We start from the raw sequence: 56668 nt of genomic DNA on the forward strand, positions 1-56668 counted from the left end.
CGTAGGCGGCAGCGAGCACGGCGGGGTCCGGGACGTCGGCGAGCACTCCCTTGGACGGGCTGCGCCGCTTGCACTCGGCGATGATCGTCACCGAGCCGTCGCCGCGCAGCGCCGAGACCGCGTCGCGCGCGGCGGGCCGGCGTCCGGCGATCTCCTTGACCTTCTCCAGCGGGAGCTCGGCCTCGCGGCGGGCGAGATCCTCGCGGACGCCCGCGACGATGTCATCGAGCACGTTCATCGGGTTCGGGCCTCCTCCTCGGTGGTGCGCGTGTCGGCCCCGGCGGCGCGCTCGCGGCCGGCCGCCGCGCGCTCCTCCTCCGGCGTCTCGTACCAGTCGCGGGCGGGAGCGGTGCGGCGCTCCTGGCCCCGGCCCGTCAGGCGCAGCACGAGTCCGACGACGAGACCGACGACGGCGACGACAGGGCCGGCGACCCACGTGATCACGGGCGCGTCGATGATGAGGCCGGCGCACGACACGAGGACGCCGAGGCTGACGATCATCATCACGGCCCAGCCGGCCACGGTCTTGCCCTCGTTGTGGGGCGGGGCTGCGACGGGCAGCCGGTAGCCGGTCTGGTGCTGCTCGAGGCTCGTGCCGGTCACGGCTGCTCCTTCGGGGTTCGGGTCGGTGACGTCCTCCCCGAGCCTACCGGTCGTCGGCGCTGGGGTCCGTGCCGCGTCCGAGGGCGTCCCAGTCGTCGACGTACCGGTCGCGGGCGGCGTCGGCGGCCGCGGAGGCGGAACCGGTCGGCACCGCCGAGGAGGCGCCCGCCGCGCCGGGTGCGCCGTCCCGGGTGCCGGCGGGGGCACGGCCCCCGGCGCGCTCGAACCGGCGGCCGGCGGCGGACCAGCGAGCTGACCCGGCCATGACGAGAACGCCCGCGCCCGCGAGGAGGAACCCGGTGACGAGGACGCCCCAGGGCCAGACCTCGGTGGCTGCGGCGTCGACGGTGGGCGCGTTCGTGCCGGTGAGCAGGCGTGCCTCGGCGTGCAGGAGGGCGGCCGGGTCGCGGACCGCCCCCAGGCCGCCGAGCGCGACGACGACTCCCGCGACGAACGTGGCCAGTCCGGCGACGATCGTGCCGACGCGGCCCGACAGCGCGGCCAGCAGCGCCGCCGCCCCCGCCACGAGCGCGCCGGCCCACACCGCCGGGGCGCCCGACATGCCGGTCGCGCTCAGGTCCGTCTCGCCCGTGGCCGTCTCCACGCTCCCGATGGCCCACGTGGGCAGGGCGAGCAGGAAGGTGGCGCCGACGACGAGCAGGATCATGAGGACGAGCTGCCCCCGGCCGGGCCCCGAGCCGGTGCGTCGCCGGGCCGTCGGGCTCGCCGGGTCGCTCCTCATGGCGTGCCCTCCGGCGCGGCCCCGTGGTCGTCACGGGCGGGAGACCCGGCCGCGGCCGGGCGCAGCCGCGAGGCGAGGCGGACGGCGCGCAGCGCGGCGGCGGCCTTGTTCGTCGCCTCCTGAAGCTCCGTGGCGGGCACGGAGTCCGCGACCACGCCCGCGCCGGCCTGCACGGAGGCGCGTCCGCCGTGCAGGACGGCGGTGCGGATGGCGATCGCGAGGTCGGCGTCGCCCGCGAGGTCGAGGTACCCGACCACGCCGCCGTACACGCCCCGCCGCGAGGGCTCGAGCGAGTCGATGATCTCGATCGCCCGGACCTTCGGCGCGCCGGAGAGCGTGCCGGCGGGGAACGTGGCGCGCAGGCAGTCCAGGGCGGTGGCGTCCGGGCGTCGCCGACCGGTCACCGTGGAGCTGATGTGCATGATGTGGCTGAAGCGCTTGATCTCCATCAGCTCGGTGACCTCGACGGTCTCGGGCCGGCACACCTTGGACAGGTCGTTGCGCGCGAGGTCGACGAGCATGACGTGCTCGGAGAGCTCCTTCGGGTCCGCGAGCAGCTCCTCGGCGAGCTCGCGGTCCTCGGCCGGCTTCGTGCCGCGGGGCCGGGAGCCGGCGATCGGGAACGTGATGACCTCCTCGCCGCTCACCTTGACGAGGGTCTCCGGGGAGGAGCCGACGACGTGGAGCATCCCGCCGATGCCGTCGTCGAGGGCGAACAGGTACATGTACGGGCTCGGGTTGACCGTGCGCAGCACCCGGTAGACGTCGAGGGGGTCGGCGTCGGTGGTGACGTCGAGGCGCTGGGACAGGACGACCTGGAAGATGTCGCCGTCGACGATCCGCTGCTTGCCCACCCGGACCGCCTCCTGGAAGTCCTCGTCGGCGAACCGCGCGGTGACCTCGGGCAGCTCGCCGGCGGGGTCGAGGACGGAGGCGAGCGCCGGGGCCGGGGCGAGCAGCCCCTCCTGCATGGCGTCCAGGCGTGCCACGGCGTCCGCGTGCGCCTCGTCCACGCGCTCGTGAGAGCCGTCGGTGTTGACCGCGTCGGCCACGAGCCACAGGGTCCCGTCCAGGTGGTCGAGGGCGACGACGTCGCTCGCGAGGCACAGCGCCACCTCGGGCAGGTCGTCGTCGGACGGCGCGACGCGCGGCAGCGTCGGCTCCCACTCGTGGACGACGTCCCAGCCGAGCGAGCCGACGAAGCCGCCGGTCAGCGGGGGCAGGCCCGGGATCGCCGGGGTCCCCAGGACGTCGAGGGCGGCGGCGAGGACCTCGAGGACCGGCCCGTCGGTGGGGATCCCGACGGGGACGTCGCCGCGCCAGGCCGCGCGTCCGCCCCGCGAGGTGAGCGTCGCGCGCGAGCCCACGCCGACGAAGCTCCAGCGGGACCAGCGCCCGGCCTCGGCCGACTCCATGAGGAACGTGCCGGGCCTGCCGGCGGCGAGCCGCCGGTAGACGCCGACCGGCGTGACGTCGTCCGCCAGGAGCCTGCGGACGACCGGGATCACCCGCCGGTCGCGCGCGAGCTCGCGGAACCGCGGCAGGCTCGGCCACGTCTCGCCCCAGGCCGGCTCGACCGGCTGCTCGGCCCCGGCCCCGGTCGGGTCCTCGGGCGGCTCCTGGCCAGGTGCTGCGGCGGCGCCGTCCGGGCGGGTCATCGGCCGGCCCCCGTCACGGGGAGCGGACCGCCGGCCTCGAAGCAGCTCGTCGTCCCGGTGTGGCAGGCGGGACCGACCTGGTCGACGACGACGAGCAGCGCGTCCCCGTCGCAGTCCAGGGCCACCGAGCGCACGTGCTGGACGTGCCCCGAGGTGTCCCCCTTGCGCCACAGCTCGGCGCGGGAGCGGGACCAGTACCAGGCCCGTCCCGAGGTCAGCGTGCGGTGCAGGGCCTCGTCGTTCATCCAGGCCACCATGAGGACGCCGAGCGTCGTCGCGTCCTGCACCACCGCGCACACGAGGCCGTGGGGGTCGCGGCGCAGCCGGTCGGCGATCGCGGGGTCCAGCAGGGGTGTCGGCGCGGCGCCGTCGGGCGTCGGTTCGCTCAGGTCGGGCACCGCCTCATGGTGCCACGACAGGGGTGCCGCCTTGTCGGGCGTGCGCGGCCGCCGCGCGTGTGGGAGCGTCCTCGTGTGAGCGACGAGCGACGACCGGTGGACGTGGAACGAGCCGCGATCGCACGGACGCTGGCCGCCGCCGATCCCGGAGCACCCACGCTCTGCGCCGGGTGGCGGGTCGTCGACCTCGCCGCTCATCTCGTGCTGCGGGAGCGCCGGCCCGACCTCGTCCTGCGGGACCTCCTCTCCGGCGCCGAGCCCGGCCGGGAGCCGCATCTCCAGCGCCTGGTCGCGGACGCGCTGGACCCGGTCGGCTACCGGGCGCTCGCGGCACGGGTAGCCACGGGCCCGCCGCGGTGGTCGCCCGTGCGGCTGGCGGAATCGACGACGAACCTCGTCGAGCTCGTCGTCCACCACGAGGACGTCCGGCGCGGGCCGCGCGGCGCGGACGGCGCATCGGAACCGGCGGAGCCGCGCGACGACCTCACCCCCGACCTGCTGCGCGAGCTGTGGCAGCGGGTGCGCTCCACCGCGGGCCTCATGTACCGCAGCAGCCGCACCGGCGTGGTGCTCGTGGTCCCCGGCGGGCCGCGAGCCACCGTGCGCCGGAGCGCGGACGCGGTCGCCGTCGTCGGTGACCCGGTCGAGCTCGCGCTGCACGCGAACGGGCGCCGGCGCGCGGCGCAGGTCACGCTCGAGGGCCGGCCGGAGACGATCGACCGGTTCCTCGCGGGCCTGTCCGGGGACGTGCCCGGCGACGCGGGCCCCGTCGCACCGTCGGGAGGGCTCGCCGGGTCGGCGGAGGGCTCCGCGTCGCGAGGGGCAGAGCCCGGGCGTCGCGAGGAGCAGAGCCCGGAACGCGGAGCACCACCTAACCTGGACGTGTGGTGACCGATGCGCGAGCGACCCCGGCCGGGGGGCGGCCCGGCCTCCTGCACAGCGTCGACGGAACGGTCGCACCGGTGCGCACGACGAGCTTCGACGTCGCCCGGTTCACGCGCACCGCGTTCGGCGACCACCGGCCACCCGTGCCCGCGCCGTTCGGGCCGACCGATCTCCACCCCCACCACCGCGGCGCCCTGACCTACCTGCGCGACCTCGAGCGGACCGCGACCGACACGCTGCGCCGCGTGCTCGCGACGTCGACCTCCCGGGAGGCGCGCTACACCGCGTTCCTCACGACCTGGGCGCACGACCGCTACTGGTTCGCCGACCGGTTGACGCGGGCGCTCGACGGCCCTGGGCCGGGCCGCGTCCCCGAGGACGAGCGGCCGACGAGGCTCGACCGGGTCGCGCACGCCCAGGACCTGCTCGCCCAGCACGTCGCCCCCGTGTGGACGACACTCCTCGGCGAGCCGACGACGGCGCTGCACGCTGCCCGGGGCCTCGCCGAGGAGAGCGCGGTGCTCGTCGCCCACGACCGGCTCGCCCGGCTCGCCGGCGGCGGGCTCGACGAGCTGCTCGCCCCCGTGCGCGAGCGCCGGGTGGAGCACGTGGCCTTCTTCCGGGCCGAGGCGGCGATGCGGCTCGACGACGACGCGTGCGCGACCCGGCTCGTGCGGGCGCTGCTGACGCGGGGCTTCCACCCGCTGCGACCCGGCCGTCTCCGCGCCCGCGCGAGCCACCGCCTGCTGCGCGTCCTGCTCGCGGGCCCCGGCGGGGACCGGGTCGTGCGCGACGCCGACGCCCCGATCGTGGCGCTCCCGGGCCTCGCAGGGCACGGGCCGCTGGCGGCCGCGCTGCGCCGCGAACGTCCCCTCGTCCCACCGACGGCACCCGTCCGACCACCACGTCCCGTCCGGCCGGCCGGACCGCTCGACGAGCGCGCCGACCTCGACCGGGCCGCCGGCTGAGGAGCACACGCATGACCTTCGACATCGACACCTTCGCCGCGGACAGCACGCCCGTGCGGTTCGAGGACCTCGACATGAGCTCCTTCCGGGACGACCCGCTGCCCGAGGACTCGCTGCGCTGCCTGCGGTACATGTGCGACGTCGAGTACCACACGGTCTGCTACCTGCGGGACCTGCTCGTCACCCCGTCGAGCCGGGAGGGCGACGTGGCGGGCTTCATGACGATGTGGAACCGCGAGGAGTTCTGGCACGGCGAGGCCCTGGCCGCGGTCCTCGCCGCCCACGACATCACCGTCGACTACGACGAGCTCAAGGCCAGGCGGACGAAGCTCGGCTGGCGCGAGGCGCTGTCCTCGCTCAAGCAGTCCGTGCTCGCCAATCTCGTGGGCGCCGACTTCGTCGCCACCCACATGCTCTGGGGGGCGGCCAACGAGTGGTCCGCCGTCGCGGCCTACCGACGGATGGCCGACCTCGAGCGGCACCCGGTCCTCGCCGTCCTGCTGCGCCGCATTGCCCAGCAGGAGACGCGGCACGTCGCCTTCTACGCGACCCGGGCCAGGGAGCGGCTCACCGCCAGCGAGCCGGCCCGCAGGGTGGCCCGGCTGACCCTGGAGCGGTTCTGGCGCCCGGTCGGCACGAGCATCATGGGCCGCACCGAGGTCCGCCACGTGATGGGCCACCTGTTTTCCGAGCCCGACGGACGGGCCGAGGTCCGGCGCATCGACCAGAACATCGCGCGGTTGCCGGGCATGGCGGGCGTCACCGTGTTCGACGACGCGCTCGAGGCCGAGGGCGTGCCCGCCTGAGCGGCCGCGCGCTCAGCGCACCTCGACGCCGGCGCCGCGCATCGTGTCCTTGACGCCGCCGATGCTCAGCGTGCCGAAGTGGAAGACGCTCGCGGCGAGCACGGCGTCGGCGCCCGCGTGGGCGGCCTGCGCGAAGTGCTCGGCCGACCCGGCGCCGCCCGAGGCGATGAGCGGGACCCGCACCTCGCTGCGGAAGGCCCGGAGCATCTCGAGGTCGAAGCCCGCCTCGGTGCCGTCGGCGTCGATCGAGTTGAGCAGGATCTCGCCGGCGCCGAGCTCGGCCGCTCGCACGCACCACTCGAGGGCGTCCGTCCCGGTCCCGCGCCGGCCGCCGTGCGTCGTCACCTCGAAGCCCGAGTCGGTGATGGTCTCGCCCGTGGTGCGTCGCACGTCGGCCGAGAGGACGAGGACCTGCGAGCCGAAGCGGTCGGCGACCTCGGAGATGAGCTCGGGCCGGGCGACGGCGGCCGTGTTGACGCTCACCTTGTCGGCCCCGTGGGTGAGGAGGCGGTGGACGTCGTCGACGGTGCGCACGCCCCCGCCGACAGTCAGCGGCACGAAGATCTCCTCGGCCGTACGGGCCACGACGTCGTAGGTGGTGGAGCGTTCCTCGACCGAGGCAGACACGTCGAGGAAGGTCAGCTCGTCGGCCCCGTCGGCGTCGTACCGGCGGGCGAGCTCGACCGGGTCGCCCGCGTCCCGCAGCCCCTCGAACCGCACGCCCTTGACGACGCGGCCCGCGGCGACGTCCAGGCAGGGGATCACGCGAACGGCCAGCGACATGGTGCTTCCTCCAGGTGGCGCCGGCGGCGCCTCCCTCCCACCGTACCGAGCACGAGCGCGCGCCCGCCGCGGCGCCCGGTAGGTTGGCACGCCATGCCCACGCCCGCCTCCCTGGTCGCCGACCTCGTGCTCGAGCAGGTCGGGTCGCGCGACGACGGCGACGCCCCCGCGGGCACCCCGGCGCGCGATCGGCGCACCGTCGTCCTCGGCATCGACGGTCGGTCCGGCGCGGGCAAGTCGACGCTCGCGAGCGACGTCGTGACGCTCCTCGAGCGCCGCTCCCCGTACCGAGGCCGTGTCGCGCTCGTCCGCCTGGACGACCACTACCAGGGCTGGACCGGCCTGCGGGCCGGGGCCGAGGCCGTGCGCCCCGTGCTGGCCGCTCTCGGCCGGGGCGAGCCCGGCTCCGCGCCGACCTGGGACTGGCACCGCTCGGCCCCCGGGCCGGTCCGGGTCGTCCCGGCCCCGGGCCGACCGCACCCGCGTCTCGTCGTCGTCGAGGGATGCGGGGCCACGCTCCTGCACGACCACCTCGACGCGCTGGCGTGGCTCGACGAGCCCGAGGCCATGCGCCGGGCGCGCGCCGAGGCCCGCGAGGGCGACGTGAGCTCGTGGTGGAAGACCTGGGCGCGCCAGGAGGACGAGGCCCTCGCTCTCGCGGCCCCGTACCGGTATGCCGACCTGCGCCTCACCGCGTCGGAATAGGTCGTCCGACCGCCCGCCCCGGTGGCGGTTTCCGTATTGACGGGTATGCCCTCGCGCATTCTGAGCGCGCATTTCCGTCCAGGTTGAGAAAACAATGCGCCGATACGCCGTCGACGCGCGATCGGACCATTGCCAGAAAGACACGAGGTGAATGCCGGACGAGCGCCGCACCCCGTCAGGACCGCACGGACGCAGCGTCGAGACGGTGTCCAGATCCAGTGGAACCACCGCCCATAATCGTTGGAACAACAGGCCCTACGCCGTCTCGACGGTCCTCGACGTCACCCACGTCACCGCCCGGGAGCGGCAGGATCGCGCCGGATCACGACCGCGGCGCAGCTCGCCGGCACGGCATTTCGACAATTCGGCCAGCTCTTGCAGGGCCCGCATTCCCTGCTACGTTTCGTCGCGTCGGAGCAATGACTGCACCGACATATCCCCTTTCCCCTCGCACCCACCCATGAATGGAGCACAATCGTGCGCAAGAAGACTGTCGGCGCCCTCGCAGGTGCCGCCGCCGCAGCTGTTGCCCTCGGCTCGGGCGGCACGTTCGCCCTCTGGTCGGACTCCGACACCATCGACGCCGGGACGATCACCGCCGGTAACCTCGAGGTCGAGACCCAGGGTGCCTTCCAGTGGCACGACACCACCTTCAACATCGACAACTTCTCGGTGCCGCCGGTCTGCATCCCGTTCTTCGGGTGCACCCCCGGCTGGGACTTCGACCTGCCCACCCTGCGCCACGACTTCGCTCACCCGATCAACGACATGGACACCTACCGGGTGGTCCCGGGCGACTTCATCGTCGGCGAGCAGTCCATCGTCCTCGACCTCGAGGGCGACAACCTCCGTGCCGACCTGACAATCGGTCCCTCGGCGGACTACGCCGGTGAGTTCGAGGGCCTCACGGTCCGTTACGGCGTCTACAACAACACCACCAACCAGTGGATCGTCACCAGCGCCTCGTTCGACGACGTCATCGAGCTGGAATTCCAGGCCCCGCAGTCCGGTCAGGGCGCCGGCACGCCCGACCCGGGCTGGCCGGTCCTCGCCCACGACACGGAGTTGACGTTCGTCGTCCTCGCGGAGTTCGACGAGGCCACCTCCGGCACCACCAGCACCGAGGCCTCCACCGCGCTCGACAACCTCAACGTCGAGCTCGAGCAGACCCGCCGCTCCCTCCCCTGACCCGCACCGCGCGGGACAGACCGACGATCGGTCGGACGGTCGGCCTCCCCGTTCCGGGGGGGCCGGCCGCCCGGCCGTCGCACCGCATCAGGCCTTCACCCTTCGAGACCCCCGATCGAGGACCCCATGCCCGACGCCCGTCGCAGCACCACCGCTCGGCGCAGACCCACCGTCCGGCGCCCCGCCGCCGCGCTGGCACTTTCTGCCGCCGGCGTCGCCGTCCTGGGTGGCGCGAGCACGTACGCGCTGTGGAGCACCGACGTCGCGGCGGGCTCCGGCAGCTCCATCACCGCCGGAGACCTGGACGCAGCTTCCGTCGGAGACCTCGAGTGGACCACGGACGTGGACGCCGAGGAGCAGGGCGTGCTCGGCTCGGGCGAGCACGCCTGGGCCGTCCAGGGCTTCGACCTCGCGCTCGACGGCCACAACCTCGTCGCCGACGCGACCGTCGACGTCACCCTCTCGGCCGACCTGGACTACCCGTACCAGTGGTTCGTCTCGACCGACCCCGCGATCACCGACCCGCATGCCGCGATCGCCGACGGTATCCCCGGCCACGTGTTCGGTCCGTCGTCGGCGGCGCAAGCGACCCGCGAGGGCCTCACGGAGGCCGACCTGCCCGACTCCCTCGACGGTAGCGCCGACTGGTTCCTCTACGTACTGGTCGAGAACCCGTACCCCCTTGCGCCCGGCGACCCCGCGGAGCTCGACGTCGTCACGGTGCGTGGCGACCTCACGCTGGAGCAGGCGTCATGAGCGCCACGCGACGCGACCGAGCGCTGCTGGCCCTCGTCACTGCCGGTGTCCTCGGCGCCGCGGCGTCGGCCGGAACGCTCGCCTTGTGGACGGCGAGCGCGAGCGGCGAGGGATCGATCGGGGCCGAGCGCTTCTCTGACCCCGCCCGCGGTCTCGCGGAGTCCGCCACCGACGGGCCGGACGAGGCCCCGAGCCAGGGCCCCGCCGAGTCCCCCACCGACGGACCGTCAGAGTCCTCCACCGACGGCCCGGCCGAGTCCGCAAGCGCCGGCTCTACCGAGTCCCCCTCCGGGGGCTCCCCCGCGTCCGCCACCGCCGGCCACGGCCCGAACGCACCAGGTGGGCCGACCCAGGACGAGCCGGCACCGGGCGAGACCTCTCCAGAGGCGCCCGCGCCGGAGGAGCCCCCGGCCCCCGTCCGAATCGACCTGCCCGCCGAGCTCGTCCACCAGATCAACGCGCACGGCCGCGGTGCATCGCTGATCCAGCACGGCCTCACGGAGGACGAGCTCGCGACGTTCGACGTCTCGCTCATGACGGACGTGCCCGACCTCGCCTGGCGCATGCAGGTCTACACGGTCACGGCACCTCAGCAGTGCTCGGTCACCGACGTCGACCTTCCGGTCGACGACGGCACGCCGGTCGAGCTCGAGCTCGACACCTCCACGCTGCTGTGCCTCGAGCTCGAGGCCGCCACCACGGACCGATCCGGCAGCGTGAGCGCGAGCGGCACCTCCGAGGCCGGCGACGTCTCCGCCCAGGAGGACTGGGCGGTCACCGTCCACGACACCCTCACCGCCGACGACATCGAGGTCGTCCTCACCCCCGTCATCGAGGTCACACCATGAGCACCACCCGTTCCGGACGCCACGAGCTGTGGGGCGGCGTCGCACGCGGATTCATCGCCGTCGTCGCCGTGCTCGCCGTTCTCGTCGCGGCCGCGGCCTTCATCGTGCCCCGGTTCATGGGCTGGGTCCCGCTGACGATCCTGTCTGGCTCCATGGAGCCGACCTACTCCCCCGGCGACGTCGTCGTCGTCGACCCCGACTACGCGGACCCGGTGATCGGCGACGTCGTCACAGTCCAGCCGGTGTCTGGCGACCCGACACTCGTCACGCACCGGATCATCGGCGTCACCGTCGGGAACGACGGCGCCCTCGGCGTGACCACCCAGGGCGATGCCAATGACGCGGTCGACGACCCGGTGACGATGGAGCAGATCCAGGGACAGGTGATCTACGGGGTCCCGTGGGTCGGCCACCTCACCCAGCCCGAGGTGCGGCCCTGGCTCGGCGGCGCGGCGATCGCGATCCTCGCGTGGCTCGTGCTGTCCTCGATCCTCGGCGGTCGGGGGAAGGACGACGAGGCCGACGACGCCGAGGAGACGGACCGTGGGACGACGCCGCCGTCCCGCGATGACAAGGCCGCCGCCGGTCAACAGGCCGACTCGGAGACGGGAACCAGGCCGGTCGCCGCTGGAACCAATCCCACCGATGCCGGGCCCACCGATGTAGACACCCCCGCGCCTGCTCCCGCCGACGCCCCCACCAGCCGGAGCCGAACCGAGGTCGCGACGACATGAGCCACCACCCGCGGTCCGCACGCCGCCGCGGCGCGGCCATCGGCGCACTCACCCTTGGCTTCGGGGTCCTCGCCACGGGCAGCGCCGCCGCCGACGACCCATCGTCCGCCGCCGACGCGATCGTCATCGACGTCGGCGAGGGGTTTGCCCCCGTGGTCACGGTCCAGCTGTTCGACGCTGTGATCGTGCCCGGCGGCGATATCGAGCGCACATTTCGCGTGCGGAACGATGGTCCGACCGCCGCCACCATGACCGTCGACATCGTCGACGTCACGCAGATGGGCGAGCTCGACGAGTTCTTCGACGACGTCACGATCAACGACCACCCGGTCACGTCGCTCCTCGGCGTCGACACCGCCCTGGTCGAGGCCCCGATCGAGCGCGGCGAGATCGTCGAGGTACCTCTCACGCTGCACTTCCCGGTCGAGGCGACCTCCGGCAATCGTTCGGAGGTCGGCGCCCGAGGTGCGAGCTTCGGCGTCCGCGTGACGATGACGGGAGACACGCCCGAGGTCCCGACGACCGAGCCCCCCGGCGAGACGCCGACGTCGCCGCCCGAGCGCCCCGTGTCGACGCCTGCCACGAGCGGTGTGGCGGGCGGCGGGGTCTCCGGCGGCGGCACCGCCGCCGGGGGGCTGCCGGTCGCAGGTCCGCGGGCGGCCGGCCCCGTGGCCCTGCCGCAGACCGGTCCGGACATCCTCACCACGCTGCTGATCGCGGCCGCGCTCGCAGGCGGCGGGCTCGCCGCCCGGGCCGCACGGCAGCGGTTCGGCGCCGGCGGGACGGGAGCGTCCTCATGACCACCGCACGTCGTCCGGCCGCGGGTGCGCTGCTCGCCATCACCGTCCTCCTCCTCGGGGCCGTCGGGTCCGCTGCGACCGCCGAGACGGGCACGCCCGGGCCCGAGGCCGGCGAGGGCGCGCCGTCACCGGAGCCCGTACCGACACCTGGTCCCCCAACGGAGCCCGATCCAGTACACGCCCCCGCACCCGAGCCCGCCCCCGCTCCCACCCCGGACCCGGCTGCCCCACCCGCCGAAGAACTGCCCGACGACCCCGGCGAGGCGTCGATCACGCTGGTGGAGTACGACCCGCTGCCCGAGCTCGTCGCGGAGGACGCGATGGTCGCGTGGAGCTACCTCGTGACGAACACGGGCGACGTCGACGTCACCGACATCGTCCTCACCGACAGCGAGGGTGCCGCCGTCGAGTGCCCGCTGACCACGCTCGTGCCCACCGAGCAGATGATCTGCACCGTCACGGCGGTGCTCGGCGGGCCCTGAGCCCGCCACAGCGGGGCGTGGACCGGGATCCCCCCTCACCGGTCCACGCCCCCGCCTTCACCGGTCCATGCCCCCGCGCCGCTCAGCGGACCACGTCGTCCCCTCCGGAGGCCGCGAGCACGTCCACGACGACGACGAGCGTGTGCTCGCCGTCCCCGAGCCCCGGGGGCACGACGACGAGGACCCGGGACCCCACGCGCCGGTCGAGCAGCGCGAGGCGCACGCCCTCCGCGAGCTCGCCGACGCCGGCCGTCGTCGGGGCCCCGTCCGCCCAGGTCGACGAGAGGACCTCGCCGGTGGCCCAGTCGAGGGTGAGCGTCTGCAGCACGAGCTCCTGACCGGGCCGGACCGTCGCCCCGTCCCCCTCGACCACCACGCGGCTGTCCAGGTCCGTCGGCGGGTCGCCGGGCGGGATCCCGACCACGGGCGCGCCGTCGGCTCCCCTGCCCACCGTCGGGCCGGCAGTGCCGTCGCCGCCGTCGCCCTCGCTCGGGCTCTCCGGCCCCGCGGACGGCGAGCCGGCCGACCCCGTCTCCCCCGACCCGGCCTCCCCCGATGCGCTCTCGGCCGGGGCGCCGCCGGCGACGGTGGGCAGGACGTCGACGACCACCACCTGCATCGTCAGCGCCCCTTCGACGTCGACAGGCTCGGCCACGAGGATCCGGCTGCCCTCGGGCACCCCGGGCAGGATCTCCGCCAGCGTCGCGCCGACGTCCGCATCGGACACCGTGGCCAGGCGGGGCGGCACGTCCTCGCCGGGCGAGGAGCTGGCACCGGTCGTCCCGTCCCAGGCCGCCACGTCCAGCAGCGCCGGACCGCCCGCGGTGAGCGCCCGACCGTCGCCCTCGTCGACGACGGCGGCCACCGGGTCGGTCACGGGCAGCGGGGTGTCGATGACGACCACGGGGTGCCCGGGCGCTCCGGCCACCGAGACGCCCGGCACCTCTGAGGCCGGCCCGGCCCCGGACGGTGCCTCGCTACCGGACTCCCCGGTGCTCCCGTCCTCGCCGGGACCGCAGGCCCCGAGCCCGAGGGCGAGCGCGCAGGTGGCGGCCGCGACGCGCAGCGCCGGGCCACGCGCGGTCGGGCCACCCGCGGCCGAGACGCGCGCGGTCGAAGCACGCATCCGTCCGGTCACGCCATCTCCGCGAGAAGCGCGTCCACCCGGTCGTCGACGGCGCGGAACGGGTCCTTGAGCGCGACGGCCCGCTGCGCGGCGTCGACGAGCTTGAGGTGCACCCAGTCGACGGCGACGTCCCGCCGGGAGTCCTCGGCGGCGCCGACGAACCTCCCGCGCAGGGCCGCGCGGGTCGTGGCCGGTGGGACGGTGCGCGCGGTCTCGACCTGCTCGTCCGTGCCCACGGGCGCGAGCAGCCCGCCCTCGAGCAGGCGGCGCCCGAGGCCGTGGGCCGTGATGTCGTGGTAGGCCAGCGAGAGGCGGGCGACGCGCGGGTCGTCGAGCGCCACGCGGTTGCGCGCGCAGTAGCGGTCGACCAGCGCGCGCTTGGCCGCGATGTCGAGCTCGGTCGCCATGGGCGAGAGGTCGCCGTCGCGCAGTGCCGCGACACCGCGCGCCCACAGGTCCAGCGCGCGGCGGCGGCCGTCGGAGAGCATCGGGTCCCACCCGCGCCTGTCGATGTGGTCGCGGACGCGGTCGAGCAGCTCGGACTGGATGTCGACCGCGGTGCACCGGCGGCCGGTGGCGAGCTCGACGTCGACGCTCCCGGTGATGTCGTGGCTGATCTCGCGGATCGCACGCATGGGCTCGCCGAGCTCCAGGTCGTCGAGCCGCATGCCGTCCTCGACGCAGGCGATGAGCAGCTCCGCGGACCCGACCTTGAGCAGGGTGGTCGCCGGCGCCACGTTGGAGTCGCCGACGATGACGTGCATGCGCCGGTAGAGCTCGGCGTCGCCGTGCGGCTCGTCGCGGGTGTTGATGATCGGGCGTGACCGGGTCGTCGCCGCGGACACGGCGTCCCAGGTCTGGTCCGCGCGCTGGGAGAAGGCCCACGCGACCGTGCCGCCGGGCCGGCGCCGCAGGTGTCCCGCGCCGGTGAGGACCTGTCGGGTGACGAAGTACGTGACGAGGGACTCCGCAGTGGCGCGGTAGTCGCGCCGGCGTCGGACCAGGTAGTTCTCGTGGCAGCCGTAGGAGGCGCCGAGCGTGTCGAGGTTATTCTTCATCAGGTGCAGGGTGCCGGGCGTGCCGGCGGCGGCCAGCGAGGCCTCGGCGCGCTCGCCGAGCTCGATCAGGGTGGCCTCGCCCGCACGGTCGTTGACCACGAGGTCGACGACGTCGTCGCACTCCGCGGTCGCGTACTCCGGGTGCGAGCCGACGTCGAGGTAGAGGCGGGCGCCGTTGCGCAGGAACACGTTCGTCGACCGGCCCCGCTCGACGACGGGGCGGAAGAGGTGGCGCGCGACCTCGTCGGGGCTGAGGACGTGCTCCGGGTCGTCGGGGAAGAAGGTGAGTCCGTACTCGGTCTCGACCCCGAAGAGTCGCCGGAGCGGGTGGTCGTGGGGCGCGGCCTCGTCGGCCGTCACTGTCCGCCCTTCTGGACGAAGCCCTGGACGAAGGCCTCGGCGTTGGTCTCGAGCACGGTGTCGATCTCGTCGAGGATGTCGTCCACGCGGGAGACCTGCTCGGCGCGCTGGGCCGGGGCGGGCGCCGGTCCGTCGTCGCCGGCGGGTTCGGGACGGGGTGTGCGGGTCTGGTCCTGCTCCGACATGTCGGGATCCTTCCTGTGCGGACGCCGGTGGCGGCGTCCGCGGTGGTCGTGCTGGGTGGTGGTGCTGGGTGGTCGTGGGGCCCGCCGGTCAGCCGGCCGGGCCACCGGTGAGGGCGTCGAGGAGCGCGGCCGCGTCGGGACTCGCGTCGAGCAGCTCTCCGACGAGCTCACGGGTGCCGCGCGCCGGCTCGGGCAGCGTGACACGGGCGAGCCGCTCGCGCCCGGGCAGGTCGAGGACGACGCTCGCCCAGCCCGCGCCGGTGACCTGGCTCGGGTAGCGCCGCAGGACCTCTCCGCGCAGGTAGGCCCGGGTGCCGACCGGGGGCTCGTGCTCGGCGCGACGCACCGCGTCCTCGTCGGCCAGCCGGGTCACCCGTCCGGCCGCGTCCAGGCGGGCGACGATCGAGCGCTCCGGGCGCAGGTCGTGCCACTGGAGGTCGAGCGCGGCCAGTCGCGGGCTGTCCCAGCCGAGCGAGTCGCGCTCGCGCATGCGCTCGAGGAGCTGCAGCTTGCTCACCCACTCGACGTCCGGCGCCGCGGCGTCGATGTCCGTGGCCAGCGTGTCGAGCACGTGCGACCACAGGTTGAGGACGCGGGACGTCTCGGCGTCGGGGCCACCGGCCTCGTCGACCGCGTGCGCGAGGATGTCACGGTAGGTGCGCTGGATGTCGAGCGCCGTTCGGTCGGGCCCCTCCCGCATGGCGATCCGGTGGCGCAGCGTCGGGTCGTGGCTGATGCGCTGGACCTCGGGCACCGGTCCCGCGATGACGAGGGTGTCGAGCCCGATCGGCACCTGGCCGCGCTCGAGGAGCCACAGCAGGAGCGCGACCGTGCCGGTACGCAGGACGAACGGGACGTCGAACAGGTTGGCGTCCCCGCCGATGACGTGCAGCCGGCGGTACCGTCCGGCGTCGGCGTGCGGCTCGTCGCGCATGTTGACGATCGGCCGGTTGAAGGTCGTCTCCAGGCCGACGTCGTTCTCCACGTAGTCGGAGCGCTGCGCGATCTGGAAGCCGGGCCGCTCGCTGCGCTGGCCGAGACCGACCCGGCCCGCGCCGGCGACGACCTGGCGGGTGACGAGCAGCGGGGTGAGGTAGCGGACCAGGTCCCCGAGGTCGACGTCGCGGGAGAGGAGGTAGTTCTCGTGCGTGCCGTAGCTCGCGCCCTTGCCGTCGACGTTGTTCTTGTACAGCGTCAGGCCCTCGCCGCCGTCGGCGTGCATCGCCCGGACGGCCACCCGTTCGCCGGCCCGGTCGTGGACGAGCGCCTCGAACGGCCCGACGGTCTCGGGGCCGGAGTACTCGGGGTGGGCGTGGTCCACGTAGAGCCGCGCGCCGTTGCTCAGCAGGGCGTTGCCGGCCACGGGCAGGTCGAGCTCCTCGACGCTCGGGCGCTCGACCTGCTGGGCCGGGCCCGCGGGCGCGGGGCGCTCCGGGTCGTCGGTGAGCTGCGAGGGGTGCGCCGAGGCCCGCGGGACCCGGTGGCCGCGCAGGTCGTTGAGCGGGTCCTCGGTGACGTAGTCCCAGCGCGCGCTCGGGTGGGCGGCGGTGCCGTCGGCGCCCTGGTAGGCGTGCACCACCCGGGTCGAGAGCCGGACCGCGTTCGCGGCCAGGTCGGTGTGGTCGAGCACGCCGAACTCGGTCTCCGTGCCCATGATCCGGCGCACCGTCATGACGCGCTCACAGGTAGCCGCCGGTGGTCGGCACGTCGTCGATGACGCGGCGGGTGTCCGTCGGCCCGGCCGGGCGCTCGTCGTCGCGCTCCGCGGCGCTACCGTCCGCGTCCCGCGGTGCCGGGTCTCCGTGCGTTCCCGGGCCGTCCGCGGCGCGACCCGGGGCGTGGGCGCCGCGGGACGGCAGCTGGCGGATCGCGGTCACGGGCTCGCTGTCGGCGCCCTCGACCCGGGCCCAGTCCGCGGGCTTGATCGTCGTGCGCAGCGCCTCGTTCTCGCGGGTCTCGGTGCGCAGGCCGGCGAGCAGGTGGTCGGTGCGCAGACCGCGGCCGCGGCCGGCGACGAGGTCCTGGATGGCCCGCTTCTTGGCCCGGTCGACGATCGAGGCGAGCATCGCGCCCGACGCGAGGTCGCCGACGTGCAGGACCCGGCGGTCGCCCGAGGCGAACGTCAGCTCCAGGACGGCGGTCGAGTCGTCCGCGGCGTACATCGCGTCGACGACGGCGGCGCCCATCGCGGCCACCGCCGCGTCCGGCGTGCCGTGGGCGGCGAGCTCGTCGGCGTGGATCGGCAGGTCGGGGGTGAGGTGCTTGGAGATGATCTCCCGGGCGCCCTCGGCGTCGGGGCGCCCGATGCGGATCTTCACGTCCAGCCGGCCGGGCCGCAGGATCGCGGGGTCGATCATGTCCTCGCGGTTGGAGGCCCCGATGACGATGACGTTGCCCAGGGCCTCGACGCCGTCGATCTCGGCGAGGAGCTGCGGGACGATCGTCGTCTCGACGTCGGAGGACACGCCGGAGCCGCGCGTGCGGAACAGGGCCTCCATCTCGTCGAAGAAGACGATGACCGGCACGCCCGTGCGGGCCTTCTCGCGCGCACGGGAGAAGATCACCCGGATCTGCCGCTCGGTCTCGCCCACGTAGCGGGTGAGCAGCTCGGGACCCTTGACCGACAGGAAGTAGGAGTGGGCGCGGTCGGCGCCGGACTCCTCGGCGGCGGAGCGCGCGAGCGAGGTGGCCACAGCCCGGGCGACGAGGGTCTTGCCGTTGCCCGGGGGGCCGTAGAGCAGGACGCCGCGCGGCGCGCGCAGACCGTGCTCGGCGTACAGGCCGGGGTGCAGGAACGGCATCTCCACGGCCTCACGGATGCGTTCGATCTGCGGGCCGAGACCGCCGATGTCGGCGTACTCGGTGTCCGGGTCCTCCTCCAGGAGCAGGTCCTCGACCTCGGCACGCGGGACGAGCTCGAGCACGAACGAGGTCCGCAGGTCGGCGCGTACGAGGTCGCCGGGGCGCATCCGGGTCTCGCGCAGCGTGCCGCCGACGGTGAGGACGCGCTCGTCGTCGCCCCGCCCGATGACGAGGACCCGGTGGTCCGGGAGGACCTCCTTGACGGAGAGAACCTCGCCGTTGGGCTCGTAGCCGGCCGCGGCGACGATCGCGAGCTGGTCGTTGAGCACCACCCGCTGACCGGGCAGCAGGGCGCCGACGGGGACGACCGTGGACACGGTGAGCCGCATGAGGCGGCCGCCGACCAGGACGTCGGCGACCCGGTCGACGGGCTCGACGTCGACGACCGTGCCGTAGGTGCTGGGGGGCGCGGTGAGCGAGTCCACCTGCTCCTGCAGGTCGACCAGGCGCTGCCGCGCCTTGCCGAGCGACTCCGTGAGCCGCTCGTTCTTCGCGGCGAGCGATATCGCCTGCTGCTCGAGCTCGCGGGCCCGGGCCTCGCCGTACATCTCCTGCGTCATTACGCTCCCGTCACCTTGCAGATATCCAGCGTATGCCGAACGCGGCGATCCGCCAGGACGCGGATCACTCCTCGGGAAACGAATCGGGTCCGGACCCGGCTGCTGGCCCGGGTCCCGGCCCATGCTCGGGCTCCTGTCCGGGCGCGGCGGGCCGGGAGGCGTACCCGGACTCCTCGATCTCGGCCCGGCGACGCACGTCCCGCCCCACGCGGCGCAGCTTCTTCACGGAGATCGTCCGCTCGCCGGCGGACAGCGCGCCGGTCCAGTCGTCGCCGTCGGCCGGATCGGCCTCGTCACCGCGGCTCGCGGCGTGCTCTCCGGAGTCCACACCGACGGGCGGGGCGTGTCGCGACGTCCGCGCGGCGGGGGTCGTCGACGCACCGGCGCCGAGCGGTCCGGCGCCCTTGGCGGGCCGCCGTGTGCGCTGCGGGGGCGCCGATCCCGGAGCGAGGGCGCGCGCGGTGACGAGGAAGCCGGTGTGGGCGACCATCCGGTGGTCGGGCCGGACCGCGAGTCCCTCGACGTGCCAGCCGCGCACCATGGACTCCCACGGCCGTGGCTCGGTGAAGCGCTCGCTGGCCCGCAGGTCCTCGACCACCCGGCTCAGCTGCGTCGTCGTGGCCACGTAGGCGATGAGCAGGCCCCCGGGCGCGAGCGCGTGCGCGGCGGGAGCGATGTTCTCCCAGGGTGCGAGCATGTCGAGGACGAGCCGGTCGACGGTGCCCGCCTCGTGGGCGAGCAGGACGTCGGCGAGGTCGCCGACCGTGACGGTCCACCCGGGGTGGCGGCCCCCGAACCAGGAGTCGACGTTCGCCTCGGCGATCTCAGCGAACTCCGCGCGCCGCTCCACCGAGTGCAGGGTCCCGGACTCGCCGATCGCCGAGAGCAGCGACATGCTGAGCGCGCCCGAGCCGACCCCGGCCTCGACGACGCGCGCGCCGGGGAAGATGTCGCCCATCTGGACGATCTGCCCGGCGTCCTTGGGATAGACGACGGCCGCGCCGCGCGGCATCGACATCACGTAGTCGGCCAGCAGCGGGCGCAGGGCGAGCAGGTCGTGCCCGGTCGGGGTGCTGAGCACCGTGCCCTCGTGCCTGCCGATGAGGTCGCGGTGGTGGAACGAGCCGCGCTGGGACTGGAAGTAGCCGTCGTGGGTGAGCAGCACGGTGTGGTGGCGCCCCTTGACGTCGGTGAGCTGGACGCGCTCCCCCGCCCGCAGCGGCCCGCGCCGTGGGCCTGGGCCGCCCGGCCGGTCGGAGCGGTCGGGATCGGTCTGGGGCTCGGGGGTCACGGCCGGGAAGTCTACGTGCGCGGTCCCGGGTCGGCATCGGGGGCGGTGCCGTGGTCGCCTTCGTGGCCGGTGTGGCGGTCGGTGTCGGTGCCGGCCACGGGGCCCGGCCGCGGACCCGGCCCACCACCGGTGCCACGGCCGAGCTCGCGCCGCAGCCGACCCGCGTCGCGCACGGCCTGCGCGCCGCCGGACCAGAGGGTGGCCCCGGCGGAGGCGGCCGCGGCCACGACGATGAGGCCCGGCCATCCCCCGAACCGCACGAACAGCACGACGGCGGCGCCGACGACCACGAGCGCCAGGAGACACCCGAGCACGCCGAGGGGCCGCAGGCCGGCCAACGGCCGGCCCGTGAGGCCCTCCGCGACCTCGAGCCACAGCCGACCGCCGTCCAGCGGCAGCGCGGGCACGAGGTTGAACAGCGCGAGGACGACGTTCATCACCACGGCGACGTCGACGGCGGCCGCCCAGGGGCTGACACCCTCGACCAGCGGGGCGACCAGGAGGCCCGCGCCGGCCAGCAGGAGGTTGGCGGCCGGCCCGGCCGCGGTGACGGCCGCGGCCGCCCAGGGGCCCCGGCCGGTCCCGTCGAAGGCGGTGTGCCCACCCACGAAGGTGAGGACGAACTCCTTGGGCCGGAGCCCGACGGCGGCCCCGGTCAGGCCGTGGCCGAGCTCGTGGACGAGCACGGCGATCGAGACGGCGAGCGCCGCGAGCAGGCCCATGACGAGGCCCGACTGCTCGGGCCGGGCAAGGATCCGCCCGTAGACGAGCGCGACGACGACCACCAGCAGGAGCCAGCTCCACGTGAGCACGACCGGGGCGCCCGCGACCCGGGCGACGACGAGGCCGGGCGTCCGGCGGGGCTCGGTGTGCACCGCACCAGCCCACCACACCTTCTCCACAGGGGTGGTCCGCGGTCCGCGGCGGTGTCGGTCCCGCTGGTTAGCCTGCTCGCATGTCCTCCTCATCGGCCCCCCGCCGGGCCCCGTACCGGGCCGCGCTGTCCCCCTCGAGGGCGAAGGACTTCGAGCAGTGCCCGCTGATGTTCCGCCTGCGCGTCGTCGACCGGCTGCCGGAGCCGCCCTCGCCGGCCGCGACCCGCGGCACGGTGGTCCACTCGGTCCTCGAACGGCTCTACGACCAGCCGGCCCCCGAGCGCACCGAGCCCGTGGCGCTGGGTCTCGTGGACCAGGCGTGGCAGGACGTGCGCGAGGCGGACCCGCGCCTGACGGACCTGTTCACCTCGCCCGAGGACGCCGACGCGTGGATGCACCAGGTCCGCGCGCTCGTCTCCCAGTACTTCCGCATGGAGAACCCCCGGCGGCTCGAGCCGTCGGGACGTGAGCTGCACGTCGAGGCCGAGCTGGGCTCGGGGGTGCTGCTCCGGGGCATCGTCGACCGGCTCGACCGGGCTCCGACGGGGGCGACCCGGGTGGTCGACTACAAGACGGGGAAGTCTCCGTCGCCGCGGTTCGCGGGCGAGGCGACCTTCCAGCTGATGTTCTACGGGCTCGTGCTGTGGCGGTCGACGGGCGTGGCGCCCAGCCGGCTGCAGATCGTCTACCTCGCGGACGGCCGCACGCTGACGGTCGATCCCGAGGAGCGCGAGCTGCTGGCGGCCCAGGAGCGCATCGAGCAGATCTGGGGACGCATCGAGGAGGCGGCCCTGAGCGGCGTGTTCTCGCCCCGCCCGTCGAAGCTGTGCGGATGGTGCTCGTTCCAGGACATGTGCCCGCAGTTCGGCGGGACGCCCCCCGAGATGCCGGCGGCCGGGATCGAACGGCTGCTCACGGTGCGGCGCGCCTGAGGGCCCCTGGAGCCGGTAGGCCCGGGCGGCCGGCGGCCTCAGGCAGCCGTCGGGCTCGAACGGCCCGGCGGGCTCAGGCGGCCAGGAGGTCGACGTCCCGGCCCCGGCCGATCTCCCGGATCGTGCTCAGGTTGACGTCGGCGAGGCTGGCGGCACGCGACAGGCCGGGGGCGTGCGGGATCTCCGCCATGTGCGGGATCCCGAGGCAGCGCGCGCCCGACGCACGGGCGGCCCGCAGCCCGTTCGGCGAGTCCTCGATGGCCACGCAGCGCTCGATGTCGGCGCCCAGCAGCCGGGCGGCCAGGAGGTACCCCTCGGGATCGGGCTTGCCCCGCTCGACCCGGTCACCGGGCACGAGCACGTCGAAACCGCCGGCGAGCTCGGAGACGACCTCGGCGAACGGCGAGTAGGACGCCGTGACGAGGGCCTGCGGCACGCGCGCCTCGCGCAGCTGCTCGATGAGCTCGAACGCACCGGGACGACGCTCGACGCCCTCGTTGCGCACGTGGTCCACCACGCGGCCCACGAGCTCGTCGAGGAACGCGGCGGGCTCGAGATCGATGCCGCCCTTCTCGATCATCGTGGTGGCGGCGTCCTCGAGGTTCAGCCCCACGAGCTCGTGGGACATCTCGTCCTCCCAGCGCCCGCCGTGCTCCTCGATCAGCGTCCTCTGGTGGAGGAACCACAGCGGCTCGGAGTCGATGATGGTGCCGTCCATGTCCCACAGGACGGCCTCGGGCAGATCGGGGAGCGTCACGTCTCGACCCTACCCGGGCCGCGGGCGCCCCGACCTACGCTGGTGCGCATGCAGGACGACACGACACGGCCCGACACCGCGGCCACCGGTCCGGCCGACGACGCCGGGCACAGCCCCGACGACGGCGTCCCTCCCCCGCGCGACGGCCTCGTCGCGCTGGCCGCGTTCGACGGCTGGAACGACGCCGGCTCCGCGGCGACCTCGGCGCTGGCGTTCGTCGCCGAGGACTGGGACACCAAGACGCTCGCCGTCCTGGACCCGGAGGAGTACCACGACCTGCAGGTCAACCGGCCGCGGGTCGAGCGCGGGCCCGACGGCTCTCGGATCCTCACGTTCCCGCGCACCGAGGTGCTGCTCGCCACGTCCCCTTCCACCGGCGAGCGGCTCGTCATCGTGCGGGGGGTCGAGCCCTCCCTGCGATGGTCGCGCTACTGCGCGGAGATCCTCGACGCTCTCGAGGCGGCGGGCGTGCGGACGCTGGTCTCGGTCGGTGCACTGCTCGCCGACGTGCCGCACACGCGCCCCATCCCGGTGCAGTCCTCGTCCGACGACCCGGCGATCCAGGAGGCACTGGGCCTGTCCTCCCCGGACTACGAGGGGCCCACCGGCATCGTGGGCGTGCTCGGGGCGCTGAGCCAGGAGCGGGGCCTGAGCGCCATCGGGATGTGGGCGGCGGTGCCGCACTACGTCTCCCAGCCGCCGTCGCCGAAGGCGACGCTCGCGCTGCTGGTCGCGCTCGAGGACCTCGTCGGCATGTCGCTGCCCACACGGGACCTCGCCGAGGACGCCGCCGCGTGGCAGCGGGCCGTCGACGAGCTCGCGCAGGAGGACGACGACGTCGCGGAGTACGTCGAGATGCTCGAGGAGTCCAAGGACACCGCCGAGCTGCCGGAGGCCAGCGGCGAGGCGATCGCGCGGGAGTTCGAGCGCTATCTCCGTCGGCGCGACGGCGGGAGCCCGGACAAGGGCTCCGGCCCGCCGCCGCCGACCGGCAGGTGACGGCTCAGCCGACGAGCCGCAGGCGGTTGCCCCACGGGTCGTCGACCTCGAGGGCCGCGCCGTCGTCGTCGACCTGGTGGCCGGCCGCGCGCAGGCGCTCGGCGGCCTCGCCGACGGCCGTGGCGTCCCCGATCTCGAGGACGGACCGGCCGAGCCCGAGAGCCGGGGCGCGCAGACCCGCGCCGCGCGTCCCCCAGACGTTCATCGCCATGTGGTGGTGGTAGCCGCCGGCGGAGACGAACAGGGCCTGACCGGGGATCTCGAACGTGGCGTCGAACCCGAGGGTGTCGACGTAGAAGTCGCGCGCGGTCGCCGTGTCCCCGACCTGGAGGTGGACGTGGCCGACCGTGGCGCCCACCGGGACGCCGTGCTCGCGGTCGAGGTGCTTGTCCAGGTAGGCGTTCGGGTCGAGGAAGATCGTCGCCATCTGGACCTGGCCGTCCGTCCAGGTCCAGGCGTCGCGGGGACGGTCGATGTAAAGCTCGACCCCGTTGCCCTCCGGGTCGTCGAAGTAGAAGGCCTCGGAGACGAGGTGGTCCGAGGAGCCGGTGAAGCGGGCGCCGGCCCGCGCCAGGCGCAGGACCGCGGCCGAGAGGTCGGCCGGGGTGCTGTAGAGGATCGCCGTGTGGAACAGGCCGGCCGAGCCGCTCGGGCGCACCGGCAGGTCGGGCGCGTGGGTGATCTCGACGAGCACCCGGGCCGGCTCGTCGCCGGCGGCGGGCAGGCCGAGCCGGACGCTCGCGCGGTCCTCGCCGACGCGGACGAGGCCGGCCCCCTCCTCGTAGAAGCGGACGACGGTGTCGAGGTCCCGGACGCGCAGGCGGACGGTCCCCATGGACGTGGTGGCGGGCAGCAGCTGGGCGGAGGTCGTGGTCATACCGGCAAAACTAGTTGAAGTCTCAACTTATTCCTGCGTCCGACGCCACGACCGCGCGGAGCCTTGCGTCACACGGAGAGGTCGACCCCCAGCAGTGCGTCGACGGTGTCGCGCACGAGCGCGCCCGGCACCCGGCCCGGCTCACCACCGGTGGTCGTCGCCGCGGCGAGGACGGCCGCGGCCCACTCGTCGACGACCTCCAGCGCGCGGGGCGAGTCGAGGTCGTCGCGCAGGGCGGCGCGCACGCCGTCGAGCACGTCCCGCTCGGTCGGGGCACCGGCCGCCAGGCCCTCGGGCCCCGCCGGTACGCCCGACTCCCCGCCCTCCGCCGCGGGGGCCGTCGACGCCGCGGCCACAGCGGCCCGCCAGGTCGCAAGCCGTTCCTTGGCGGACGCCAGCACGCCGTCGGAGTACTCCCGGTCGGCCGCGTAGTGACCGGCCAGCAGCGCGAGCCGCACGGCCGCGGGCTCCTCCCCCGCGGCGACGAGCCGCGACACCAGGACGAGGTTGCCCAGCGACTTGCTCATCTTCGTGCCCTCGTAGCCCACCATCCCGCCGTGCGCGTGCAGCCGCACGGCGCCCGGACGGTCGGTGAGCACGCGCAGGTGCGACTCCGACATCTCGTGGTGCGGGAACAGCAGGTCGCTGCCGCCGCCCTGGACGTCGATCGGCAGCCCCAGGTGCGTCGCGGCGATGCACGCGCACTCGATGTGCCACCCCGGCCGCCCCTCGCCCAGGTCGGCGCCGTCCCAGGCGGGCTCGTCCGCCCGCGCCACGCGCCACAGCAGGGGGTCCAGCGCATCCTTCTTGCCGGGCCGCTCCGGGTCGCCCCCGCGCTCGCCGAACGCGGTGAGCATCTCCTCGCGGCTCATCCCGGACACGCTGCCGAATCCCGGGTCGGCGGACAGGTCCGCGTAGACGTCGCCCGGCGAGGCGGCGTCGAGGGCGTCGTCGGCCGGCACCCGGTAGGCGGCGCCGGAGGCGAGCATCCGCGACACGGCCTCGACGACGAGCGGCACGGACTCCACCGCACCCACGTAGTCGGTGGGCGGCACGACCCGTAGAGCCGTCATGTCCGAGCGGAACAGCTCGGTCTGCTCCGCGGCGAGCTCGACCCAGTCCACGCCGGTCTCCCGCGCCCGGTCGAGCAGCGGATCGTCGACGTCGGTGACGTTCTGCACGTAGCGGACGTCGACCCCGGTGTCGAGCCAGGCACGCACGAGCAGGTCGTAGCCGACGTAGGTGGCGGCGTGTCCGAGGTGGGTGGCGTCGTAGGGGGTGATGCCGCAGACGTAGAGCCGGCGCGCGCCCGGCTCCTGGGGCTCCGGCGGCGAGGTCGGCGGCAGGCCCACGGTGGGGGCGAGACGCACCTCCCCACCGCGGTCGGGAAGCTCGGGGACGACGGGGGCGGACCAGGACCTCACCGCTCGACCCTAGTTCGGATCGGGCGGGCACGGGCCGGGCCGTCCGCGCCCCGTCGAGGATCGGGCGGGAAGCGGGCCGGGCCGTCCGCGTCCCGCCCCGGGGCCGTGCCGGCAGCCGAGGTCAGGCGGTGGCCGAGATGACGCCGCCGAGGACGAGGGCGACGATCGCGACGGCGAGGACGATCCGGTAGACGACGAAGGGGAGGTACGTGCGGGTGGAGACGAGCTTGAGGAACCACACGATGACCCAGTAGCCGACGACGAACGCGACGACCGTCGCCAGGAAGGTGGCGAACAGGCTCGGCTCCCCGGGGGCCGGCGGCGCGTCGCTCAGGAGGACGTCCGAGAACAGCTTGTACATGCCGGACGCGATGACGGCCGGGATGGCGAGCAGGAACGACATCCGGGCCGCCGCCTCGCGCGTGAGGCCGAGGAACAGTCCCATCGTGATCGTCGCGCCCGATCGGGACACGCCGGGCACCAGGGCGAGGGACTGAGCGAGGCCGAGGAGGATCGCGTCCCACCACGAGAGGTGGTCCAGGCCCTTGGTCTGCTTCGCCGTGCGGTCCGCGACGAGCAGGAGCAGGCCGAACAGCGCGAGCATCGCGGCGGTGATGAACAGGTGCCGGAACGTGGTGTCGATCCACGACTCGAGCAGCAGGCCGAGGACCCCGATGGGGATCGAGCCCACGATGACGAACCAGCCCATGCGGGCGTCGGGGTCGCTCGCGGGCAGCTGCCTCTTCCACGGCCCCACCGGGAGCGCCCGGAACCAGTGCGAGACGATCCGCGCGATGTCCCTGCGGAAGTAGACGACGACCGCCGCCTCGGTGCCGAGCTGGGAGATCGCGGTGAACGCGGCGCCCGGGTCCGTCCTCGACGGCAGCAGCTCGCCGAAGATCCGGATGTGCGCGGACGACGAGATCGGCAGGAACTCCGTGAGTCCCTGCACGATCCCGAGGACGATCGTCTCCCACCATGTCACGGGGGGACACGGTATCCGCTCGCGAGGTCCGTCGGCCGGGGCGGCTACCGTGACGCCATGCGCACCTCCCGCCTCGGGGCCACGGGCCTCGCCGTGTCCGCCGTCGGCCTCGGCACCCTGACCTGGGGCCGGGACACCGACGAGCACGACGCCGCCGAGCACCTCGAGGCGTTCCTCGACGTCGGCGGGACCGTGATCGACACCGCGGCGTCGTACGCGGACGGGGCGGCCGAGGAGATCCTCGGCGCCCAGCTGGCCGAGCGCCGCGTGCGCGACGACGTCGTCGTGGTCTCCAAGGCGGGCACCCGGGTACGCGGCGGGACCGGCGTCGTGGACGCCTCCCGGGCGGCCCTGCTCACCGAGCTCGACGCGTCCCTCGTGCGGCTCGGCACGGACCGCGTGGACCTGTGGCTGGTCCAGCGCCCCGACCCCGAGACGACGCTCGAGGAGACGCTCGGGGCGCTCGACCACGCGATGCGCAGCGGCCGCGCCCGCTACGTGGGGCTCGCCAACCACCCAGCGTGGTCGACCGCGCACGCGGCGACCCTGTCCCGGACCCTCCTGCCGGCGCCGCACCTGGCCGCCGTCGAGGTGGAGCACTCGCTGCTCCAGCGCGGGACCGAGCGCGAGCTCCTGCCGGCCGCACGCGCGCTGGGCCTGGGGGTGATCGCCTGGTCCGCGCTCGGTCGCGGCGTGCTCGCCGGCCGCTACCGCTCGAGCGTGCCGCCCGCGTCGCGCGCGGCGTCGGCCCATCTGCGGGGTTTCGTCGAGCCGTACCTGGATGCGCGGTCGGCCTCGATCGCGGAGGCCGTCGCGACGGCGGCCGACGGGCTGGACGTCTCGCCGGCCGAGGTGGCGCTCGCGTGGTCGGTGCGCTCCGGCGTCGACGTCTCCCTCGTGGGGGCCTCCAGCGCCGCGCAGCTCCGGCAGACCCTCAAGGGGGCCGAGCTCGACCTCCCGGAGTCCATCGAGCGCGCGCTCGACGAGGTCAGTGCCATCCCGCTGGGCTACCCCGAGCGGCTCTGAGCCCTCCGGGCCCGCCGGTCCGGGCGCGGGGCGCTACCGGCGTTCGTCGACCTCGTCGTCGTCCTCGTCGTCGAGGTCCTCGAGGTCGTCGTCCTCGTCGTCCCCGTAGTCGTCGTAGTCGTCGTCCTCGTCGTCGTCGTAGAGATCGAACGGGAGGTCGACGCCGTACTCGGTGAACAGGGCGTCGTCGTAGGTGACGAACACCTCGGCGATCGTCGAGGCGGCCGCGACCACGCGCGGGGAGTCGGGGTCCTGGGCCGCGGCGGCGGCGAGGTGGTGCTCCTCGAGCGCCGCGACGAGGCGGTCCAGGGCTGCACGCGGGTCCGTAGCCATGAGACCGAGCCTAGCGGTGCACGCGCGAAGTGCCAGCCTGGGCCAGGATGGTGCGACCGGTCGACCCGACCGGGCACGACCGACGCACCGAGGAGGCGGCATGGCGCGAGCGGGCTCGAGGTACGCGAGCGACACCTACTACGAGTTCCGGACCATGACGATCCCGCCCGACGTGGGCCGGTCCGACGCGCGCCGCCTCATCACCGCCGAGGCCGAGTACGGCCGGTGGGAGCTCGCCCGGTCCGTCCTCTACGAGGGCGGTGCCCGCAAGATCGTGCTGCGGCGTCGGGCGATGCGGGTGGTCTCCACGCTCGCCGACCACTGACCCGGTTCGAGCTGCTCAGCTCGTCCGCACCACCCGCTCGAGCACCCGTGCGCCGAAGGTGAGCGCGTCGATGTTCACTCGCTCGTCGACGCCGTGGAACATGCCGGCGAAGTCCAGCTCGGGGTCGAGCCGCAGCGGGGCGAACCCGTAGCCCGTGATGCCGAGCCGCGACAGGGCCTTGTTGTCAGTTCCGCCCGAGAGCATGTACGGCAGCACCGACGCGTCCGGGTCCTCCTGACCGAGGGCGCCGACCATCGCGTCGACCAGGTCGCCCGAGTAGGGCACCTCGAGGCCGATGTCCGTGTGGATCTCCTCGATCCGCACCTTGTCGCCCGCGAGCTCGGCGAGCGTGGCCCGCACCTCGGCCTCGTGGCCCGGCAGCGGGCGCACGTCGAGCGAGGCGGTCGCGGAGCCCGGGACGACGTTGGCCTTGTACCCGGCGTCGAGCTGCGTGGGGTGGGCCGAGGTGCGGATCGTGGAGCCGACGAAGTTGCGCACCGACCCGAACTGCTCGACCAGCTTCTCGACGCTGTCCGGGTCCTCCGGGTCGTAGGTGGTCCCGGTGAGCTCGGCGACGCCGTCGAACAGGGCGCGCACGGTCTTGTTGAGGTGCAGGGGCCATTCGTGGCGGCCGATGCGCGCGACCGCCGCGGCGAGGTGGGCGACCGCATTGTCCTCGTTGACCTGGGAACCGTGGCCGGCGCGGCCCTGCGCCACCAGGCGCAGCCAGGCCAGCCCCTTCTCGGCGGTCTGCAGCAGGTAGACGCGCTGCCCGGCGATCTGCGCGGAGAAGCCCCCGACCTCGCTGATCGCCTCGGTCGCGCCCTCGAACACGTCGGGCCGGTGGTCGACGAGCCAGTGCGCGCCGAAGCGGCCGCCGGCCTCCTCGTCGGCGAGCAGCCCGACCACGAGGTCGCGCGGGGGCCGCCACCCGTCCCGGCCCATCGACCGGACGACCGACAGGATCATCGCGTCCATGTTCTTCATGTCGACCGCGCCGCGGCCCCACACCATGCCGTCGCGGACCTCGGCCCCGAACGGGTCGACGCTCCAGTCGTCCTTCGCCGCCGGCACGACGTCGGTGTGCCCGTGCAGGACCAGCGCCCCGCGCGTGGGGTCCTCCCCGGGGATGCGGAGCAGCACGCTGGACCGCCGCGGCGCCGACTCGATGAGCTCGGGCTCGAACCCGACCTCGGTGAGCAGGCCCATGACGAGCTCGGCGGCCTCGCGCTCGCCGGGGCCGGAGCCGTCGCCGTAGTTGGACGTGTCGATGCGGATGAGGTCGCGGCAGATCGACAGGACCTCGTCCTCGGGTGAGATGCGCTCGGTCATGCCCTCGAACCTACCCGCGACCGGCGGAACACCCCACCGTTACCGTTTCGCAACCGATCACGGTGTCCCGCTCGACCCGATCGTGGGTCTTCCCTGGTGGGGCAGGGCATGATGTGATGCGCACCGTGACGGTCGCCGACGATCGTCATCGTCTATGTACCGGAGGTTCAACGCGTGCCCACCCTGCCCTTGACCCGAGCACGACGGGGAGGTGGACGGATGTTGGGCGTGGCCGCGGCCTCCGCCGCGCTCCTGGTCGGGGCTCTCGCCGTCCCCGCCTCGGCCGACGTCGCCGAGATCGACCCGGCCGACCCGGACGCCCGCCGTTCGATGTCCGCCGACACCGCCGCCGCGCTCGCCGCGGGCTCCGAGTCGGGCGCCTGGTTCGTCGGCCTCGACCGCACCGCGACCGCCCTGGGCGGCAGCCGGGCCGGCGTCGACGCCCAGCAGGCGAACTTCCTCACCGACGCGGCCAACGAGGGCGTGTCGATCGACGTGCGCCACGAGTACTCCAGCGTCTGGAACGGCCTGTCGATCGAGGTGGCCGACTCCGACATCGACACGATCCTCGGCATGCAGGGCGTCTCGGGCGTCTGGCCCGTCGAGATCGTCGACGCGCCGGAGACGCTCCCGAACAACTCCCCCGAGATGGCCAACGCCGTCACCATGACCGGCGCGGACACCGTCTACAGCGAGCTCGGGTTCGATGGCGCGGGCGTGCACGTGGCCGTCATGGACACCGGCATCGACTACGACCACCAGGACTTCGGCGGCTCGGGCGTCCCGGACGGCGACACCTTCCCGACCGCGCGCGTGACGACCGGTCACGACTTCGTCGGCGACGACTACAACGCCGACCCGGCCTCGCCCAACTACCAGCCGATCCCCCGCCCGGACAACGACCCCGACGACTGCCAGGGCCACGGCACCCACGTCGCCGGCATCGTCGGCGCGGACGGCGACACCACCGCGGGCGGTGTCCGCGGCGTCGCCCCCGGGGTCACCCTCGGCTCCTACCGGGTGTTCGGCTGCGACGGCTCCACCGAGACCGACATCATGAACGCCGCCATGGAGCTCGCGTACGCGGACGGCGCGGACGTCCTCAACATGTCGATCGGCTCCGCCTTCGCGGGCTGGAACGACTACCCGACGTCGGTCATCGCCTCGCGCCTGCACGACCTCGGCATGGTCGTCACCGCCTCCATCGGCAACGAGGGCGAGCTCGGCCCCTGGGCCGCCGGCTCCCCCGGCAACGGTGAGAGCGTCATCGGCGTCGCGATGTACGACAACCTCGCGGTGACGGCCGACGCGCTCGAGATCGGCCCGGACGGCGAGCTCATCGGGCACATGCCCGCGACCGAGGCGCCCGAGCCGGTGCCCGGGACGACCTACACCGAGATCGCCTCGATCGGCACGCCCGGTGAGGCGTCCGCCCAGGGCTGCACCCCGCTCGAGGAGGACCACACGGGTCAGCTCGTGCTCATTCAGCGCGGCGACTGCACGTTCCACATCAAGGCGCTCAACGCTCAGGAGGCGGGCGCCGAGGCGCTCATCATCTACAACAACGCCCCGGGCCTCGCCGCCGCGACCGTCGCGGGCGACCCGGCGATCACCATCCCGGTGACGGTCGTCAGCCAGGACGACGGGATCGCCCTCGCCGAGTCCATCGGCACCGACGGCTTCTCCGTCACGGTCACGGACCAGGAGATCGAGGTCGTCAGCCCGACCGCCGGACTCATCAACGTCGGCTCCTCCTGGGGCGGCAGCGCCGAGCTCGACCTCAAGCCGAACCTCGGCGCGCCCGGCGGCTCGATCTACGCCCCGTACCCGCTCGAGTCGGGCGGCTACGCCACGCTGACCGGCACGTCGATGTCCGCCCCGCACGTCGCGGGCGCGGTCGCGCTGTACCTCGAGGCGCACCCGGGCACCGACTCGGGTCTGATCCGCGACGTCCTGCAGAACTACGCCGAGCCCGCGAACTGGAACGGCAACCCGGAGCTCGGGCTGCTCGACGCCGTGCACCGCCAGGGCGCCGGCCTCATCCAGATCGACGAGTCGATCCAGGCCGGCGTCATCGCGAGCCCGGGCCAGCTGGTCCTCGGCGAGTCCGAGCACGGTCCGTCGTCCGGCGAGGTCACCCTGACGTCGACGTCGGGCGCCGACGTCACCTACGAGATCTCCACGGTCGACGCGGTCGCGTCGACGGGCTCGTGGAACTACGGGATCTACGAGGGCGCGTCGACCTACGCCGGCCCGTCCGAGGTCACCGTCCCCGCGGGCGGCTCCGCCACGTTCTCGTACGCCATCACCCCGGACCCGGGTCTCGAGGAGCTCGGCGCGCAGTACGGCGGCTACGTCGTCCTCACCCCGACCGACGAGTCCGTGGAGCCGATCTCGCTGCCGTTCTACGGCTTCGCGGGCGACTACCAGGCGGTCAACCTCCTCGAGGACCTCGTCGAGGGCGAGGAGAACGGGACGCTCGGCCAGCTCGTCGAGTGCGAGCGGTTCGTCGGCGGCGAGTGCCAGGCCGGCGCGACGTTCGAGCCCGTCGAGGCGGGCGGCACGTTCAGCCTCGAGCTGCTCGACCAGCCCGCGGCCGTCTGGGCGCTCGAGCACAGCGCCCAGGAGCTCACCCTGCGCGTCTACCCGGCCGACCAGGCAGGCGCCCGCACGGGCGGCGGCATCGTCCGCACCGAGCAGACGGTCGGCCTCTCCCCCGGGATCGACCTGTGGACCTGGGACGGCACCGTCCTGACCGACGACCGGACGGGCCGCGTGGCCCTGCCGGACGGCGACTACGTCTTCGAGCTCACCGCGGTCGCCCCGCTGGGCTCGGAGGAGGCCGGTGAGTTCGAGCGGTGGACGTCCGGTGCGTTCACGATCGACCGCGGCGGCGACGACGTGCCGCCGCCCACCAGCGGCCCGGTGTCGACGTTCTTCACGGCGAACACCTGGGCGGACGGTCCCGCCGAGTACACCTACGAGTTCGGACGTCCGGACGACGAGGTGCTCGTGGGTGACTGGGACGGCGACGGCGTCGACACGATCTCCGTGCGCCGCGGGAACCGGTACCTCATCAACAACGACGCCCGAGGCAACGCCGCGGTGGACGAGATCCACTACGGCCGCGCGGACGACGTCGTGCTCGTGGGTGACTGGGACGGCGACGGCTTCGACACCTTCACGGTGCGTCGTGGCGCCCAGTACTTCGTCAGCAACACGATGCAGACGGGCTGGGCCGACGCCGAGGTGACCTACGGTCGCGCCGGTGACGACGTCATCGTGGGCGACTTCGACGGCGACCGGACCGACTCGCTGACCGTGCGCCGTGGCAACACGTACTTCGTGGCCAACACGGTGCGCGACGGCTGGGCGGACTCGGTGTTCACCTACGGTCGCGCGGGCGACGAGATCTACGTGGGTGACTGGGACGGCGACGAGATCGACACGCTCGCCGTGCGCCGCGGGAACGAGTACTTCCTGCGCAACTCGCTGACCGACGGCTGGGCGGAGCAGACCATCCGCTACGGGCGTGCGAACGACGTCGTCCACGTGGGCGACTGGGACGGCAACGGGACCGACACCCTGACGGTCCAGCGCTGATCCGCTGAACGAGCGAAGGGCCCCGCCGACAGGCGGGGCCCTTCGTCGTCGGTCGTCGAGCGTGCGGTTCGTCGACCTCGAGCGTGCGGTTCGTCGACCTCGAGCGTGCGGTTCGTCGACCTCGAGCGTGCGGGTGTCAGTCGTCCAGGCCGCGACGGGCAAGCAGCGGCTCGATGGACGGCGTGCGGCCCAGGAGCGTCTCGACGGATGCCAGCGGGTCGCGGGAGTTGCCGCGCGAGAGCAGCTCGTCGCGGAACGTCTCGCCGGCCGCGCGCGTGAGCCCGAGGTTGCCCGCGTCGTGGGCGCGGAACCAGTTGACGGTCTCGGCGTCGAGCACCTCGGACCAGATGTAGGCGTAGTAGCTCGCGTCGTACCCGCCGCCGAACGAATGGTTGAGGTACGTGGTGCGGTACCTCGGCGGGATCCGCGGGTCGGTGAGTCCGGCGTCGGCGAGGGCCGCGGCCTCGAAGGGCAGGACCCCCGCGTCGTCCGCGGGCACCTCGTCCGGGCCGATGCGGTGCCAGGCCTGGTCCACGAGCGCGGCGCCGAGGTACTCGGACGTCGCGAAGCCCTGGCCGTAGGCGCCCATCGACCGCAGCCGCCCGGCGGTCGCCTCCGGGAGCGGCTCGCCGGTGACGTGGTGGCGGGCGAAGGACGCCAGCACCTCCGGGTGCTCCATCCACTGCTCGTTGACCTGTGAGGGGTACTCGACGAAGTCCCGCGGCAGGGCCGTCCCGGCGAAGCCCGGGTAGCGCGCGGAGGTGAGCAGCGAGTGCAGCGTGTGCCCGAACTCGTGGAAGAGGGTCCGCACCTCGTCCCACACGAGCAGCGTCGGCTCCCCCGCCGGCGGCCGCGTGATGTTGGCGTTGTTGACGACGACCGGCGCCTTCCCGGTCAGCGTCGACGCGGTGACGAGGTCGTGCATCCACGCACCGCCCCGCTTGTGCTCGCGGGCGTAGAAGTCGCCGACGAACAGGCCCAGCGGCGTGCCGTCCTCCTCGCGGACCTCCCACACGCGCACGCCGTCGGCGTAGCCCTCGATGTCGGGGCGCTCGGTGAAGGTGAGGCCGTACAGGCGTCCGGCGGCGAGGAACACGCCGCGCTCCAGCACGGAGTCCAGCTCGAGGTAGGGGCGCAGGACCGCGTCGTCGACGTCGAACCGCTGGGTCCGCAGCCGCTCGGCGTAGTAGGACCAGTCGCCCGCCGCGAGCTCGCCGGCGTCGGCCGGCCGCTGAGGGTCGGCGGCCGCGAGCGCCGCGAGGTCCTCGGCCTCCCGGGCGGCGTTGCGCACCGCGGGGCGCGCGAGGCGGCCGAGCATGGCGGTGATCGCGTCGGAGTCCGGGGCGGTGGCCCCGCGGGCGACGATCTCCGCGTGGTGCTCAGCCCCGAGCAGGCGGGCGCGCTCGGCGCGGGCGCGCGCGATCGCCCGCACGAGGGCACGGGTGTCGGTCGCGGGGTCCGTGCCGGTCCCGCGCGTCACGGACCGGGCGAGCACCTCGGCGCGCGTGGCCGGGTCCGTGAGCTCGGTGAGCAGGGGCTGCTGGCTGGGCAGCACGTAGGTGACGAGGTGCTCGGCGCCGTCGGCCGCGGCGGGCCGGGCCGCGGCCGACTCCGCGAGGGTCCGGCGGCGCGACTCGTCGAGGCCGGCGAGCGCCGCCTCGTCGCGCACCGGCAGCGCGGCGGCGGCCATGCCCGCGGCGGCCCGGTTGCGGAAGTCGGTCGTCAGCTCGGCGATCTCGGCGTTGAGGGCACGCAGCCGGGCGGTCCCGGCCTCGTCCAGGCCGACGCCGCGACGCTCGAACCCGCGCACGTACTCGTCGACCGCCCAGGCGTCCTGCTCGTCGAGGCCCCCCGCGGACTGCAGCACCCGGAAGCGGTCGTAGAGGCGCGCGTCCAACCAGAAGGCGTCGCCGTGCGCGGAGGACTCCGGGGCGTTCTCGGCGGAGATCGCGTCGTACTCAGGGCCGCCGACGGAGCCGGCGAGCGTCGACAGGACGACGGCCGCGCGAGTGAGCAGCTCGCCCGAGCGCTCGAGCGCCACGAGCGTGTTCTCCACCGTGGGCTCCTGCGGGTCCGACGCGACGGACTCCCACTCGGCGCGCTGGGCCGCCCGGCCCGCGCGAAGCGCCGGAAGCAGGTGCTCGGGCCTGATCGCGCCGAACTCGGGCATCCCGAACGGGAGCGGCGAGGGTCGGGAGAACGGGTTGTCGTCGGGCAGAGTCACGGCGTCGGGGCTGGTCATCGGACCATGGTGGCACTGCTCCGCGGGTGCGTGTCGTCAGCCGGTCAGGCGTTCCCGGCGCAGCACGCCGTCGACGTCGGGCGGGAAGTATCCCGGGCCCTTGAGCACCTTGCCGTCCGCGCGGTAGATCGGGCGGCCGTCCCCGCCGAGCTTGGACAGGTTGGAGGCCTGGATCTCGCGGAGCACCGCGGGCAGCGGGATGCCGCACTCGAGCGCCATCCCGTAGGCGACGTAGACGAGGTCCCCGAGGGCGTCCGCCACCTCGACCGTGTCCCGGGTGCCGTCGTCGGCCCCGACCGCGCGGGCGAACGCCTCGGTCATGATCTGCTCGGCGCGCTCGCCGTAGACGGCCCCGACGAGCTCGGCCGCCTCCTCGACGACGAGGCCGGTGCGCATGTGGACGCGCTCGACGTCGGCCTCGGGACCGGTCGTGACGACCGGCAGGTCGTAGGTGGCGTGGAACTGGCGCACCAGCGCCTCCGGGTCGCGCGGGTCGGGCATCGCCGGGACCCGGGGCGGCGAGGTGTCCTCGCCCGCGCCTGCGTCCGCGTCCGACTGGGCTTCTCGCCCCCCGGCGCCTGCCGCATCGTCCGCGCCGGCATCGCCGAGGTCGGACGGGTCGTCGCCGCTCTCGCGGGCCGGGCCGTCCCAGGGCGCCGCCGGCTCGCGCGGGTCCGTGGCGAGGAGTGTGGCGCGAAGACCGTCGTGGAGCACGCCCTTGTTGGGGAAGGCGGCGCGAGACACACCCTCGGCGCGGAACCCGAGCCGCCACGCGACGCGCCACGAGTCCCAGTTGGGCTCGCCGTCGTGGATCTCCGCGGACCACCCGGCGGCCGCGACCCCCCGGGCGAAGAGCTCGTCGAGGACGAGGTCGAGCGCCCGCGCCAGCAGCCCGCGCCCGCGGCCGGCCGGCGCCATCCAGTAGCCGATCTCGGTGCGGGCACCCGCTCGGACGGGGCCGCAGGAGACGACACCCACGAGCGTCGGACCGTCCGGACCGAGCTCCCGGACCGCCCAGTGGGGCGTGTCGAGCTCCCAGCCGCGGACGGAGACGTCACGCACGAACGTCTCGGCGTCGCGCAGGCGGTACGGCGAGGGGACGGTGGTCCACTCCTGGATCGCCGGGTCCTGGCAGGCCCCGAGGACCGCGTCGACGTCCTTCTCGGTGGGCACGGAGAGCTCGACGACGCCGTCGGTCAGGGTGAAGGGCTCCATGCCGCGATGGTAGGTGGCCCGCGCGGGTCGTCCGCGCGGGCGACGAACGCTGAACGATGAACGACCAATGAGAAGAAGCGGAAGAAACACCCGACCGCCATGATCACTCACGTCGTTTATGTCCGGAATGCACACCGAACGATTACCGCATCAATGTCTTTCTTAATACGTGTCGTGGTTATGCTCCTCGAAAGCCGTTGAATGGCCGGGGAGGGTGGACGTGGACGCAGGTTCGGGCTCCGCAGTCACGGACACGGGCCGAGGGCCGCGCACGCGGGCGCTCGTGCTGGCGACCGTCGGCTTCATGCTGAACTTCTGGGCCTGGGCGCTGCTGAGCCCGTTGGGCTCGACCTTCGTCGAGAAGGGTCTGACGGCGGACTCGGCCCTGCTCGTCGCGGTCCCGGTGCTCGTCGGCTCGCTCGGCCGGATTCCCGTCGGCGCGCTCACGGACCGGTACGGCGGTCGCGTGATGATGCCGCTGATCTCGGTCGTCAGCATCGTCCCGGTACTGTTCCTCGGATTCTTCGGGCAGGACAGCTACACGGCCCTGCTCGTCGGCGGATTCTTCCTCGGAATCGCGGGGACGGTGTTCGCCGTCGGTGTGCCCTTCGTCAACGCCTGGTTCCCGCCCAGCGGGCGCGGCCTCGCGCTGGGGATCTACGGCGCCGGCATGGTCGGCACCGCCATCTCGGCGTTCACCACCGTCCCGCTCCACGTCGGCGCGGGCGAGACCGTCCCCTTCCTCGTGGCCGCGGCCGTCCTGGCGCTCTACGCCGCTCTCGCCTGGTTCCTCATGCGCGACGCCCCGGCCTGGACGCCCTCGAGGACGTCGATGGTCGCCAAGGTGCGGGGCGCAGCCGGCCTGGCCCTCACGTGGCAGGCGATGTACCTCTACGCCATCGCGTTCGGCGGGTACGTCGCCTTCTCGGTCTATCTGCCGACCTACCTGCAGAACGAGTACGGCCTCGAGGCCGGCGACGCCGCGGCCCGGATGGGCGGGTTCGTCGTCCTGGCCGTCGCCTGCCGCGTCGTCGGCGGCCTGCTCGCCGACCGCATCGGTGCCGTGACGACACTGCTCATCTCCTACGTCACCGTCACCGCCATGGCGCTCGTCCTCAGCGTCAACCCCTCGCTGTCCGGGATCGGCACGGTCGCGTTCCTCGTCATGGCGATCGGGCTCGGGCTGGGCACCGGCGCCGTCTTCGGTCTCGTCGGCCAGGCTTCCGACCCGGCGAAGGTCGGCGCGATCACCGGCCTCGTCGGTGCCGCCGGCGGTCTGGGCGGCTTCGTCCCGCCACTGATCCTCGGCCAGCTGTGGATCAACCAGTCCAACTACGGGCTCGGCCTCCTGGCCCTGGCCGTGGCGGCGGCCGGCGCCGTCGTCATCACCCTCATGGTCGGGCGCGCGGCCCGCCGACGCGCCGCCACCGACGACACCGACGTCGAACCTCACGACGCGCAGGACCAGGACCACGGGAGGACCTCATGACAGTCCGGGACACCGAGCGGGACTCCGAGCGGGGCACCGCGCCCGGCCTCGACAGCTCGCTGACGGACGCCCTCATCGGCGTGCGCAAGATGTTCTCCCGGGCCCCCGTCAGCCCGGACAACCGGGAGATCCACCTCGAGGGCGGGCGATCCGGCGACTCCTTCTACCGGGACCGCTGGAGCCACGACAAGGTCGTCCGCTCCACCCACGGCGTCAACTGCACCGGGTCCTGCTCGTGGAAGGTGTACGTCAAGGACGGGATCATCACCTGGGAGTCGCAGCAGACCGACTACCCGTCGGCGGGGCCGGACCGACCCGAGTACGAGCCCCGGGGCTGCCCGCGCGGTGCCTCCTTCTCCTGGTACACCTACTCGCCCACGCGGGTGCGCTACCCGTACGTGCGCGGCGAGCTCGTCCGGCTCTTCCGCGAGGCGCGGAACCAGGTCCCGGGCGGCGACCCGGTCCTCGCCTGGCAGTCGATCGTCGAGGACCCCGAGAAGGCCCGCCGCTACAAGTCGGCCCGCGGCAAGGGCGGTCTCGTGCGGGCCACCTGGAAGGAGGCCGTCGACATCGTCGCCGCGGCCTACGTCTACACGGTCAAGGAGCTCGGGCCGGACCGGGCGACCGGCTTCTCCCCGATCCCCGCGATGAGCCAGGTGTCGTTCTCCTCCGGCGCCCGCTTCCACCAGCTCATCGGCGGCTCGATGCTCAGCTTCTACGACTGGTACGCCGACCTGCCGCCCGCCTCGCCCCAGGTCTTCGGCGACCAGACCGACGTCCCGGAGTCCGGGGACTGGTGGGACGCCTCCTACCTCATCATGTGGGGCTCCAACGTCCCCCTCACCCGGACCCCGGACGCCCACTGGATGACCGAGGCCCGGTACCGCGGCCAGAAGGTCATCTCCGTCGCGCCCGACTACGCGGAGAGCGTGAAGTTCGCCGACGAGTGGCTCGCGCCGCACCCGGGGACCGACGCCGCCCTCGCGATGGCGATGGGGCACGTCATCCTGCGCGAGTTCTTCGTCGAGCAGCCGACGGAGCGGTTCACCGACTACGTCTCCCGCTACACCGACCTGCCGTTCCTCGTCGAGCTCACCTCAGGCGAGGGCGGCGCGTGGCAGGCCGGGAAGTTCGTCGTCGCGGACGACCTCGGCGCCGAGCTCGTGGGCGAGGAGGCCGACACCGAGCACGCCGAGTTCAAGCCCGTCATGCTCGACGCCGTCACCGGCCACCCGGCCGTGCCCGGCGGCACGCTCGGCCACCGGTTCGCCGCCGACGGCGAGGGCCGCTGGAACCTCGACCTCGGCGACCTCGTGCCGGCCCTGAGCCTCATCGAGCACGCCGAGCGATCCGTCGAGGTCGCGCTGCCCCGGTTCGACACCGCCGACCAGGGCGAGGCGCACGACGTGCTGCGCGGCGTCCCGGCCCGCCGCGTCGGCGGCCGGCTCGTCACCACCGTCTACGACCTGCTGCTCGCCCGCTACGGGGTCGCTCGCCCGGGCCTGCCCGGCTCGTGGCCCACGGGCTACGAGGACGCCACCCAGCCCGCCACCCCGGCCTGGCAGGAGGCCATCACCGGCGTCCCCGCTCAGGCCGCGGCCCGGATCGCCCGCGAGTTCGCCGCCAACGCCCGCGACTCCGGCGGCCGCTCGATGATCATCATGGGCGCCGGCACGAACCACTGGTTCCACTCCGACACCATCTACCGCACGTTCCTCACGCTGACGAACCTCACCGGCTGCCAGGGCGTCAACGGCGGCGGCTGGGCGCACTACGTCGGCCAGGAGAAGGTCCGACCTATCAGCGGCTGGCTGCACCTGGCCAACGCCCTGGACTGGTCGCGGCCCCCGCGGCAGATGACGCAGACGACCTACTGGTACATGCACACCGACCAGTGGCGCTACGACCAGTTCGGCGCCGACCGGCTCGCGGCACGGACCGGGGCGGGCACGTTCGCCGGCACGACGACCGCCGACGCCGTCGCCCTGTCCCAGCGGCTCGGCTGGCAGCCGTTCTTCCCCCAGTTCGACATCAGCTCCCTGGACGTGGCCGACCGCGCCAAGGAGGCCGGCCAGGAGACGATCCCCTACCTCGTCGACCAGCTGCGCGACGGCCACATCCGGTTCGCCGCCGAGGACCCCGACGCGCCGCAGAACTACCCGCGCATCTGGTCGATGTGGCGCGCCAACACCCTCGGCAGCTCGGCGAAGGGCGACCAGTACTTCCTCAAGCACCTGCTCGGGGTCGACAACGACGTGCGGGCCGAGGAGACGCCGCCGGAGTTCCGGCCCCGCGACGTCACCTGGCGCGACGAGGCCCCCGCGGGGAAGATCGACCTCCTGCTCACGCTCGACTTCCGTATGACATCGACGACGCTGCACTCCGACGTCATCCTGCCCGCGGCCACCTGGTACGAGAAGCACGACCTCTCGACGACGGACATGCACCCGTTCATCCACTCGTTCAACCCGGCGATCTCCTCGCCGTGGCAGTCGCGGACCGACTGGGAGGCGTGGAAGACGATCGCCGAGCGGTTCAGCCAGCTGGCGGTCGACCACCTCGGCACGCGCACCGACGTCGTCGCCGTCCCCCTCCAGCACGACTCCGCCGACGCCATGGCGGCCCCGCGCGGGAAGGTCCTGGACTGGAAGAAGGGCGAGTGCGAGCCGGTCCCGGGCCGGACGATGCCCCGCCTGGTCGAGGTCGAGCGCGACTACGCGACGATCCACGAGAAGTACGTCTCCGTCGGCCCCCTGCTGGAGAGGCTGGGCATGACGACCAAGGGGCTCACCTACGACGTGAAGGAGTTCGTCGCCGAGCTCGGCGCCCTCAACGGGCGGGTGGAGTCCGGCGTAGGGGCCGGGCAGCCGAGCATCGAGACGGACCTGCAGGCGGCGGAGTTCATCCTGCGGCTGTCCGGCACCACCAACGGCGAGATGGCGCTGCAGGGCTTCCGCACCCTCGAGCGGCGCACCGGCGTCCAGCTCGCCGACCTCGCCGAGGAGAACGCGGGCCGGCACGTGACGTTCAAGGACACCCAGGCCGCCCCCGTGCCCGTCGTCACCTCGCCGGAGTGGTCCGGGTCCGAGACCGGTGGGCGGCGCTACTCGCCGTTCACCATCAACGTCGAGAAGAAGAAGCCCTGGCACACCCTGACCGGGCGCCAGCACTTCTACCTCGACCACGACTGGCTGCTCGAGATGGGCGAGTCGCTGCCGGTGTTCCGTCCGCCGCTGGACATGACCGCCCTGTTCGGCGAGACGCGGGTCGGCGAGCGCAGCGGTGGGGGCATCGCGGTCCGCTACCTCACGCCCCACAACAAGTGGGCGATCCACTCCATGTACATGGAGAACTTCTTCATGATGAACCTTTCGCGCGGCGGGCAGACGATCTGGATGAGCGTCGAGGACGCCGAGGCGGTGGGGATCGCGGACAACGACTGGATCGAGGCCGTCAACCGCAACGGCGTGGTCTCGGCGCGCGCGATCGTCAGCCACCGCATGCCGCGCGGGACGGCGTACATGCACCACGCGCAGGACCGCACCGTCAACGTGCCCCTGTCGGAGACGTCCGGGCGACGCGGCGGCATCCACAACTCCCTCACGCGGATCATGCTCAAGCCGAGCCACCTCGTGGGCGGGTACGGGCAGCTGGCCTTCGCCTTCAACTACTACGGCCCCACCGGCAACCAGCGCGACGAGGTCACCGTGATCCGGCGTCGCACGACCCCGGTCGAGTACTGAGCACGCGGATCGGACAAGGAGCGAGACATGCGAGTGATGGCCCAGATGGCGATGGTCATGAACCTCGACAAGTGCATCGGGTGCCACACCTGCTCGGTCACGTGCAAGCAGGCGTGGACCAACCGGCAGGGCACGGAGTACATCTGGTTCAACAACGTCGAGACGCGGCCCGGCCAGGGCTACCCGCGCGGGTACGAGGACCAGGAGAAGTGGCGGGGCGGGTGGGAGGTCGGCCGGGGCGGCCGGCTCCGGCTCAAGGGCGGGGGCCGCGTGAGCAAGCTGCTGCGGATCTTCAACAACCCCAAGCTGCCCGGCATCGAGGACTACTACGAGCCGTGGACCTACGAGTACGACAACCTGCTCTCCTCGCCGCAGCAGCAGCACATCCCGACCGCTCCCCCGAAGTCGCTCATCACCGGCGAGCGCGTGCAGGTCCAGTGGTCGGGGAACTGGGACGACGACCTCGGCGGCACCTACGCGGCCGGCGACAAGGATCCGATGCTCAAGGGGCTTCAGGACAAGGTGAAGCTCGAGTTCGAGAACACCTTCATGTTCTACCTGCCGCGCATCTGCGAGCACTGCCTCAACCCCAGCTGCGCCGCCTCCTGCCCGTCGGGGGCCATCTACAAGCGCGAGGAGGACGGCATCGTCCTGGTGGACCAGGACCAGTGCCGCGGCTGGCGCATGTGCGTCTCCGGCTGCCCGTACAAGAAGATCTACTTCAACCACAAGACCGGCAAGGCCGAGAAGTGCACGTTCTGCTACCCCCGCATCGAGGCCGGTGAGCCGACGGTGTGCTCCGAGACCTGCGTGGGTCGTCTGCGCTACATCGGGCTCGTCCTGTACGACGCCGACAAGGTCACCGCCGCCGCCTCGGTCGAGGACGAGCACGCTCTCCTCGAGGCACAGAAGGACGTCCTCCTGGACCCGAACGACCCCGAGGTCCAGGATGCCGCCGAGCGCGCCGGAATCCCCTACGACTGGGTGCAGGCCGCCCGCAGGTCCCCGGTGTGGCGCCTCATCAAGGAGTTCGAGGTCGCGCTCCCGCTGCACCCGGAGTACCGGACCATGCCGATGGTCTGGTACGTCCCGCCCCTGTCCCCGGTGGTCGACGTCGTGCAGGAGACCGGTGCCGACGCCGAGGACGCGAGCACACTGTTCGCGGCGATCGACCAGATGCGCATCCCCGTGGAGTACCTGGCGAACCTGTTCACCGCAGGCGACGTCGTCCCGGTCCAGCGGGTGCTCGCCCGGATGGCCGCGATGCGCTCCTACATGCGGGACATCAACCTCGGCGGCGAGCCCGACGAGGAGATCGCCGAGGCCGTCGGCATGACCGGTGCGTCGATGGAGAAGATGTACCGGCTGCTGGCGATCGCGAAGTACGACGAGCGCTACGTCATCCCGGTGGGCCACTCCGAGCAGGCCCACCAGCTCGAGGGGGTCGGGACGGACTGCCCGCTCAACTCCGACGGCGGGCCGGGCATGATGCACCTGCCGGAGCAGGACATGGGCATGGCCGGTGTCGGGGTGCCCGCCGGTCCGGTCGACACCCGGCCGACGGAGTCCGGCCGCATCAACCTGCTCAACTGGGACGGGAGGGGGACGCCGTCCGGGCTGTTCCCCTCCCGCCGCCCGGCCGCGGGGACCGCCTGATGGGTGCCCTCGCCCGCCTCGTCGAGCGCGCCTTCCCCGGCGTCGCGGGGCGCGCGGACGGCGCTGCCGGCGCGCCCGGACGCGACGCGCCCGGGCACGCCGCGTCCGGGCGCGCCGGGTCGACACCGGTCCGCAGGGCGTCGCGGCCCGGCACGACCGCCGCCGGGGACCCCGTCGAGGAGACCCGGGCGGTGTGGGCCGCGGCGTCGTGGCTCATCGACTACCCGGGCGACGAGCTGCTCGCCCGCCTGCCCGACCTGCGCCGGCTCGTGACGCGCCTGCCGGGGCGGTACGCGGACATGCTCGAGCCCGTGCTCGACGAGCTGGCCGCCCCGGACGTCGACGACCTGCGCTCGAGCTACGTCGACACGTTCGACACGCGCCGCCGCGGGTGCCTGCACCTGACGTACTTCAGCCACGGCGACACGCGCCGCCGGGGCCTGGCCCTCGTCCGGGTGAAGGACGCCTACCGGCGCGCCGGGCTCATCGTCCGCGACGACGAGCTGCCCGACCACCTCACCCTCGTGCTCGAGCTCGGCGCCGGCCACGACGCGGCGGCCGCGGAGAAGATCCTGCTCGCCAACCGTGCCGGCCTCGAGCTGCTCCGCCTCCACCTGGCGGACATCGGCTCGCCCTGGCACGGCGTCGTCGAGGCCGTGTGCGCGACGCTGCCCGAGCTCGACGGCGAGGACCACGAGGCGGTGCGCCGCCTCGTCGAGGAGGGACCGGCCGAGGAGCTCGTCGGCCTCGACGGCTACGGGGCGGAGCACGACATGCCGCCCCTCATGCACGGCGACGACGGCTGCTCCGGTCACGACCACGGGAACGGCCACGTGGAACCGACGACCTCCCCCTCGGGCCATCCCCTGCTGCCGCTCGTGAAAGGAGCACGGTGATGAACGAGCCGTCGACGCTCGACACCGTCATGTGGGTCATCGTCCCGTACGTCGCGCTGGCGTTCTTCGTGCTCGGGCACATCTGGCGGTGGCGCTACGACCAGTTCGGATGGACGACCCGGTCGAGCCAGATCTACGAGTCGAGGCTGCTGAGCATCGGCTCGCCGATGTTCCACTTCGGGATCATCGGGATCTTCTTCGGCCACGCCGTCGGGCTCGGGATCCCGAAGTCCTGGACCGACGCCGTCGGACTCTCCAACCACATGTACCACATCATGGCGATCACGATCGGCCTCGCGGCGGCGGTGGCCTGCGTGGGCGGCCTCGCGCTGCTCATCTACCGGCGGCGCACGAACAAGCGCGTGTTCGGGGCGACGACCCCCATGGACAAGGCGATGTACCTGCTGCTGACGATCACGATCCTCGCCGGCGTCGGCGCCACGGTGGTGGACTCCGCCATCGCCAACTACGACTACCGCGAGACGATATCGGTCTGGTTCCGCCAGTTCTGGACGCTCCAGCCCGACCCCTCGATCATGGCGGGGACGACGCTCCTCTTCCAGGTCCACGTCTTCTCGGCCGTCCTGCTGTTCGCCCTGTGGCCGTTCACCCGGCTCGTGCACGTGTTCAGCGTGCCGCTGGGCTACCTCACCAGGCCGTACATCGTGTACCGGTCGAAGTCCGGTGTGCCGCCGCAGGGCCGCCGGGGCTGGGAGGAGGTGAACTTCTGATGACGGCCGCCATCGTCCTGGCCGGCGGGGAGGGCAGACGCCTCGGCGGCGTGTCCAAGCCGGACGTCACCGTCGGCGGCCGTCGGATGCTCGACCTGGTCCTCGAGGCGCTCGCGCACGCCGCGCCGCGCGTCGTCGTGGCCGGCGCGGGCGTCGAGGTGCCCGCCGACGTGCGGCGGACCCTGGAGGACCCGCCGCTCGGCGGGCCGGCCGCAGGCATCGCCGCCGGACTGCGGGCCCTGGGTGCGCCGGAGGTGGGGGCCCTCGACGACGAGGTCCTCGTCCTCGCGTGCGACCTGCCGGGCGCGTCGAGCGTGGTGACGGCGCTGGAACGGACGGGACCGCTGCCCGACGGCGTCGACGGGATCCTCCTGGAGCGCCCGGACGGTCGCCGGGAGTGGCTCGCGCTGCGGGCCAGGGTCGCGTCCCTGCGCCGTGCGCTCGACGAGCTGGGCGACCCGCGGGACCGGTCGGTGCGCGACCTTCTCGCCCCGCTCACCCTGGCGACCACGCCCGCACCCGGGACGCAGGCCGACGACGTCGACACCCCCGCCGACCGACGCACGTGGGAGCAGCGGGTCCGGCGGTCCGGGCGCCCGCCGGTCACCGAGCAGGAGGACTGGGCCGCGCGGCTGCACCCGTGGGTGGAGTCGGCCTGCCGAGAGCTCGGTCTGCCCCCGGGACTCGTCGATCCCGGTCCCGACGTCGACACCGTGCACGTGCTCACCGGGGAGGTGGCCGAGGGCGTCCAGCGGTCGATGGCGCCGGTCTCGGCGTATCTCGTGGGCGTGGCCGTCGGCCGGGGCACGTCGCTGCCCGAGGCGGTCGACGCGGTGCGCCGCACCCTGAGGCCGGCATGACCGCCCCGTCCCGGCACCGCGTGCCGGTCGCGGACCGCGGTACCGGCGTACCCGTGTCTGAACACCTCGCGCAGGTCCTCGGCCTCGGGCGCGCCTACCTGGACGCGCGCGGCGCCGTCGAGCCGGAGGAGACGCTGCTCGCGGACGCACCGGGGCGGATCCTCGCGGGCGCGGTGCCGGCCGCCGTCGCCGTCCCCCCGTTCACCGCCTCGGCGATGGACGGGTTCGCCGTACGGGCCTGCGACATCGACCTGCTGCCCCACGACGCTCTCGAGCTCCCCGTCGCCGGGGACCTGCCCGCCGGGGCTGCGCCGCGGGCGCTCCCGCCCGGGGCGGCCCTGCGGATCATGACGGGCGCCGCGCTGCCGGCCGGGGCGGACGCGGTGGTCCCCGTCGAGCTCACCGACCACCGCCCCGGCCCGGGCCCCGCCCCGGCGCGGGTGCGGCTGACCGAGCGGCCGAGCGTGGGCGCGCACGTGCGCGTCGCGGGCGAGGACGCACGGGTCGGCGACGTCGTCCTCACCGCGGGCGAGCGGGTGTCCCCCGCGCACGTCGCGGCCGCCGCAGCGGTGGGGCGCGCGACCGTGCCGGTGGTGCCCAGGCCGCGGGTCCTCGTCGTCGCCACGGGTGACGAGCTGAGCCCGCCGGGCACGGTGCCCGCGCCCGGCCGCGTCCCGGACTCGGGCGGCCCGATGCTCGCGGCCCTGGTCGCGCAGGCCGGGGCGGTCCCGGTGCTCGAGCGGTGCGCGGACGACGTCGGCGCCCTGCGCGCGACGCTCGCGCGCGCGGGCACGGACGCCGACCTCGTGCTCACCTCCGGCGGGATGTCGCAGGGCGCCTACGAGGTGGTCCGGGAGGCGCTCGGGCAGCGCCTCACGCTCCATGAGGTCGCCATGCAGCCCGGCCGCCCCCAGGGCGCGGGAGCGCTCGACGACGACCGCTGCGTGCCGGTCCTCGCGCTGCCCGGCAACCCGGTGAGCACCTTCGTCAGCTTCTACGTGATCGTGCGACCCCTGCTCGCTCTGCTGTCCGGGGCCGACCCGGCGGCGGCCGGCCGCAGGGTGCCGGTGGTCGCGGGACGCGCCTGGCGCACCCGCGCCGGCCGACGGCAGTACGCGCCCGTGGCGCTGCGGCGGGTCGGTGACGAGCTCGTGGCCGAGCCCCCGCACCCGCTCGGTGCCGGCTCGCACCTGGTGGCGAGCCTGGCCCGGGCCGAGGCCCTCGCCGTCGTGCCCGAGGAGGCCGACCGCGTGCAGCCCGGCGATCGCCTCGAGGCGCTGCTCGTCCGCGACCTCTCCCGCTGAGGCACCGCCGGGCGCTACCGGGCCGCGCTCGGTCACCTGGCCCGGTTCTCGGCCTCCTGCCCCGAGGCGCTAGCTGTCCGCGGCCTCGAACGCCGATTCGGATCGGCGGTCGAGCGCGTCGGCGGCCCGCACCAGGCCCAGGTGGCTGAACGCCTGCGGGAAGTTGCCGGCGAGCCGGCCCGCCCGCGGGTCGTACTCCTCCGCGAGGAGCCCGAGGTCGGACTCGGTCGCGACCAGGGCGTCCATCATGCGCCGCGCCTCGTCGACCCGCCCGGTGCGGGCGTACTGCTCGACGAGCCAGAACGAGCAGATGAGGAACGGGTACTCGTCGCCGGCCAGCCCGTCGAGCCCGGAGGCCGTCCGGTACCGGTGCAGGAAGCCGTGCGCGTCGAGCAGGTCGTCCTCGATGCGGGCCACGGTGGACAGCATGCGCGGGTCGTCGTAGGCCACGAATCCGATGTGGGCGAGCTGCAGCAGCGACGCATCGACCTCGGTCGAGCCGTAGGTCTGGGTGAACGCACCGATGTCGTCGTTCCACCCGCGGGTGAGGATCTCCTCGCGCAGCAGGTCCCGGCGCTCCCGCCACGCCTCGACGTCGCCGTCGAGCCCGTGCCGCTCGACCGCGCGGACGCCACGGTCGAACGCCGCCCACATCATCGCGCGGCCGTGGGTGAAGTACGCAGGCTCGCCGCGCATCTCCCAGATCCCGTGGTCCTTGTCGTCGAACCGGTCCCAGGCGTAGTCGAGGAGCGCCTTCTGCAGGCCCCAGGAGAACTCGGTCTCCTCCAGTCCCGCGTCACGGGCGAGGTCGAGCGCGACCATGACCTCACCGACGACGTCGGCCTGGTACTGGTCGGCCGCCCCGTTGCCGATGCGCACCGGCCGCGAGTCCTCGTAGCCGTCCAGGTGGGTGAGCTCGTGCTCCGGAAGGTGCCGCGAGCCGTCGAGCCCGTACATGATCCTCAGGTCACGGGGGTCACCGGCCATGGCACGCAGCAGCCAGGTACGCCATGCGTGGGCGCCGGTGACGAAACCGTGGCTGAGGAGGGCCTCGATCGTCAGGGCCGAGTCACGCAGCCAGACGTACCGGTAGTCCCAGTTTCGGCTACCGCCGAACTCCTCCGGGAGGGACGTCGTCGGCGCCGCCACGATGCCACCGGTCAGCCGCTCGGTCAGCGCCCGCAGCACGAGCAGCGAGCGGCGCACCCGGTCCGCGTACGGACCGCGCGCGTCGATCCGTGCCGCCCAGGCGCGCCAGTAGGCGATCGTCGCGACCGGTGTCAGCGTCTCGGGCCGCGGGGCGGCGTCCGGGAGGTAGGACGGCGACCAGCTGAGCACCCAGGTGTGCTCCTCGCCCTCCTCCATCGCGAAGTGCCCGCGGCAGGACCCGTTGACCTGCTCGAGGGCCGGGCCGCGCAGCGCGAGCGAGTCCGGGCCGGCGACCGCGTGGATCTCCGTGCGGCCGTCCACCTCGAGCGTCTGGAGCCACGGCGTCGCGGCGCCGTAGTCGAACCGCAGCCGCAGGTCGTGGGCCACCTCCACGCGCCCCCTCGTGCAGGTCACGGTACGCACGAGGTCCGCCGTCGGGGCCGCGGGGTCCTCGTCGATCGGCAGGAAGTCGGTGACGGTGAGCGTCCCGGTCGGCGTGGACCAGTGGGACTCCAGCACGAAGGTGTCGTCCACGTAGTCGCGGGAGACGAGCTCGCCCTCGGGCGGGGCGAGGAGCCAGCGCCCGTCCTCGCGCGTCCCGAGGATCGCGGTGAACACCGCCGACGAGTCGAACCGCGGGAAGCAGAGCCAGTCGATGCTGCCGTCGCGGGCCACGAGGGCGGCCGTGCGCTGGTCGGACAGCAGGGCGTAGTGCTCCAGGGGTGTGCTCACGGGCGGACCTTCTCGTTCGGGGGGTGTCGGGGTGGACGTCGGGGTTGTCGCCGTCGGACGGTGCGGGCCAGAAGCGGAACGTGCCGGGACCGGTGCGCCGGAACCTGCGGCACGGCGATCGTCCAGGCTAGCCGCGTCCCCGGGCGCGCGGTGCACGTACCCAGAGCCCCGCGCGTCGCGCGGTCAGGTCGGTCAGGTCGGTCAGGTCGGTCAGGTCGGTCAGGTCACGATCCGACGACCGTCGGTCACCGATGTGCCACGAGGGACCAGCCGCGCCGGGCCCGCGTCCACCATGGTTGTCACCGTCCCTCCCCGGGCGGTCCGCCACCTGGAGGACACCGTGCGACGACCGACCGTCTCGTTCGTCACCCTCGTCGGCGCGACGCTGCTCGCCGGATGTTGGTCCACTCCCGTTACGGACGTGACCGCACCGCCGGAGGAGAGGTCGTCGGACGAGGCTCGATCCGACGGCACGTCGTCGGGCGGAGCCGGGTCCGACGACGGCAGCTCACCCGACCCGGACACCTTTGCCGTCCCCACCTGGGCGCACTCGCCGGGCCAGCCGGTGATGGAGGCGCTCAGCATCGGGAACGTGTTCGCCTCCCCTGAACGGTGCCCGGTATTCGCGGGTGACAGCGGCTACGACGGCGACGGGACGGGGCTGATGCTGCCCAACGCGATCGGGCGGGTCACCGACGACGGCCTCGTGGTCGAGTACGAGATCGAGGGAGAGCGACGCGTCGTCGCCCTCGACGGCAGCGAGCAGAGCTTCGGCGGCGGGCACGGCACCCCGGAGAACGAGGCCGAGTGGGAGCGCGTGTGCCCGCACACCCCGGTCAGTGCGATCTGGCAGGGATCCTGAGCGGAGCGACGCGATCGCCGAGGTCGGACGTCATCCGCCAGACTGGCTCCCCGACCGATGACCGGCCCCGTGGACCCGGCGGCCGATCGAGGAACACGCAGGACACGACGACGAGGAGACCGGCATGGGGATCGGCGACTACCTGAACAAGGCCAAGGACGCTCTGAGTGGCGAGCGGGGCGAGCAGCTGCTCGACAAGGTGGAGGGCGCGGCACGCAAGGCCACCGGCGGCAAGCACGACGGCATGATCGACAAGGCCCGCGACGCCGCCGGCAACGCCCTCGGGCACGACGACGACCGTGCGCGGGAGGCAGGGGCGGACGGTACCCAGGCCGCGGGGAACGGACGTGCGCAGGACGCGGGCGCCGGGAGCGACGACGCGCCGGACGCCGGCCGGGAGGCCGAGGCGAGCGCCGACCGCGAGGGCGGGACCGCCGATCGCGGCACCGCGCCGGACGCCGACAACCGGGGCTGATCACGCCGACGCCCGAACCGACGCGAACGACCGGCCCCCGAGCTGGGGACCGGCCGTGTTGCGTGTCCGGAGGGGTGTGTGGTTCCAGGACGTCGTGAACGGGTGTCCCCGGACATCGTCAACGACAGCCCCCTGCCGGACTCGGATGTCCCACGACATCGTGAACGGCAGCGGCGCACGAGGTCCTCATCACAGCGGTCACCGTCCAGAAGCTCTCCGCTGCGCACGCCAGCGAGAGGGCAACACACGTCCACGGGATGCGTCGAACGGGCGCCCACGGTCCAGACAGATCGAATGGGCAGGAACACGCACGTGGGAGGCCCGCCTCGTGCAGGCTGCTGCCCACTCGACGCAGGTTCGTCCCGACAGCCACCAGACGCATCGGGTCGAGAGGGCGCTGACATCCACAGGGGAGCGCCGCCACATGCGATCTTGCGACCGTCGACGGCGCCCCAGCCCGCACCGTCCACGGCCACCAACGACAAAACGGCTGAACCCCCGCCACCGGGGGTTCAGCCGTTCGCGATGTCCTGGGACATCACATGCGTGTCCGGAGGGGGACTTGAACCCCCACGCCCTAATACGGGCACTAGCACCTCAAGCTAGCGCGTCTGCCATTCCGCCACCCGGACAGGGTGTCTGTTCGGCTCCCGGATCGCTCCGCGTCACCTGAACAACGACGGAAACTCTAACACGCGGCCTCCGCCGATCCACGGTCGTGCCGGGCCACCAGGACGTGAGTCGCGGCACGCTCGTGCGCGCCCCGACCGGGGCCGTCGACACCCGGTCCGCCCGCCGCCGACCGCACACTCGACGACCACCAACCGCACACTCGGCGAACCGGGGTTGGCGGGTCGGGCTTGACAGCGTCACCGCTCGACCGGACGATACCGACACCTGAATCGCTTGTCAGGTTCGCGGTCTGCCGGCCCCGCCGATCCGAGGAGGCTCGCATGAGCGCCCGCCCCACCACCGCCCGCGGCACCCGGACCAGGGCCACGATCCTCGCCGCCGCGACGGACGTGTTCGCCAAGCACGGGTACCACGACGCCTCGGTCGCACGGATCACCGAGCGCGCCGGCGTGGGCCAGGGGACGTTCTACCTGTACTTCGACACCAAGCTGTCGGTGTTCGAGGAGGTCGTCCGCGACCTCAACTCCCGGGTCCGCCGCGCGATGTTCACCGCGAGCTCGGAGGAGGACGACCGCCTCGCCGCCGAGCGCGCGGGCTTCGCCGCCTTCTTCCGGTTCACCGCCGAGAACCCCGCGCTGTACCGGATCATGCGGCAGGCCGAGTTCGTCGCCTCGGACGTCCTGCACATCCACTACGAGACCATCGCCCGCGGGTACACGTCCGGCCTGCGCGCCGCCCAGGCGAGCGGCGAGGTCGCCGCCGACCTCGACCCGGAGGCCGTCGCCTGGGCCCTCATGGGGGTCGGCGAGCTCGTCGGCATGCGCTGGGTGATGAGGGAGCGCGACGCCGACGAGCCCGGGCCACCGCGGTCGCCCGAGCACGGGCTCCCCGAGAAGATCTTCGACTCGGTCATGGCCGTGGTCGAACGCGGGCTCCGGCCGCCGGAGGACCCGGCCTCCACCAGCACTGACTCTCAAGGAGAGACGCCGTGACCAGCATCAACGGCAAGCGCGCAGTCCTCACCGGAGGGCGACGCGGCACCGGCCGCACCCCACCGTAGGATCTGCGCGTGCCGTCCCCCACACACGTGCCGTCCCCGCGCGCCGTCGCGGGCCGGGGGCACTGACCCGTGCGGCCGGACGAGATCGAGGCGCTCCGTGACGCGGGCGGCCGCCGGACGCGGCGCCAGTGGCTCGTCGTCGCCCTCGTCACGGTGCTGGTCGCTCTCGTCCCGGTCGGGATCTACGTCGTCACCGGCAATCTCGACCACCTGCTCGGGAACAGCGAGGAGGTCACCGCGCGCGTCGAGCGGGTCGAGACCGACGGTAGCTGCCGGGGGCGGCCGGTCGACCGGCTCGACGTGGAGGTCAGCTGGACGGTCGACGGCACCTCCGGGCACGGGTCCTACTCCCGGAGCGACGAGCGGCTCGCGGTGGGCGACTCCGTCCAGGTGTGGGCCGCACCGAACGGCACCATGTCGCCCGAGTCCCCTACCGAGCTCCGGTCCGGCCTCCTGGTCGGCAGTGTTCTCCTCGCGCTGGCCGGCGCAGGGAGCGGCGCGGCGATGATCCTCATGAACCGGGGCCGGCGACGACGCCTGCTCGCCGCACGGACCGCTCCGCTGGGCCCGCCCGTCCGCGTCCGGGTGAAGCAGCTCGGACGCGGGCGGGCCACCGTGCGCCTCGTCGACCCGGCCCCCGGGGTGGTCGATCCGAGGCCCAGCGCCGTGCCGGTCATCCACTTCCGGCCCGGGCGTCGGCCCGGGACGATGACCACGTTCGGGATCCTCGGCAAGTGGTGGCTGCACGTGGCGCCGATCGGCGACCCCCGCAGTCAGCACGGCGTCCTCGTCCGGGGCGACGAGCGCCTGTGGGTCGAGCTCCGCCTGCCCCCGCGGAAGCGGCAGTAGGCGCGGATCCCGCCTGCTCCCTCGCCCCGGCACCTCGTCCCGCGCCCCTCGTCCCGCGCGACCGATCCCGCCTGACAGGTGTCACACGGACCTCGTGACACCACCCCATCGCGAACTCGCCCGCGCCACGCCCATGCTCGGGGCATGACCGCACCTGCACCCGCCGCTCCGCCGTCGGTCCCGCCCGCCGTCGAGCTCGTCGGCCTGCGCAGGACGTTCGGCACCGGACAGGGCGTCGTCCGGGCCGTCGACGGGCTCGACCTGACGATCGCCCCGGGCGAGGTCGTCGCGTTCCTCGGCCCCAACGGTGCCGGCAAGACGACGACGCTCGACATCGTCCTCGGCCTGACCGAGGCGAGCGCCGGGACCGCCCGCGTGTTCGGCCGTCCCCCGCGCGAGGCGGTCGCCGCCGGGCGAGTCTCCGCGGTCCTCCAGTCCGGCGGCCTGCTGCGGGACCTCAGCGTGCGGGAGACGGTCACCCTCGTCGCGTCGACGTTCCCGTCCCACGAGCCGGTCGACGACGTCATGGCGCGCGCCGGCATCTCGGGCATCGCGGGCCGAAGGATCGCCAAGTGCTCCGGCGGCGAGCAGCAGCGCGTGCGGTTCGCGCTCGCCCTGCTGCCCGACCCGGACCTCATCGTCCTCGACGAGCCCACCGCCGGAATGGACGTCGCCGCCCGCCGCGACTTCTGGTCGACCATGCACGACGACGCCGACGCCGGGCGCACGATCGTCTTCGCCACCCACTACCTCGAGGAGGCCGACGCGTTCGCCGACCGGATCGTCATGGTCGCCGACGGCCGCATCGTCGCCGACGGCACGACGGCGCAGATCCGGTCGCGCGCGTCGGGTCGGACGGTGACGGCGGACGTCGATCCCGACCGGTTCGACGCGACCGTCGCCGGCCTGCGGGCGCTGAAGGGCGTGCACTCGGTCGGGGCCGACGGCACGCGGGTCGCCGTACGTGCGACCGACACCGACCTCGTCGCACGGACGCTGCTCACCGAGCTCGGCGGAAGCAGCCTCGAGATCACCTCGGGCTCGCTGGAGAGCGCGTTCGTCTCGATCACCGGTCGCGCCCCGCTCGACAGTCCGGACGGCGACGACGTCGCCGGGGCCCGCGCCTCGACGCTCGGAGCCACGCGATGAACGCCACCTACTTCCGCATCGAGATGACGCGGCTCGGCCGCGACGTCACGGCCCTGTTCTTCGTCGGGATCCTGCCCGCGGTCCTCTACGTGATCTTCGGCGCCGTGCAGTCCTACGGCGAGATCGAGCTCGCGCACGGCAACGTGGCGATGACCGTGATGATCGCGATGGCCGCCTACGGCGCGGTCACCGCCACGACGAGCCTGGGCGGGATGGCCGCGGTCGAGCGGATGCAAGGCTGGGGCCGGCAGCTGGGGCTGACCCCGATGACCGACACCGGGTTCGTCGCAGTCAAGGCCTCCGTCGCGCTCGTCGTCTCGCTCGTCCCGGTCACACTCATCTATGTCCTCGGCGCGGTCACGGGCGCCTCGGGCGACCCCGCGGCCTGGGTGCTGTCCGCCGCGGTCATCGTCGTCGGGGCCGTGACGTTCGCGCTGTTCGGCCTCGCCGTCGGCCAGATCTTCCGCAGCGAGGCGTCGGTGAGCGCAGCGTCGGGCCTGCTCGTCGTCCTCGCCTTCCTCGGCAACGTGTTCTTCCCGCTGTCCGGGATCATGCAGCAGATCGCCACGTTCACGCCGCTCTACGGCTACGTCGCGCTCGCCCGCCGGCCCGTCACCGACGGTGTCCCGCTCCAGACCGGGATGGGCGACCCCGGTCCCGCGGAACCCCTGTGGGTACCCGTGGTTAACCTCGTCGTGTGGACGATCGTGTTCGCCGCCCTGGCGGTGTGGAGCGTGCGGCGCGGACGGGCGCGCCAATGATCGACGAACGCGAGGAGCAGGACAGGAGGTCCGGGGCGCCGCACGTCGCGGACCCCCGGCCCGCCCCCGCGCAACCGGCCGACCGCTCGCCCACGCCCGCCGGGACCTCGGACGTGGACGAGGCCCGGTCGTCGACCGACCCGTGGGACCAGATCGGCTGGCTGATGGCCGCCATCTGGCTGGTCTTCCTCATCTTCCCGGTCCTGGCCGTGCTCGACCAGGTCGAGCCCGTGCTGCTCCAGGTGCTCGACCTCGTGCTCATCGCCGTCTTCGCGGTCGTCTACTGCTGGGCGTTCCGCACGCTCCCCGAGTGCGCCGGTCCCGACCGCGTCCGGCACGGCATCAGGTACCTCGCCGTGCTCGTCGTCCTGGCCGTGACGGTCGGCCTCTCGCTGGGATTCAACGCGTTCGCCATGTGCACCTACCTCGTGGCGCTCGCGATCTACACGTTCCCCCCGCTGCCCGGGATGATCTTCACGGCCGGCGTGCTCCTCGCGGCGACGCTCGGGCCCTGGCTGATCGCGCCCGCCGACGAACCCTGGTGGCTCTTCGGCCCGATCATCCTGCTCGTGGCGGTCGCCTGCTTCATCCCCGTGCGCCTCGACGAGCGCGCCGACCGGCAGCGCCGCCTCGAGGCCGAGCTGACGATCACCGCCGAGCGCGACCGCGTCGCCCGCGACGTGCACGATGTGCTCGGCCACTCCCTCACCGTCATCACCGTGAAGTCCGAACTGGCCGAACGGCTCGTCGACGTCGACCCCGGGCGCGCGAAGGACGAGATCGCCCAGGTGCGCTCGCTCTCCCGGCAGGCGCTGGCCGAGATCCGGGCCACCGTGGCCGGCCTGCGGGTCGCCCGCCTCGTCGACGAGCGCGAGGCCGCCCAGGTCGCCCTCGCGGGCGCCGGCATCGCGGTCGACCTGCCCGGCGACGCCGACGTCGTCGACCCCCGGCACCGCATCACCCTCGCGTGGGCCCTGAGGGAGGCCGTCACCAACGTCGTGCGGCACTCGGGGGCGAGCAGGTGCACCGTGCGCTGGTCGGGGTCGAGCCTCGTCGTCGACGACGACGGACGGGGCACGTCCGGGCGCGAGGGCAACGGCCTGCGGGGGCTGCGCGAGCGGGTCCGCCAGGCAGGCGGCACCGTGACGGTCGGCCCCGGGCCGGACGGGACCGGCACGAGGCTGGAGGTCCTGCTGTGATCCGGGTGCTGCTCGCCGACGACCAGGCACTCGTGCGCGGCGCGCTGGCCGCGCTGCTCGACCTCGAGGGCGACATCGAGGTCGTCGCCCAGGTGGGGAGCGGTGACGAGGTCGTCGCCGCCGCCCGCACGTCCGAGGCGCAGGTGTGCCTGCTGGACATCGAGATGCCCGGGCTCGACGGCATCGAGGCCGCCCGGGCGCTGGCCGCCGAGCTGCCCACCACGCGCTCGCTCGTGGTGACGACCTTCGGACGGCCCGGCTACCTGCGGCGGGCGCTCGAGGCGGGCGCGAGCGGGTTCGTCGTCAAGGACACCCCCGCGGGCGAGCTGGCCGAGGCCGTGCGCCGGGTCCACGCTGGGCTCCGGGTCGTCGACCCCTCGCTCGCGTCGGAGTCCCT

At 73.7% G+C, this 56668-nt stretch carries 52 protein-coding genes and 1 tRNA gene (2 of these 53 only partly in view); 30 read left to right on the forward strand and 23 right to left on the reverse strand.

Translation table 11 applies throughout. The features are described 5' to 3' along the window. The 5 genes in view from trpC to hisI are tightly spaced (at most 43 nt apart) and all read right to left on the reverse strand, a layout consistent with a single transcriptional unit that may run on beyond the window. A protein-coding gene (gene trpC, locus ACZLKG_RS07540) for an indole-3-glycerol phosphate synthase TrpC (protein ID WP_425709597.1) crosses the window boundary here: on the reverse strand, positions 1 to 238 show its beginning. 575 nt of this gene lie to the left of the window's left edge; 238 of the gene's 813 nt are visible here — the first part of the coding sequence; the start codon lies at positions 236 to 238; its stop codon lies beyond the left edge, outside the window. Next, a complete protein-coding gene (locus ACZLKG_RS07545) occupies positions 235 to 603 on the reverse strand; it encodes an HGxxPAAW family protein (protein ID WP_463648379.1) in 369 nt (122 codons plus the stop codon). The genes trpC and ACZLKG_RS07545 overlap by 4 nt, the downstream gene beginning before the upstream one ends. 43 nt (positions 604 to 646) lie before the next feature. Next, positions 647 to 1345, reverse strand: coding sequence for a Trp biosynthesis-associated membrane protein (locus ACZLKG_RS07550; RefSeq protein ID WP_463648380.1), 699 nt, complete (start codon positions 1343 to 1345; stop codon positions 647 to 649). Beyond that, positions 1342 to 3003 (reverse strand): anthranilate synthase component I, encoded by a 1662-nt coding sequence (locus tag ACZLKG_RS07555; RefSeq protein WP_425709594.1) that lies wholly within the window; start codon positions 3001 to 3003, stop codon positions 1342 to 1344. Before ACZLKG_RS07555 ends, ACZLKG_RS07550 begins: the two co-directional genes overlap by 4 nt. Next, entirely contained in the window at positions 3000 to 3401 is a 402-nt protein-coding gene (hisI, locus tag ACZLKG_RS07560; RefSeq protein ID WP_463648381.1) for a phosphoribosyl-AMP cyclohydrolase, read from the reverse strand. The genes ACZLKG_RS07555 and hisI overlap by 4 nt, the downstream gene beginning before the upstream one ends. A 75-nt stretch (positions 3402 to 3476) precedes the next feature. Between hisI and ACZLKG_RS07565 the strand changes: the two genes are divergently transcribed. The 3 genes from ACZLKG_RS07565 to ACZLKG_RS07575 are packed head-to-tail and all read left to right on the forward strand — an operon-like array spanning position 3477 to position 6060. After that, the gene (locus tag ACZLKG_RS07565) at positions 3477 to 4292 is read left to right on the forward strand and encodes a TIGR03085 family metal-binding protein (protein WP_463648382.1); all 816 of its coding nucleotides are present in this window, start codon (positions 3477 to 3479) and stop codon (positions 4290 to 4292) included. Beyond that, positions 4289 to 5254, forward strand: a complete 966-nt coding sequence (locus tag ACZLKG_RS07570; RefSeq protein ID WP_463648383.1) for a serine/threonine-protein kinase — start codon at positions 4289 to 4291, stop codon at positions 5252 to 5254. Before ACZLKG_RS07565 ends, ACZLKG_RS07570 begins: the two co-directional genes overlap by 4 nt. Before the next feature lie 11 nt (positions 5255 to 5265). Then, positions 5266 to 6060, forward strand: coding sequence for a ferritin-like domain-containing protein (locus ACZLKG_RS07575; protein ID WP_425709591.1), 795 nt, complete (start codon positions 5266 to 5268; stop codon positions 6058 to 6060). Between the two features lie 12 nt (positions 6061 to 6072). Here the strand turns inward: ACZLKG_RS07575 and hisF are convergent, their stop codons facing one another. Beyond that, positions 6073 to 6843: an imidazole glycerol phosphate synthase subunit HisF gene (gene hisF / locus ACZLKG_RS07580; RefSeq protein WP_425709590.1), complete on the reverse strand. Its 771-nt coding sequence runs from the start codon at positions 6841 to 6843 to the stop codon at positions 6073 to 6075. Positions 6844 to 6936: 93 nt separating this feature from the next. Between hisF and ACZLKG_RS07585 the strand changes: the two genes are divergently transcribed. The 7 genes from ACZLKG_RS07585 (at position 6937) to ACZLKG_RS07615 (ending at position 12356) form a co-directional block, all read left to right on the forward strand. Continuing rightward, entirely contained in the window at positions 6937 to 7548 is a 612-nt protein-coding gene (locus tag ACZLKG_RS07585) for a nucleoside/nucleotide kinase family protein (RefSeq protein ID WP_463648384.1), read from the forward strand. A gap of 477 nt (positions 7549 to 8025) precedes the next feature. Further along, a complete protein-coding gene (locus tag ACZLKG_RS07590) occupies positions 8026 to 8736 on the forward strand; it encodes an alternate-type signal peptide domain-containing protein (RefSeq protein WP_425709588.1) in 711 nt (236 codons plus the stop codon). 126 nt (positions 8737 to 8862) lie between these two features. Next, the gene (locus tag ACZLKG_RS07595; RefSeq protein WP_463648385.1) at positions 8863 to 9492 is read left to right on the forward strand and encodes a hypothetical protein; all 630 of its coding nucleotides are present in this window, start codon (positions 8863 to 8865) and stop codon (positions 9490 to 9492) included. Next, positions 9489 to 10340 carry a hypothetical protein gene (locus tag ACZLKG_RS07600; protein WP_463648386.1) on the forward strand — a complete coding sequence of 284 codons (852 nt, stop codon included), beginning with the start codon at positions 9489 to 9491 and terminating at the stop codon, positions 10338 to 10340. Before ACZLKG_RS07595 ends, ACZLKG_RS07600 begins: the two co-directional genes overlap by 4 nt. Then, on the forward strand, positions 10337 to 11074 hold the full coding sequence (locus ACZLKG_RS07605) for a signal peptidase I (protein WP_463648387.1): 738 nt from the start codon (positions 10337 to 10339) through the stop codon (positions 11072 to 11074). Before ACZLKG_RS07600 ends, ACZLKG_RS07605 begins: the two co-directional genes overlap by 4 nt. After that, positions 11071 to 11874, forward strand: a complete 804-nt coding sequence (locus ACZLKG_RS07610) for a hypothetical protein (protein WP_463648388.1) — start codon at positions 11071 to 11073, stop codon at positions 11872 to 11874. The genes ACZLKG_RS07605 and ACZLKG_RS07610 overlap by 4 nt, the downstream gene beginning before the upstream one ends. Next, positions 11871 to 12356 (forward strand): DUF7507 domain-containing protein, encoded by a 486-nt coding sequence (locus tag ACZLKG_RS07615; RefSeq protein ID WP_463648389.1) that lies wholly within the window; start codon positions 11871 to 11873, stop codon positions 12354 to 12356. Before ACZLKG_RS07610 ends, ACZLKG_RS07615 begins: the two co-directional genes overlap by 4 nt. Positions 12357 to 12438: 82 nt before the next feature. Here ACZLKG_RS07615 and ACZLKG_RS07620 read toward each other — a convergent pair whose 3' ends face one another. The 7 genes from ACZLKG_RS07620 to ACZLKG_RS07650 form a co-directional block, all read right to left on the reverse strand. Next, positions 12439 to 13494 (reverse strand): FKBP-type peptidyl-prolyl cis-trans isomerase, encoded by a 1056-nt coding sequence (locus ACZLKG_RS07620; RefSeq protein WP_463648390.1) that lies wholly within the window; start codon positions 13492 to 13494, stop codon positions 12439 to 12441. After that, entirely contained in the window at positions 13491 to 14900 is a 1410-nt protein-coding gene (gene pafA / locus ACZLKG_RS07625) for a Pup--protein ligase (RefSeq protein ID WP_463648391.1), read from the reverse strand. The genes ACZLKG_RS07620 and pafA overlap by 4 nt, the downstream gene beginning before the upstream one ends. Further along, entirely contained in the window at positions 14897 to 15085 is a 189-nt protein-coding gene (locus ACZLKG_RS07630) for a ubiquitin-like protein Pup (protein WP_425709580.1), read from the reverse strand. Before ACZLKG_RS07630 ends, pafA begins: the two co-directional genes overlap by 4 nt. A gap of 88 nt (positions 15086 to 15173) precedes the next feature. Beyond that, complete coding sequence (gene dop, locus ACZLKG_RS07635; RefSeq protein WP_463648392.1) at positions 15174 to 16739, reverse strand: depupylase/deamidase Dop; 1566 nt, start codon at positions 16737 to 16739, stop codon at positions 15174 to 15176. A 25-nt stretch (positions 16740 to 16764) separates the two neighbouring features. After that, positions 16765 to 18507: a proteasome ATPase gene (arc, locus tag ACZLKG_RS07640; protein WP_463648393.1), complete on the reverse strand. Its 1743-nt coding sequence runs from the start codon at positions 18505 to 18507 to the stop codon at positions 16765 to 16767. Between the two features lie 64 nt (positions 18508 to 18571). After that, positions 18572 to 19798 carry a tRNA (adenine-N1)-methyltransferase gene (locus ACZLKG_RS07645; protein ID WP_463648394.1) on the reverse strand — a complete coding sequence of 409 codons (1227 nt, stop codon included), beginning with the start codon at positions 19796 to 19798 and terminating at the stop codon, positions 18572 to 18574. An 11-nt stretch (positions 19799 to 19809) separates the two neighbouring features. Then, complete coding sequence (locus tag ACZLKG_RS07650) at positions 19810 to 20673, reverse strand: site-2 protease family protein (RefSeq protein ID WP_463648395.1); 864 nt, start codon at positions 20671 to 20673, stop codon at positions 19810 to 19812. 80 nt (positions 20674 to 20753) lie between these two features. On the opposite strand from ACZLKG_RS07650, the gene ACZLKG_RS07655 reads away from it, so the two are divergent. Beyond that, positions 20754 to 21605 carry a RecB family exonuclease gene (locus ACZLKG_RS07655; protein ID WP_463648396.1) on the forward strand — a complete coding sequence of 284 codons (852 nt, stop codon included), beginning with the start codon at positions 20754 to 20756 and terminating at the stop codon, positions 21603 to 21605. 73 nt (positions 21606 to 21678) lie between these two features. On the opposite strand, the gene ACZLKG_RS07660 is transcribed toward ACZLKG_RS07655, so the two are convergent. Further along, positions 21679 to 22362, reverse strand: coding sequence for an HAD family hydrolase (locus tag ACZLKG_RS07660; RefSeq protein ID WP_463648397.1), 684 nt, complete (start codon positions 22360 to 22362; stop codon positions 21679 to 21681). Between the two features lie 48 nt (positions 22363 to 22410). Between ACZLKG_RS07660 and ACZLKG_RS07665 the strand changes: the two genes are divergently transcribed. Further along, the gene (locus tag ACZLKG_RS07665; RefSeq protein WP_463648398.1) at positions 22411 to 23361 is read left to right on the forward strand and encodes a PAC2 family protein; all 951 of its coding nucleotides are present in this window, start codon (positions 22411 to 22413) and stop codon (positions 23359 to 23361) included. Between the two features lie 4 nt (positions 23362 to 23365). On the opposite strand, the gene ACZLKG_RS07670 is transcribed toward ACZLKG_RS07665, so the two are convergent. The 3 genes from ACZLKG_RS07670 to ACZLKG_RS07680 all read right to left on the reverse strand — a co-directional run bounded on the left by ACZLKG_RS07670 (position 23366) and on the right by ACZLKG_RS07680 (position 26647). Next, positions 23366 to 24238 (reverse strand): VOC family protein, encoded by an 873-nt coding sequence (locus tag ACZLKG_RS07670; protein ID WP_463648399.1) that lies wholly within the window; start codon positions 24236 to 24238, stop codon positions 23366 to 23368. Between the two features lie 68 nt (positions 24239 to 24306). Continuing rightward, the gene (mshC, locus tag ACZLKG_RS07675; RefSeq protein ID WP_463648400.1) at positions 24307 to 25662 is read right to left on the reverse strand and encodes a cysteine--1-D-myo-inosityl 2-amino-2-deoxy-alpha-D-glucopyranoside ligase; all 1356 of its coding nucleotides are present in this window, start codon (positions 25660 to 25662) and stop codon (positions 24307 to 24309) included. 121 nt (positions 25663 to 25783) lie between these two features. Further along, positions 25784 to 26647: an undecaprenyl-diphosphate phosphatase gene (locus tag ACZLKG_RS07680; RefSeq protein WP_425709570.1), complete on the reverse strand. Its 864-nt coding sequence runs from the start codon at positions 26645 to 26647 to the stop codon at positions 25784 to 25786. 57 nt (positions 26648 to 26704) lie between these two features. Here ACZLKG_RS07680 and ACZLKG_RS07685 point away from each other — a divergent pair, with 57 nt between their 5' ends. Next, on the forward strand, positions 26705 to 27673 hold the full coding sequence (locus ACZLKG_RS07685; RefSeq protein ID WP_463648401.1) for an aldo/keto reductase: 969 nt from the start codon (positions 26705 to 26707) through the stop codon (positions 27671 to 27673). Between the two features lie 33 nt (positions 27674 to 27706). Here ACZLKG_RS07685 and ACZLKG_RS07690 read toward each other — a convergent pair whose 3' ends face one another. Next, a complete protein-coding gene (locus ACZLKG_RS07690; protein ID WP_463648402.1) occupies positions 27707 to 28006 on the reverse strand; it encodes a DNA primase in 300 nt (99 codons plus the stop codon). A 100-nt stretch (positions 28007 to 28106) separates the two neighbouring features. Between ACZLKG_RS07690 and ACZLKG_RS07695 the strand changes: the two genes are divergently transcribed. Then, the gene (locus ACZLKG_RS07695; RefSeq protein ID WP_425709567.1) at positions 28107 to 28331 is read left to right on the forward strand and encodes a DUF5703 family protein; all 225 of its coding nucleotides are present in this window, start codon (positions 28107 to 28109) and stop codon (positions 28329 to 28331) included. 15 nt (positions 28332 to 28346) lie between these two features. On the opposite strand, the gene ACZLKG_RS07700 is transcribed toward ACZLKG_RS07695, so the two are convergent. Beyond that, positions 28347 to 29663: a M20/M25/M40 family metallo-hydrolase gene (locus tag ACZLKG_RS07700; RefSeq protein WP_463648403.1), complete on the reverse strand. Its 1317-nt coding sequence runs from the start codon at positions 29661 to 29663 to the stop codon at positions 28347 to 28349. Positions 29664 to 29882: 219 nt separating this feature from the next. Between ACZLKG_RS07700 and ACZLKG_RS07705 the strand changes: the two genes are divergently transcribed. Continuing rightward, entirely contained in the window at positions 29883 to 33266 is a 3384-nt protein-coding gene (locus ACZLKG_RS07705) for a S8 family serine peptidase (RefSeq protein WP_463648404.1), read from the forward strand. Positions 33267 to 33402: 136 nt separating this feature from the next. Here ACZLKG_RS07705 and ACZLKG_RS07710 read toward each other — a convergent pair whose 3' ends face one another. Together ACZLKG_RS07710 and ACZLKG_RS07715 are read right to left on the reverse strand one after the other, a co-directional pair. After that, a complete protein-coding gene (locus tag ACZLKG_RS07710) occupies positions 33403 to 35508 on the reverse strand; it encodes a M3 family metallopeptidase (protein ID WP_463648405.1) in 2106 nt (701 codons plus the stop codon). Between the two features lie 36 nt (positions 35509 to 35544). After that, positions 35545 to 36723: a GNAT family N-acetyltransferase gene (locus ACZLKG_RS07715; RefSeq protein WP_463648406.1), complete on the reverse strand. Its 1179-nt coding sequence runs from the start codon at positions 36721 to 36723 to the stop codon at positions 35545 to 35547. Between the two features lie 220 nt (positions 36724 to 36943). Here ACZLKG_RS07715 and ACZLKG_RS07720 point away from each other — a divergent pair, with 220 nt between their 5' ends. The 7 genes from ACZLKG_RS07720 to ACZLKG_RS07750 are packed head-to-tail and all read left to right on the forward strand — an operon-like array spanning position 36944 to position 47402. Beyond that, the gene (locus ACZLKG_RS07720; protein WP_463648407.1) at positions 36944 to 38212 is read left to right on the forward strand and encodes an MFS transporter; all 1269 of its coding nucleotides are present in this window, start codon (positions 36944 to 36946) and stop codon (positions 38210 to 38212) included. Next, complete coding sequence (locus ACZLKG_RS07725) at positions 38209 to 41955, forward strand: nitrate reductase subunit alpha (RefSeq protein WP_463648408.1); 3747 nt, start codon at positions 38209 to 38211, stop codon at positions 41953 to 41955. The genes ACZLKG_RS07720 and ACZLKG_RS07725 overlap by 4 nt, the downstream gene beginning before the upstream one ends. Before the next feature lie 27 nt (positions 41956 to 41982). Next, positions 41983 to 43611 (forward strand): nitrate reductase subunit beta, encoded by a 1629-nt coding sequence (gene narH, locus ACZLKG_RS07730; protein ID WP_463648409.1) that lies wholly within the window; start codon positions 41983 to 41985, stop codon positions 43609 to 43611. After that, the gene (gene narJ, locus ACZLKG_RS07735; RefSeq protein ID WP_463648410.1) at positions 43611 to 44507 is read left to right on the forward strand and encodes a nitrate reductase molybdenum cofactor assembly chaperone; all 897 of its coding nucleotides are present in this window, start codon (positions 43611 to 43613) and stop codon (positions 44505 to 44507) included. Before narH ends, narJ begins: the two co-directional genes overlap by 1 nt. Next, positions 44507 to 45238, forward strand: a complete 732-nt coding sequence (narI, locus tag ACZLKG_RS07740; RefSeq protein WP_463648411.1) for a respiratory nitrate reductase subunit gamma — start codon at positions 44507 to 44509, stop codon at positions 45236 to 45238. The genes narJ and narI overlap by 1 nt, the downstream gene beginning before the upstream one ends. Then, positions 45238 to 46098, forward strand: a complete 861-nt coding sequence (locus ACZLKG_RS07745; protein ID WP_463648412.1) for an NTP transferase domain-containing protein — start codon at positions 45238 to 45240, stop codon at positions 46096 to 46098. The genes narI and ACZLKG_RS07745 overlap by 1 nt, the downstream gene beginning before the upstream one ends. Beyond that, positions 46095 to 47402: a molybdopterin molybdotransferase MoeA gene (locus ACZLKG_RS07750; protein ID WP_463648413.1), complete on the forward strand. Its 1308-nt coding sequence runs from the start codon at positions 46095 to 46097 to the stop codon at positions 47400 to 47402. The genes ACZLKG_RS07745 and ACZLKG_RS07750 overlap by 4 nt, the downstream gene beginning before the upstream one ends. Before the next feature lie 69 nt (positions 47403 to 47471). Here the strand turns inward: ACZLKG_RS07750 and ACZLKG_RS07755 are convergent, their stop codons facing one another. Continuing rightward, the gene (locus tag ACZLKG_RS07755) at positions 47472 to 49283 is read right to left on the reverse strand and encodes a glycoside hydrolase family 15 protein (protein ID WP_463648414.1); all 1812 of its coding nucleotides are present in this window, start codon (positions 49281 to 49283) and stop codon (positions 47472 to 47474) included. Positions 49284 to 49623: 340 nt separating this feature from the next. On the opposite strand from ACZLKG_RS07755, the gene ACZLKG_RS07760 reads away from it, so the two are divergent. Together ACZLKG_RS07760 and ACZLKG_RS07765 are read left to right on the forward strand one after the other, a co-directional pair. Further along, positions 49624 to 50145, forward strand: a complete 522-nt coding sequence (locus ACZLKG_RS07760) for a hypothetical protein (RefSeq protein ID WP_463648415.1) — start codon at positions 49624 to 49626, stop codon at positions 50143 to 50145. 124 nt (positions 50146 to 50269) lie between these two features. After that, complete coding sequence (locus tag ACZLKG_RS07765) at positions 50270 to 50620, forward strand: antitoxin (protein ID WP_425709553.1); 351 nt, start codon at positions 50270 to 50272, stop codon at positions 50618 to 50620. Between the two features lie 547 nt (positions 50621 to 51167). On the opposite strand, the gene ACZLKG_RS07770 is transcribed toward ACZLKG_RS07765, so the two are convergent. Next, positions 51168 to 51252: transfer RNA gene (locus ACZLKG_RS07770), tRNA-Leu, on the reverse strand. A gap of 321 nt (positions 51253 to 51573) precedes the next feature. On the opposite strand from ACZLKG_RS07770, the gene ACZLKG_RS07775 reads away from it, so the two are divergent. The 6 genes from ACZLKG_RS07775 to ACZLKG_RS07800 form a co-directional block, all read left to right on the forward strand. Further along, positions 51574 to 52245, forward strand: coding sequence for a TetR/AcrR family transcriptional regulator (locus ACZLKG_RS07775; RefSeq protein ID WP_463648416.1), 672 nt, complete (start codon positions 51574 to 51576; stop codon positions 52243 to 52245). A gap of 137 nt (positions 52246 to 52382) precedes the next feature. Further along, positions 52383 to 53162, forward strand: a complete 780-nt coding sequence (locus tag ACZLKG_RS07780) for a hypothetical protein (protein WP_463648417.1) — start codon at positions 52383 to 52385, stop codon at positions 53160 to 53162. Positions 53163 to 53306: 144 nt separating this feature from the next. After that, complete coding sequence (locus ACZLKG_RS07785) at positions 53307 to 54311, forward strand: ABC transporter ATP-binding protein (protein WP_463648418.1); 1005 nt, start codon at positions 53307 to 53309, stop codon at positions 54309 to 54311. Beyond that, on the forward strand, positions 54308 to 55072 hold the full coding sequence (locus tag ACZLKG_RS07790) for an ABC transporter permease (RefSeq protein ID WP_463648419.1): 765 nt from the start codon (positions 54308 to 54310) through the stop codon (positions 55070 to 55072). The genes ACZLKG_RS07785 and ACZLKG_RS07790 overlap by 4 nt, the downstream gene beginning before the upstream one ends. After that, positions 55069 to 56271 (forward strand): sensor histidine kinase, encoded by a 1203-nt coding sequence (locus ACZLKG_RS07795; RefSeq protein WP_425709649.1) that lies wholly within the window; start codon positions 55069 to 55071, stop codon positions 56269 to 56271. Before ACZLKG_RS07790 ends, ACZLKG_RS07795 begins: the two co-directional genes overlap by 4 nt. After that, positions 56268 to 56668: the 5' portion of a response regulator transcription factor gene (locus ACZLKG_RS07800; RefSeq protein ID WP_425709650.1), read on the forward strand. Its footprint extends 205 nt past the window's final position; only the first 401 of its 606 coding nucleotides appear in the window; its start codon is at positions 56268 to 56270; its stop codon lies off the right edge, out of view. Before ACZLKG_RS07795 ends, ACZLKG_RS07800 begins: the two co-directional genes overlap by 4 nt.

Source organism: Georgenia sp. Z2081, from assembly GCF_055326445.1.

Coding starts and splice junctions, on each gene's coding strand:
- ACZLKG_RS07550 (WP_463648380.1), bottom strand. CDS start 1,345: ATGAGGAGCGACCCGGCGAGCCCGACGGCCCGGCGACGCACCGGCTCG.
- ACZLKG_RS07555 (WP_425709594.1), bottom strand. CDS start 3,003: ATGACCCGCCCGGACGGCGCCGCCGCAGCACCTGGCCAGGAGCCGCCC.
- ACZLKG_RS07575 (WP_425709591.1), top strand. CDS start 5,266: ATGACCTTCGACATCGACACCTTCGCCGCGGACAGCACGCCCGTGCGG.
- hisF (WP_425709590.1), bottom strand. CDS start 6,843: ATGTCGCTGGCCGTTCGCGTGATCCCCTGCCTGGACGTCGCCGCGGGC.
- ACZLKG_RS07585 (WP_463648384.1), top strand. CDS start 6,937: ATGCCCACGCCCGCCTCCCTGGTCGCCGACCTCGTGCTCGAGCAGGTC.
- ACZLKG_RS07595 (WP_463648385.1), top strand. CDS start 8,863: ATGCCCGACGCCCGTCGCAGCACCACCGCTCGGCGCAGACCCACCGTC.
- ACZLKG_RS07600 (WP_463648386.1), top strand. CDS start 9,489: ATGAGCGCCACGCGACGCGACCGAGCGCTGCTGGCCCTCGTCACTGCC.
- ACZLKG_RS07605 (WP_463648387.1), top strand. CDS start 10,337: ATGAGCACCACCCGTTCCGGACGCCACGAGCTGTGGGGCGGCGTCGCA.
- ACZLKG_RS07610 (WP_463648388.1), top strand. CDS start 11,071: ATGAGCCACCACCCGCGGTCCGCACGCCGCCGCGGCGCGGCCATCGGC.
- ACZLKG_RS07615 (WP_463648389.1), top strand. CDS start 11,871: ATGACCACCGCACGTCGTCCGGCCGCGGGTGCGCTGCTCGCCATCACC.
- ACZLKG_RS07630 (WP_425709580.1), bottom strand. CDS start 15,085: ATGTCGGAGCAGGACCAGACCCGCACACCCCGTCCCGAACCCGCCGGC.
- dop (WP_463648392.1), bottom strand. CDS start 16,739: ATGGGCACGGAGACCGAGTTCGGCGTGCTCGACCACACCGACCTGGCC.
- arc (WP_463648393.1), bottom strand. CDS start 18,507: ATGACGCAGGAGATGTACGGCGAGGCCCGGGCCCGCGAGCTCGAGCAG.
- ACZLKG_RS07655 (WP_463648396.1), top strand. CDS start 20,754: ATGTCCTCCTCATCGGCCCCCCGCCGGGCCCCGTACCGGGCCGCGCTG.
- ACZLKG_RS07665 (WP_463648398.1), top strand. CDS start 22,411: ATGCAGGACGACACGACACGGCCCGACACCGCGGCCACCGGTCCGGCC.
- ACZLKG_RS07670 (WP_463648399.1), bottom strand. CDS start 24,238: ATGACCACGACCTCCGCCCAGCTGCTGCCCGCCACCACGTCCATGGGG.
- ACZLKG_RS07685 (WP_463648401.1), top strand. CDS start 26,705: ATGCGCACCTCCCGCCTCGGGGCCACGGGCCTCGCCGTGTCCGCCGTC.
- ACZLKG_RS07690 (WP_463648402.1), bottom strand. CDS start 28,006: ATGGCTACGGACCCGCGTGCAGCCCTGGACCGCCTCGTCGCGGCGCTC.
- ACZLKG_RS07695 (WP_425709567.1), top strand. CDS start 28,107: ATGGCGCGAGCGGGCTCGAGGTACGCGAGCGACACCTACTACGAGTTC.
- ACZLKG_RS07700 (WP_463648403.1), bottom strand. CDS start 29,663: ATGACCGAGCGCATCTCACCCGAGGACGAGGTCCTGTCGATCTGCCGC.
- ACZLKG_RS07705 (WP_463648404.1), top strand. CDS start 29,883: ATGTTGGGCGTGGCCGCGGCCTCCGCCGCGCTCCTGGTCGGGGCTCTC.
- ACZLKG_RS07710 (WP_463648405.1), bottom strand. CDS start 35,508: ATGACCAGCCCCGACGCCGTGACTCTGCCCGACGACAACCCGTTCTCC.
- ACZLKG_RS07715 (WP_463648406.1), bottom strand. CDS start 36,723: ATGGAGCCCTTCACCCTGACCGACGGCGTCGTCGAGCTCTCCGTGCCC.
- ACZLKG_RS07725 (WP_463648408.1), top strand. CDS start 38,209: ATGACAGTCCGGGACACCGAGCGGGACTCCGAGCGGGGCACCGCGCCC.
- narH (WP_463648409.1), top strand. CDS start 41,983: ATGCGAGTGATGGCCCAGATGGCGATGGTCATGAACCTCGACAAGTGC.
- narJ (WP_463648410.1), top strand. CDS start 43,611: ATGGGTGCCCTCGCCCGCCTCGTCGAGCGCGCCTTCCCCGGCGTCGCG.
- narI (WP_463648411.1), top strand. CDS start 44,507: ATGAACGAGCCGTCGACGCTCGACACCGTCATGTGGGTCATCGTCCCG.
- ACZLKG_RS07745 (WP_463648412.1), top strand. CDS start 45,238: ATGACGGCCGCCATCGTCCTGGCCGGCGGGGAGGGCAGACGCCTCGGC.
- ACZLKG_RS07750 (WP_463648413.1), top strand. CDS start 46,095: ATGACCGCCCCGTCCCGGCACCGCGTGCCGGTCGCGGACCGCGGTACC.
- ACZLKG_RS07765 (WP_425709553.1), top strand. CDS start 50,270: ATGGGGATCGGCGACTACCTGAACAAGGCCAAGGACGCTCTGAGTGGC.
- ACZLKG_RS07775 (WP_463648416.1), top strand. CDS start 51,574: ATGAGCGCCCGCCCCACCACCGCCCGCGGCACCCGGACCAGGGCCACG.
- ACZLKG_RS07785 (WP_463648418.1), top strand. CDS start 53,307: ATGACCGCACCTGCACCCGCCGCTCCGCCGTCGGTCCCGCCCGCCGTC.
- ACZLKG_RS07790 (WP_463648419.1), top strand. CDS start 54,308: ATGAACGCCACCTACTTCCGCATCGAGATGACGCGGCTCGGCCGCGAC.
- ACZLKG_RS07795 (WP_425709649.1), top strand. CDS start 55,069: ATGATCGACGAACGCGAGGAGCAGGACAGGAGGTCCGGGGCGCCGCAC.